Genomic DNA, 55,777 nt, shown 5'->3' with positions numbered 1-55,777 from the left:
CTTCCGCGAGACCTTCGTGCTGCACGAGGGGCGCTTTCACAGCGACGCCGCGGTGCTGCTGCTGCTCGAGACGGACCTCGGCTTCCGCGGTCTCGGCTTCGACCATTTCACGCCAACCGAGACGCAGCTCGTGGTGACCGAGGCCGACCCCGAGGAGCGGCTGGTGGTCGAGATCAACGGCGCCCCGGCGGCGGCGGAATATGCACGGCTGGTGGGCTGCGCGACGCAGGATCTCTCGCCGCAGATCTTCGCCGAGAACCCGATGCTCGTGCGGCAGAACATGAACTACCACGTCCGCTCGATCCGCGACGCGCCGGACGGACAGGCACTGTCGATGTTCGGCGCCATCGACGACGGGCTGATCCTGACGCTGGGCCGGGGCAAGGCGGTGATCGAGACGCTGGAGGCCGAGCTCGACGTGCGCGGGCACCGCGAGGAGGCGCCGGACTTCATCCTCGGCTTCGACTGCATCCTGCGGCGTCTCGAGATCGAGCAGAAACAGCTCTCGGCCGAGGCCAGCCGCGTCTTCCGCCAGCGCCGCGTCTTCGGCTTCAACACCTACGGCGAACAGCACTGCGGCGTGCACGTGAACCAGACCTTCGTGGGCGTCGCCTTCTTCGAGCCGGGGAGGCGCGAACTGGAATGATCGATCCCCATGAGCCCCTGGACCGGCAGGTTGAACGGCAGGCCCGCATCATCGACGCGCTGGTGCGCCGCGCCAACCGCCAGCACGAGGTCGGCACCACCGCCTACGGCGCCTTCCAGTCGGCCATCGCGCTGCAGGCGCAGGTCTGGGCCAAGACCCGCGACCTCGAGCGCACCGCCTCGGAGCTGCACAGCGCCCGCGCCGACCGCGAGCGCACGCGCAAGAACCTGGCCGAGGCGCTCTCGGCGATGGAGGGCGGCTTCGCGCTCTTCACCGAGGGGCGGCTCGAGGCCTACAACGATCTCTTCCGCGCGCTGCTGCCCGACGTGGCGGACCGCGTGGTACCGGGTCTGCCGCTCGACGACTATCTCGCGGCAATGGACGACAGCGAGCACGTCGTCTCGGCCGACAGCCACCTTCCGGGGGCGGCCTCGCGGCGCGGCGGCACCGGGACCCCGATGCAGAGCCGCGTGATCGAGCTGACCGGTGATCGCTGGTACCAGGTGAACCTGCAAAGCTCGAGCTCGGACAATGTCGTCCTCCTGATGACCGAGATCACCGATCTCGTGCGGCGCAACCGCTCCGAGAAGGAGAACCTGATCGAAGGGCACGCCGACTACCTGCAGGCGGTCTTCGAGAACATGACCTCGGGCGTCTGCACCTTCGCGCCCGACGGCACGCTGATGATGCACAATTCGCAGTTCCGCCGGCTGCTGGGGCTGCCCTTCACCATGCTCCAGAAGGGCACCGAGATGGGCCGCCTGCTGGACTTCATGAAGACCTACCGGCTGGTCGAGGAAGACGCCGAGCTGGAGCTCGCGATCTGGCAGGAGCGGCTCGACCGGCAGGGGCGGCTGCGCAAGCGGGTGCGCCACGCGCTGGGGCGGGTGCTGGACCTGCACGCCCACAAGCTGCCGGGCGGCGGCGTGCTGGTCGAGCTCAAGGACGTGACGCTGGAACACCGCGCCACCGAGATGCTCGAGAACCGCGTGGCCGAGCGCACCGCCGAGCTCACCCGCGCCAACCAGCGCCTGACCGAACAGTACGAGCAGAAGGCCCGCGTCGAGGAGGAGCTGCGGCAGGCCAAGGAACGGGCCGAGGCGGCGGTCTCGTCCAAGACGCGCTTCCTCGCGGCGGCGAGCCATGATCTGCTGCAACCGATCAACGCCGCCAAGCTGCTGATCGCCACGCTGGTCGACAGCGCGCAGGGCACCGCGATGGCGCCGACCGTCGAGCGGCTGGACGGCTCCTTCACCTCGATCGAGCACCTGCTGCACGCGCTGCTCGACATCTCGCGGCTGGAATCGACCGACGCGACGCTCACGCCCTCGGATGTCTGCCTCGGCACGCTGATGCGCGGCGTCGCCGAGGACCAGGGCCACGTGGCTGCGCTCAAGGGCGTGCGGCTCGACGTGGTGCCGACCATGGCCTTCGTGCGCTCGGACCCGGTCTACCTGCTGCGGTCGATCCAGAACCTCGTGGTCAACGCGATCCAGTATACCCCCGCGGGCGGGCGCGTGCTGGTGGGGTGCCGGCGCGCGGGCGACCGGCTCGTCCTGCAGGTCTGGGACACCGGGGTCGGCATCAGCCGCAAGGACCAGAAGCGCATCTTCGAGGAGTTCGCCCGCGCCGACAACGTGCCGGCGGGCTCGGGCATGGGGCTGGGGTTGTCGATTGTCGATCGCACCTGCCGACACCTCGGCCACCGGGTGCGCGTGCGCTCCAAGCCCGGCGTCGGGTCGGTCTTTTCCATCGAGATGGAGCTGGTGGAGGGGCAGCCCGCCCGCAGCGAGGAGCGCGGCGGCGAGACGACCGGGGACGAGGACATCTGCGACCACATCGTGCTGGTGATCGAGAACGACCCGGACGTGCTCTACGCCACGACGCAGAAGCTCGAGACCTGGGGCGCCAGCGTGCTGCCCGCGGCCTCGACCGCCGAGGCGCTGGGGTTCGTGCGCGACATGGGGCTGCCGCCGGACATCATCCTGGCCGACTACCAGCTCGACGATGGCGACACCGGCGACCGCGCCATCGCCGCCATCCGCGAGGCCACCGGCGTGAAGGTGCCCGCCATCATGATCACCGCCGACCGGCGCGATGTCGTGCTGCGCCGGGGGGCCGAGCTGGGCTTCTCGGTGCTGACCAAGCCCGTGCAACTGTCGCGCCTGCGCCCGCTGATCGACTGGAAAATCCGCTGGCAGGCGCCCGACGACGCGGCATGAAAGGCAACGCGCCGGGGACACCGACGAAGGTCGGCCATGACAGCGACGGCGGCGACGCTCAGGCTCGGCCCCGAGGGAGGAGGATACCGACGATGCACAGGACTTTGACTTTTCTGGCGGCCCTCGCGCTGGCCGGCGCCGCGGGCGCGGCAAGCCCGCAGGACAGCACCACCGAGGGCCCCTACGACCTGCTGTTCCGGCAGGGCACGCTCGACGACGTCGCGCAGGACCGGACGCTGGTCTACACCCGCGAGGTGACCAATGCCGCCGACCCCGAGGCCGCCGCGGGAGAGACCGGCCTCGTGGCGCTGTCCTTTTCCGAGGGCGAGCGCGACACCATGGCGAACCTGCAGTTCCGGCAGGAGGGCAAGCACCGCAACCTCGGCAGCTTCCCGGCGAGCGTGGGCAACCCGATGATCATGGTCTTCTACGAGACGGTCATTCGTGACATGGCCGAGGCGACGGGCGGCTCGGCCTTCTACATCCGCAACCGCGTCAAGGAGGCTCTGGTCGAGCCCGCCGAGATCAGCCAGGGCGAGGCGCGCTTCGAGGGGGGCGAGGTGCCGGTGACCCGCGTCGTCATGCATCCCTTCGCCGACGATGCCGAGCGCGCGCGTATGGGCCCCTTCGCGGATCTCGAGCTTTCGGTCGTCATGTCCGACGAGGTGCCGGGCTGGTATCTCAGCCTGACGGCCAACGCGCCCGACGCCTCCGGCGGGGACGGGGGCTATGTCACCGACATGCGCTTCGACACGCTGGAGCCCGCACGATGATCCGCGCGGTGCTCGTCGCCTTCGCGGGCCTCGCCGCCGCCCCGGTCGCGGCGCAGACCGTTCCGGCGCCCAGCGTCGCCGACCGGCTCAATGACTACCCGACCGAGGCGCGGGCGGACTACGTCTTCGGCTGCATGGCGACCAACGGCCAGACCCGGCAGGCGCTGCGCCAGTGCGCCTGCTCCATCGACGAGATCGCGTCGATCCTGCCCTACGAAGACTACGTCGAGGCCGAGACCGTGCTCTCGATGCGCCGCACCGGCGGCGAGCGCATGGCGATCTTCAACGGCGCGGCGGTGACGACCGAGCTGGTCGCCAAGCTGCGCCGCGCCCAGGCCGAGGCCGAGCTGGTCTGCTTCTGAACGCGGGGCGGCGGCGGCTCAGCCGCCCGCCGCCTTGGGCAGCACCTGCTCGTAGCGCGCGCCGCCCGTATCCGTGGCCACCACCGTCAGCGCCTGCGCGCCGTTGTCGTCGTAGGCGAAGCGGAACACCGGGTTCGCGCTGATCGAGATGCCGCCCTCCATCGACCACAGCAATTCGTCGCCCTGGCGCACTTCGATACGGTCGATGAACTGCGCCGGAATGAAGAGCTGGGTCACCTGGTCGCGCTGCAGCCCCGAGTGGTTCGGATGCCGGATGGTCAGCTCGGCCTCGCGCCGCGGCACCGAGATCGCGGCCTCGGTCCCGGCGTGGTGCAGGGTCATGCCGCCAGCCTCGGCGAGCGCCTTTTCCGGATCGCCCGCCGCCGGGGCCGAGCATCCGCCCGAGGCCTTCACGAAACCGCCGGCCATGCGCAGCCCCTCGGGCGTGCGCGCGATGGCGCGGACGTTGGAATACTGGTCGACGCGGATGTTCAGGGCGAAGTCCAGAGGCATCATCGCCGGTCCGAAGGTGAATTCGCCCGCGACCGGCGCGGGGTTCTCGTCGATCACCACCACCGCGCCCTCGATCCGGATCTCCGGGTCGGTCTGGCGCAGGTGGATCGGCACCGAGGCTGCGTCCTCGGCCCGGTAGGGCGTCTCGAACGCGATCAGGCCCTCGGCGGAGGCGATGGGCGCGGGGCCCACGACGTCCTCCCTGATCGCCTGCCAGCTGGCGCTTTCGGTCATGGGGTTTGCCTTGTCCGCGGCGGCGACCGGGACCGGCAGCGCGATTGCCGCGGCGAGCGCCGCGGCGGTCAGGAATGGTCTGGCCATGCTCCTCCTCCTCGCATGGAATGTGCGCGAAGTGTGCCACGGGCCGCACCCGCGGCCTACACGTCGCATGGTCGGTATCGACCCGCGCGCCTCAGCCCTCGCTGCGGGCGGCCTCCTGCAGCATCTGCGCCAGCGCGTAGAGCCGCTTGTCCAGCAGCACCGGCGTCTCGCAGAGGTAGGTGATGTTCTGCTGGCGGTCCGAGTAGATCCGCTGGTCCCAATCCACCTGCTCCTCGAGCGTGTCCACCCGGTCGAAGTCGGGCTCGCTCTTGTCCATCTCGGCGGTCATCTCGCTGCGCGCGGCGTCGATGCGGTCCGAGAGCGCGATCTGGCTCAGCGAGAACTCCTCGATCCCGTCGATGATCCGTCGCCGCCGCGTCGAGAGCGTGTCGAAGACCCGCTTGAAGACCGCGCCCATCAGGGCCATGTCGCGGCCCTGCGCCTCGGCGAACTCCTCGACAGCCGCCCGCGCGCTCTCGAGGTCGACGCGGCGCAGCGCGAGCGTCTCGGCCAGCTCTTCGACGGCGCGGCCGGTTTCGGGCGCGAGATCCACCTCTTCCAGCGGCGCGGGCCACATCAGGCCCACGGACAGCCGCTCGACCTTGCGCTGGATGCAGGGCCATGTGGGGTCTGAATAATCGGCCGCCAGGGCCGGGGTCGTGGCTGTCGCGAAAAGCGACACGAGCGCTGCCGTCAGCGCTGGCGTTCGCGGTATGCGCATGATTAATCCTCCCTGCGGCGATGATGGGGCAGGGTGCGTTCCAAGTCCATTGCGACCAATACCCACCATTGGCGGTATTGTTCGAAAACGGACCGGCCTCCCATACTCCGATCAATCGCCGAGAGAGCGAAACGGAACGATCTGATTCAGGAGGGAGACTGCATGCGCACCCGTGCAGCCGTGGCCTTGGAGGCCGGCAAACCATTGGAAATCATGGAGGTGGAGCTCGACGGCCCCAAGGCGGGCGAAGTGCTCGTCGAGATCAAGGCCACCGGCATCTGCCACACCGACGAATTCACCCGCTCGGGCGCGGACCCGGAAGGGTTGTTCCCGACGATCCTCGGTCACGAGGGCGCGGGCGTCGTCATGGAAGTGGGCGAGGGCGTCACCACGCTGAAGCCCGGCGACCACGTCATTCCGCTCTACACGCCCGAGTGCCGCGAATGCGCCTCGTGCCTCTCGGGCAAGACCAACCTGTGCACCGCGATCCGCGCGACCCAGGGCCAGGGCCTCATGCCCGACGGCACCACGCGCTTCAAGATGCTCGACGGCACGCCGATCTATCACTACATGGGCTGCTCGACCTTCGCGAACCACACGGTGATGCCCGAGATCGCGCTCGCCAAGGTCCGCGATGACGCACCCTTCGACAAGATCTGCTACATCGGCTGCGGCGTCACCACCGGCATCGGCGCGGTGATCAACACCGCGGGCGTCGAGATCGGCTCTACCGCGGCTGTCTTCGGTCTCGGCGGCATCGGCCTCAACGTGATCCAGGGCCTGCGCATGGCGGGTTGCGACAAGATCATCGGCGTCGACCTCAACGACGACAAGCAGGAGATGGCGAAGAAGTTCGGCATGACCCACTTCGTCAACCCGTCGAAGGTCGACGACGTGAAGGCCGAGATCATCAACCTCACCAAGACCGATTTCGACCAGATCGGCGGCGTGGACTACAGCTTCGACGCCACGGGCAACGTGCAGGTGATGCGCGATGCGCTGGAATGCTCGCACCGCGGCTGGGGCGTCTCGGTCATCATCGGTGTCGCGCCGGCCGGCGCGGAAATCTCGACCCGTCCGTTCCAGCTGGTCACCGGCCGGGTCTGGAAGGGCACCGCTTTCGGCGGCGCCAAGGGCCGCACCGACGTGCCGAAGTTCGTCGAGTGGTACATGGACGGCAAGATCGAGATCGACTCCATGATCACCCACAAGCTGACGCTCGACAACATCAACGAGGGGTTCGAGCTGATGCACGAGGGCAAGTCGATCCGCGCGGTGGTCGAGTACTGATGGAGACCCTCGCGGAAAACAGAAGCTTCGGAGGCGTGCAGGGCGTGTATCGGCACGCCTCCGAGACCTGCGGCTGCGACATGACCTTCGCGGTCTACATGCCGCCGCAGGCCGCCGACGGCCCGGTCCCGGTGCTGTGGTATCTCTCGGGTCTGACCTGCACCCACGAGAACGCCATGACCAAGGGCGGTTTCCAGGAACACGCGGCGAAGCACGGCCTTGCGGTCGTGTTTCCCGACACCTCGCCGCGCGGCGAGAGCGTCGCCGACGACGAGGCCTATGACCTCGGGCAGGGCGCGGGGTTCTACGTCAACGCCAAGCGCGAGCCGTGGAAGCCGCACTTCCGGATGTACGACTACATCACGCAGGAGCTGCGCGGCGTGGTCGAGGGCATGAAGGGCATCGGTGGGCGTCACGGCATCACCGGGCACTCGATGGGCGGCCACGGCGCGCTGACCATCGCCATGCGCAACCCCGAGGCCTACGACAGCCTTTCGGCCTTCGCGCCGATCGCGCATCCCACCCAGTCGGACTGGGGGCGCAAGCAGCTCTCGGCCTACCTCGGCGACGACGAGGGCTGCTGGGCGGTGCACGACTCGACCCTGCTCATGGAAGAGCACGGCTGGAAGGACGACATCCTCGTCGACCAGGGCGGCAGCGACCAGTTCCTCGACCTGCTCAAGCCCGAGGCGCTGGCCGCGGCCATCGCCCGTCGGCGCCAGGCGGCGACCTTCCGGATGCAGGCCGGCTACGACCATTCGTATTTCTTCGTGCAGAGCTTCGCGGGCGACCACGTCGCCTGGCACGCGGAACGACTCAAGTGACGACCAGGGAAAGGACCCGCATGATCGGAAGAATGCTTGCAGCCAGCGCGGTCGCGCTCACCCTCACCGGGGGAGCCGCGATCGCCGAAAGCCACGGCGGCATGGAGATCACCGGCGACGCCGAAGCCGGCGAGCGCGTGTTCCGCAAGTGCCGCGCCTGCCACATGGTGGGCGAGGACGCGCAGAACCGCGTGGGCCCGGTGCTCAACGGCGTCATCGGGCGGAACGTCGCCTCGGTCGAGGACTTCGCCTACTCCGACACGCTCGCCACGATGGGCGAGGAGGGCAAGACCTGGACCCCCGAGGAAATGGCGGCCTTTCTCGAAAAGCCCCGCGACTACGCCGAGGGCACCAAGATGGCCTTCGCCGGTCTGCGCAAGGAAGAGGACCGCGCGGACGTGATCGCCTATCTCGCCACCTTCGGAACGGAGGGTGACGGCGGCTCCTGATCACACGAGTTTGCGTCCGGCCCCGGCAGGAGGAGGAAAGCCCGGGGCCGGACGTCACGAAGCGCGACCGCGCGTCCCTGGCGCCGTCGTGGCCATTTAAAGGGAGGAGAAGATGAAGACCAAACTGACGCTTTTGACGTCCGGGATCGCTTTGTGCGCGGCAAGCGCCGCGCTCGCGAACGATGACCTGATGTCGATCATGGACGATCCCACGCAGTGGGCGATCCAGACCGGCGACTACGCCAACCAGCGCTATTCCGAGCTCGACCAGATCACCGCCGAGAACGTCGGTGAGCTGCAGGTGGCCTGGACCTTCTCGACCGGCGTTCTGCGCGGGCACGAAGGCTCGCCGCTGGTGGTTGACGACACCATGTTCGTGCACGCGCCGTTCCCCAACACGGTCTTCGCGCTCGACCTTGCCAACGAGGGCAAGATCAAGTGGAAGTACGAGCCCAAGCAGGACCCGAACGTCATCCCGGTGATGTGCTGCGACACGGTGTACCGGGGCGTCGCCTATGCCGATGGCAAGATCTTCCTGCACCAGGCCGACACCACCGTGGTCGCGCTCGACAGCGAGACCGGCGAGGTTGTCTGGGAAGTCGAGAACGGCGATCCCTCGAAGGGCGAGACCAACACCGCGACCGTGCTTCCGGTCAAGGACAAGGTCATCGTCGGCATCTCGGGCGGCGAGTTCGGCGTGCGCGGCCACGTCACCGCCTACAACATGGAGACCGGCGAGCAGGAGTGGCGCGCCTATTCCATGGGCCCGGACGAGGAGATGCTCGTCGATCCCGAGAACACCACCCACCTGGGCGAGCCCATCGGCGCCGACTCCAGCCTGAACACCTGGGAAGGCGACCAGTGGACCATCGGCGGCGGCACCACCTGGGGCTGGTATTCCTATGACCCCGAGGCCGACCTGATCTACTACGGCACCGGCAACCCCTCGACCTGGAACCCGGCGCAGCGCCCGGGCGACAACCGTTGGTCGATGACCATCATGGCACGTGACCCCGACGACGGCATGGCCAAGTGGTTCTACCAGATGACGCCCCACGACGAGTGGGACTACGACGGCGTCAACGAGATGATCCTGACCGACCAGGAGATCGACGGCGAGGAGCGCAAGCTGCTCACACACTTCGATCGGAACGGCCTGGCCTACGTGATGGATCGCGTCAGCGGCGAGCTGATCTCGGCCGACAAGTACGACCCGGTGGTGAACTGGACGACCGGCGTCGACATGGACCCCGAGTCCGAGACCTACGGCCGGCCCGAAGTGGTGGCGGAATACTCGACCGAACAGAACGGCGAGGACGTCAACACCACCGGCGTCTGTCCCTCGGCGCTCGGCACCAAGGACCAGCAGCCGGCGTCCTACTCGCCCAAGAGCGAGACCTTCTACGTGCCGACGAACCACGTCTGCATGGACTACGAGCCCTTCCGCGTGGCCTATACCGCGGGTCAGCCCTACGTCGGCGCGACGCTGTCGATGTACCCGGCGCCCGACAGCCACGGCGGCATGGGCAACTTCATCGCCTGGGACAACATCAACGGCGAGATCAAGTGGTCCATCCCCGAGCAGTTCTCGGTCTGGTCGGGCGCGCTTGCGACCGCGGGCGACGTGGTCTTCTACGGCACGCTGGAAGGCTACCTCAAGGCCGTGGACGCCGAGACCGGCGATGAGCTCTACCGCTTCAAGACCCCCTCGGGCATCATCGGCAACGTGATGACCTACGAGCATGACGGCAAGCAGTATGTCGGCATCCTCTCGGGCGTCGGCGGCTGGGCCGGCATCGGCCTCGCGGCGGGCCTCACCAACCCGAACGAGGGCCTCGGCGCCGTGGGCGGCTATGCCGCGCTGAGCGACTACACCGCGCTCGGCGGCCAGCTGACCGTCTTCGCGCTGCCCGACTGATCGGCCGCGCAATCCCGGGGGCCGGCATCGTCGCCGGCCCCCGACACCCAAGGTTTCCAGAACAGGCAGGCACCCAATGACACGATACGCCACCCTTCTTGCGGCCGCCGCCGCCACCGCGGCCACGTTCGCGGCCGGCGCGCTGAGCGCGGCGGACGTCTCGATGGACGACCCCAACATCGCCGCGGCCTACGAGGACGGCGGACGCTACTTCACCGAGGACGACATCCCCACCTTCAACGTCCAGGAGGACGGCACGGTGGACTGGCCGACCTTCTCGGGCTTCCGTCGCTACCACGCGGAATGCCACGTCTGCCACGGCCCCGACGGCGAGGGCTCGACCTACGCCCCGGCGCTCAAGAACTCCGCCGTCGAGATGGACTACTACGACTTCGTCGACGTCGTCGTGAACGGCCGGCAGAAGGTCGGCGCGGCCGAGAACTCGGTGATGCCGGCGTTCGGCACGAACCCCAACGTGATGTGCTACCTCGACGACATCTACACCTACCTCAAGGCGCATGGCTCGGGCGCGATCGGGCGGGGCCGTCCGGCCAGCAAGGAAGCCAAGAGCGACACCTTTGCCGAGAACGAAGATGCCTGCATGGGCTAAGTCCCGCGCCGCGTTCGCGGTGGTGACCCTCGCGGCCCTGCTGGCCTCCCGGGCAGGGCCGGGTGACGCGCAGACCTCGGACCTGGTCTCGAAGACCGCCTTCCGGGTCTGCGCGGATCCGGCCAACGACCCGATGTCGATGGAGGACGGCAGCGGCTACGAGAACAGGCTGGCCGAGCTCATCGCAGCCAAGCTGGACCGCCCGGTGCAATACACCTGGTTCCCCATGGCGACCGGCTTCATCCGCAACACGCTGAAGGCCGGCAAGTGCGACGTGGTGATGGGCTATGCGCAGGGTCACGAGATGGTGCTGAACACCAACCACTACATGGTCTCGACCCACGTGCTCGTCGTGCCGAAGGACGGCGACCTGGCGGGCGTGACCGAGCTGTCGGACCCGGCGCTTCAGGGCCGCTCGCTCGGGGTGACGGCCGGCGCGCCCCCGGCGACACATCTCGCGCGCAACGGGCTCATCGGCGCGGCGAAGCCCTACGCGCTGCACGTCGACCGCCGCTACGAGAGCCCCGCGCTCGACATGCTCGACGACGTGGATGCGGGCGAGATCGACGGCGCGGTGATGTGGGGCCCGATCGCGGGTCCGCTGGTCAAGCGCGACCACCCCGACCTCAAGGTGATTCCGCTCCTCAACGAGGCGGCGGCCCCGCGGCTCTTCTACCGCATCACCATGGGCGTGCGGCGCGGCGAGAAGGTCTGGCAGCGCGAGCTCAACTCGCTGATCCGGCGCCACCAGGACGAGATCGACGCGCTCCTGACCGAGGCGGGCGTGCCGCTGGTCACCGACATGGGAGACGCGGTGCGCGAGGTCGGACAATGACCCGGCTGCTGGCGGCGCTCCTGCTGCTGCCGGCAGCCCTTTCCGCGGGGGTGCCCGAGCCCGAGGGCTACCGCGACGACCACTACCGCGGACCCGTGCCCGCCACCCTCGAAGGCGCGACGGTCGTCGGTCCCGAACAGGCGTTCGAGCTCTGGTCCGACGACGCGGCGGCCTTCGTCGATGTCCTCCCGCGCGCACCGAAACCCGCGAACCTGCCCGAGGGCACGATCTGGCGCGAAAAGGCGCGGCACTCGATCCCGGGCGCGCTCTGGCTGCCCAACGTGGGCTATGGCGCACTGGCCAAGGAGACCGAGACCTACTTCCGCGAGGGGCTCGCGGCCGCGAGCGGCTCCGACAAGGCGCGCCCACTGGTCTTCTTCTGCCTCGAGGAATGCTGGATGTCCTGGAATGCCGCCAAGCGCGCGCTGACCTACGGCTATGCCGAGGTCTACTGGCTGCCCGAGGGCACCGACGGCTGGACGCTCTGGGACTATCCGACCGAAGAGGTCACGCCCTGGCAGCCCTGATCTCGCGGCAGGCCCCGCGCAGAAGCATCTTCTGGCTGGAAATATCCCGGGGGTCCGGGGGCAGCGCCCCCGGCCTTGCCCTCAGTAGCCCGCGATCCGCGTCTCGGCTGTGCTGACCGTGCCGTCGGTATCGGTCATGGTCACGCCCAGATGTCCGGTATCGCCCGGCACCGAAAGCTTCAGCGCAGGGTTCTCTGACAGCGAAATACTGCCCGTCATCTCGACGTAGCCCGCGCCGTCGGTGTCGATCTCCACCGTCTCGACGTAGCGCATCGGGATGAAGAGCAGCGAGACCTGGTCCATCTGCATGCCGGAATGCGAGGGATGCGAGATGTCCACGTCGAGCCGCCGCAAGCGGTCGGCGAGGCCCGCCAGCCGCTCGGTCGCCGTGGCACGGGGCAGGGGGCCTCCGACGCTCAGGACCATGTCGCCCAGCGTGGCCAGCGCCTTCTCGGGGTCGGTGCCCGGCGGCGCCGCGCAGGCGCCCTGGCCCGAGGTCTTGACGAAGCTCTCGGAGACGAAGAGCCGGCCGTCGGTGGTCTCGGCCACCACATGCAGCGGGGTGGGCCCGTTGATACGCAGTGTCACGTCGAAGGCGAAGCGCGCCTGCGGCTGCTTCAGCGCGAAGACCGCCGAGACCGGCATCGGGTTCTCGTCCAGAACGACGGTCACCTCGCCGATGCGCGTGCCCTCGGGCGCGGTGACCCGGGCAGAGACATGGGTGCGTGCGTCCTCGTACGTCCGGTAGGGCGCATCGACGGACAGTACGGTTCGGCCTGTGACAAGTACGCGATCTCCGTACAGTTCGCGTTTCAGCGCGTCCCAGGTCTCGCCCGCCTGCAGGGGCGGGGCGGCGGCGAGCAGGAGCGTGGTCGCGATGGCGGCGCGGATCATTCGGAATCCTCCGGAAAGAACGTGCGGTCGAGGATGTAGCGCATGCCCCGCGACCAGCTTTCGTCGGTGTTCGAGCGGATGTCGACGACCCGGCCGCGCACCATGTCGCCACTCCCGGCCTCGCGCATCTGCAGGTTCATCGACAGGATCAGGTTCGACACCTTCTGCACCTCGCCCACGAGCGAGTAGTCGGCCTCGAGGGTCTGCGCCATGCGGGTGTCGCAGCCATAGCACTTGGCCGGGTTCACCGTGCTCTCCAGTCGCTCGGCCACCGGGTCGAGCGGGACCAGCGCGAAGCCCTCGGCCTCGAAGCGGTCGCGGACCATCTCCTCGAGCATCGCCAGGCGCGCGGTCTCGTCGGGGTTCTCGCCGAACATCTCGGTCTGCATCGAGGTGTCGAGGAAGGTCAGCCCGAAGAAGGCGACGCGCTCGGGCTCGTCGGCCGCGGCGGGGGCGGCGAGGGCGAGGCAGAGCGTCGGAATTGTCATGCGGAGCATGGCGCGAAGGTGCGGCCTCGGCCCGGCCCGCGACAACTTATCCGAAAGTATTGGTTCCGCCGTGCCCCGACTGTCGTGCAGGCTGTTGCCATGTCCGACAGGAAGAGTCGGGCAAGGGAGGAGACATTGCGAAACCTGTTTGCGCCGCTGGCCGCGGTGGCGGTCGGCTTGACCGTCGCGGGGCCCGTCCGGGCCGTCGAGGTCGACGCCGCCGTGCTGCGCGTCGACTACCCCGAGCTGCTGCCCATCTCGCGCTACGATCTGCCGCCGGAGGACCTCGGCTTCGCCGGGGCGGCGCTGGCCGACGAGGACAATGGCACGACCGGCAGCTTCATGGGGCACAGCTACGAGACGACGACCCACGCGGTGGCCCCGGAGGAGGCAGATGCGGCGCTGGACGAGATCCTCGAGACCGGCACGCGCCTTGTCGTGCTGGCCGCGGGGGCCGAGGATACAGGGCGGCTGACCGACCGGGCGGCCGAGGCGGGGGCGCTGGTCTTCAACATCCGCGCGGAGAGCATGGAGCTGCGCAGCGGGGCCTGCCGGGCCAACCTGCTGCACACGGTCCCCTCCTACGGCATGCGCGCCGACGCGGTGGCGCAGTTCGCGGTCTGGAAGAAATGGCCGAGCTGGCTGCTGGTCGAGGGCTCGAACCCGGCGGACAAGGCGCTTTCCGAGGCCTATGCCCGCGCCGCGCGGAAGTTCGGCGCCGAGATCGTCGAGACGCGCACCTTCGAGGACACCGGCGGCGCGCGGCGCACCGACACCGGGCACGCCATGGTGCAGCGCCAGCTGCCGACCTTCATGCAGCGCGCGCCCGAGCACGACGTGGTGATCGCGGCCGATGCCACCGACTACTTCGCCGCCTACCTGCCGTTCCACCTGTGGTCGCCGCGCCCGGTCATGGGCAGCGCCGGCCTGCGGCCCGTGACCTTTCACGGCGCGCACGAGGCCTGGGGGGCGACGCAGTTCCAGACCCGCTTCGAGGAGCTGGCCGGCCGCTACGTGCGGGAAGAGGATTACAACGCCTGGCTCGCCCTGCGCGTCATCGGAGAGGCGGTCACCCGCACCGGCAGCGCCGATCCCGACACGCTGCGCGACTACGCGCTCAGCGACGCGTTCGAGCTGGCCGCTTTCAAGGGGCAGAAGGTCACCTTCCGCGACTGGAACGGCCAGATGCGTCTGCCGATCCTGCTCTACGACGACCGCATCACCGTGAGCGTGAGCCCGCAGGACGGCTTCCTGCACCAGGTCTCGCCGCTGGATACCATGGGGCTCGACCGCTCCGAATCCGACTGTACCGCCTTCGAGGAGTGACCATGAAGACTGTTCTCGCCGCCTCCGTCCTTGCCCTGACCGCCAGCGGCGCCCTGGCCGGCAAGGCCTTCGTCTCGAACGAGCGGGGCAACGACATTACCGTGATCGACACCGGGAGCTGGGAGGTCATCCACACCTTCGCGGGCGGCAACCGGCCTCGGGGCATCACGCTCTCGCCCGACGGCTCGCTGCTGTATGTCTGCGCCTCGGACGACGACCTCGTGCGGGTCTTCGACACCGAGACCTACGAGGAGGTCTACACGCTGCCCTCGGGGCCGGACCCGGAGCTGTTCGTGATCCATCCCTCGGGCAACCCGCTCTACATCGCGAACGAGGACGACAACCTCGTGACCGTGACGGACACCGAGGACCACACGATCCTGGCCGAGGTGCCCGTGGGCGTGGAGCCCGAGGGCATGGCGATCTCGCCCGACACGAACTGGGTGGTGAATACCTCGGAAACCACCAACATGGCGCATTTCATCTCGACCGAGGACTACGAGATCAAGCACAACATCCTCGTCGATCAGCGTCCGCGCTACGCGGAGTATCTCGACGACGGATCGCGGCTGTTCGTGAGCTCGGAGATCGGCGGGACTGTCAGCGTCATCGACATCGCCGGGGACGGCACGCCGACGCTGACGCAGAAGATCGAATTCGAGGTGCCGGGCGTGCTGCCGGAGTGGCTTCAGCCGGTGGGCGTGAAGGCCACCAGCGACGGCAGCCGCATCTTCGTGGCGCTGGGGCCGGCGAACCGGGTGGCGGTGATCGACGGCGCCTCGCTCGAGGTGGTCGAATACATCATGGTGGGGCAGCGGGTCTGGCAGATGGCCTTCACGCCGGGCGAGGAATACCTCGTCACCACCAACGGCAATTCCAACGACGTGACGGTGATCGACGTGGCCGCGGAGGAGGCGGTGCGCTCGATCCAGGTGGGGCAGCAGCCCTGGGGCGTGGCGATCACGCCGGACTGAAACGGGGCCGGCGCACCACGGTCCCATGCCGCGAGGCACTAGGGAGGAGAACGACATGACATTCGCAAGGCTCGCAGCCACCGTCTGCGCGGTTGCCATCGGCACCGCGGCGGCGGCGCAGGACCTGCCGGTGATCCGCGCGGCGGTGCTGCAGATCGGCACCGTCAACTGGGAGCTGACGGCGATCCGCGAGAACGGCTTCGACACCGAGCACGGGTTCGACCTCGAGGTGCAGGGCTATGCCGACAACGCGGCGACCCGGATCGCGGTCGAGGGCGGCGAGGCCGACATGGCCGTCGCCGACTGGATCTGGGTTGCGCGCCAGCGCGCGGCCGGCAAGGACTATGTCTTCATTCCCTATTCCAAGGCCGTGGGCGCGCTGCTGGTGCCCGAGGACAGCGAGGCCGAGGACCTGACCGACATGGCCGGCGGCAAGATCGGCATCGCGGGCGGGCCGCTCGACAAGTCATGGCTGATCCTGCGCGCCTATGCGCAGCAGGAATACGGCATGGACCTCAAGGCCGAGACCGAGCAGGTCTTCGGCGCGCCGCCGCTGATCTTCAAGTCGGGCCTTTCTGGCGACTACGCGGGGTCGATCAACTTCTGGCACTTCCTGGCCAAGATGAAGGCCGGCGGCATGCGCGAGCTGGTCTCGGTCGAGACGGCGGCGAGCGAGCTGGGGCTCGACCCCGACACGCCGCTGCTGGGCTACTACATGAAGGAGGACTTCATCGAGGCGCACCCCGGCATCGCGCAGTCCTTCTACAACGCCAGCCGCGACGTGAAGGACATGCTGGCCGACGACGACGGCGCCTGGGAGGCGGTGCGCCCGCAGATGAATGCCAAGACCGACGCGCAGTTCGAGCAGCTCAAGGCCGACTGGCTGGCCGGTGCGCCCGCGCGCGGCCCGGTCGACGCCGAGGCGGCGGGCCGGCTGCTGGCGCTCATGGCCGAGCTTGGCGGCGAGGAGCTGGTGGGCGAGGCGACCACGGTGCCCGAAGGCCTCTTCGCGGATGTGCAGTGACCGGGTGGCGCGATGACCGGGAAGGCGAGCGGCCCGCTGCTGTCGGTCGCGGCGCTGCTGGGCCTGTGGGTCGTGGCGGCGGCGCTGACCGCGGACCCGCAGATCCTGCCCTCTCCCCTCGCGCTGTGGCAGCCCTTCGTGCGCGAGCTGAGCACGGGCACGCTGCCGCATCACCTGGGCGCGACGCTGGTGCGGGTGGCCTGGGCCTTCGTGCTGGCGATGCTGCTGGGCACGGCGATCGGGCTGGCGATGGGGCGATCGGAGCGGGTGAACCGGCTGCTCGACCCCTGGCTGGTGATCTTTCTCAACCTGCCGGCGCTGGTGCTGATCGTGCTGTGCTATCTCTGGATCGGGCTCACCGAGGCGGCGGCGATCACGGCGGTGACGCTGAACAAGGTGCCCAACGTGGCGACGGTGATCCGCGAGGGCGCGCGGGCGCTGGACCGCGATCTGGACGCCATGGCCAAGGTCTACCGGATGTCGGCGACGACGCGCTTCCTGCACGTGACACTGCCGCAGCTCGCGCCCTTCCTCGCGGCCTCCGCGCGGTCGGGGATCGCGGTGATCTGGAAGATCGTGCTGGTGGTGGAGTTCCTGGGCCGGTCCTCGGGGGTGGGGTTCCAGATCCACATGTACTTCCAACTGTTCGACGTGGCGATGGTGCTGGTCTACGCGCTGTCGTTCATCGGCGTGATGCTGGCGGTGGAATGGGCGATCCTGCAGCCGTGGGAACGGCGGGCGAGGCGCTGGCGGACGGCATGATCCGCGTGGACATCCTGTCCAAGCGCTATGGCAGGGTGCCGGTGCTGGGGCCGGTGCACTTCCGCATCGCGCCCGGCGAGACGGTGGCGCTGCTGGGGCCGTCGGGGATCGGCAAGTCGACCATCCTGCGCATCCTCGCGGGGATCGACACCGACTTCGAGGGGTGCGTGAGCCGGCCCGAACACATGGCCATCGTCTTCCAGGAGCCGACGCTGCTGCCCTGGCGCAGCGCGCTGCGGAACCTGACGCTGGCCAACGCCGGGCTCTCCGAGGCCGCGGCGCGAGAGGCGCTGGCGCGGGTGGGGCTGAAGGGGCGGGGCGAGGCCTTTCCCGGTCAGCTGTCGCTGGGCCAGCAGCGCCGGCTCGCGCTGGCGCGGGCCTTTGCCGGGCGGCCGGAGCTGCTCATCATGGACGAGCCCTTCGTCTCGCTGGACGCGAAGACGGCCGAGACGATGATCGCGCTGACCGAGACGCTGATCGCCGAGACCCGGCCGGCGACGCTGTTTGTCACCCACGCGCGCGCCGAGGCCGAGCGCCTGGCCGACCGCATCCTGGAGCTGCGCGGCGAGCCCGCGACGCTCTCTCCCCATCTTGTTCAAACGGAAGGATACGATTGATGAAGACCCTGATAACGATTGCCGCCCTGAGCCTTGCCGCGCTGCCCGCGGCGGCGCATGACTTCGGCTTTGCCGGCGTGCTGTCGAACAGCAACTCGGGCGAGATGCCGGGGATCACGCTGTCGGTCGGCAAGCCGCTGGCCGAAGGGCCAATCACGCTGGAGTCGGGCAAGCTCTACGAGCTGGAGATCGAGGCCGACGGAACGGGCGAACTGGCGCTGGAGGGGCCGGGGTTCTTCCGCGCGATCTGGGTCAACGAGGTCGTCATCAACGGCCTCGAGGTCCGGCCCTTCGGCCTCGAAAGCGTCGAGTTCGACGAGGCCGGCACGATGGAGATCGAGTTCCTCGCGATCAAGCCGGGGCAGTTCCATCTCAAGATTCCGGGCTCGACCGGCGAGAGCCAGCGCGTCGACATCTCGATCCAGTGACGCCGGGGCTCAGAGTTCCAGCTCGTCCCGGCGCAGGGCGCGGCACTTCCAGCCGCGCACCTCGTACTTCGGGTTCGACTGGCTCCATTTCGCGAGCTCGGGCTGGGCGCCCATCATGCAGGTCATGGGCGTGATGTCGGTGTAGATCAGGCTGCGTTCCCGGCATTGGTCCGGCGCGGCGGAAAGGCAGGTGACGAAAAGAAGTTCGATCATGGCAATCCCCTGTGATGCACAATCATGCGGGGCACCCTAGGCGAGGCAGGTCAACAAACCCTGCAAATGTCCGCGCTCGAATGCTGCGCTGCAGAAAAATGAACGAAAAACGACCGGTAATCCTGCGATGGGACGCTATTCTGAGCGCTCCGTCAAGGATGGCGTGCGCCTGAGGTCCCGGGGGCGGCCTGCGTGCAGCGTGCTTTGCACAATCCCGGCATCAGGTGTAGGAGGTCCTATCAGACATTTTTTCCAGCCGGGGCACGAATGAAGACGATCACCACGACGGACGACCTGGCCGCGTTCTGCGCGGCGGCGGCGGAAGCGCCCTATGTCACCGTGGATACCGAGTTCCTGCGGGAACGGACCTATTATTCCAAGCTCTGCCTCGTGCAGCTTGCCCTGCCTGGCACGGACGACGACACGGCCGTGCTGGTCGATCCGCTGGCCGGGGACCTGTCGCTCGATCCCCTGATGGAGCTCTTCCGGAACCCCGACGTGGTCAAGGTCTTCCACGCCGCGCGGCAGGACCTCGAGATCTTCTACATCGACCACGGCGTGATCCCCGAGCCGCTCTTCGACACGCAGGTCGCGGCGATGGTCTGCGGCTTCGGCGAGCAGGTGGGCTACGAGACGCTGGTCAAGCGCATCGCCAAGGCCTCGCTCGACAAGTCGTCGCGTTTCACCGACTGGTCGCGGCGCCCGCTGACCGACGCGCAGAAGAAATACGCGCTGGCAGACGTCACGCACCTGCGGGTGATCTACGAGCATCTCGCGGCGGAGCTCGCGCGGACCGGGCGCGACCGCTGGGTGGCCGAGGAGATCGCGGTGCTGACCGATCCCGAGACCTACGTCACGCGCCCCGAAGAGGCCTGGCTGCGGGTCAAGACGCGTTCGACGAGCCCCAAGTTCCTGGCCTTGGTGCGCGAGCTGGCCGCCTTCCGCGAGGCACATGCGCAGGACCGCAACATCCCGCGCAACCGCGTCTTCAAGGACGACGCGCTGACCGAGCTGGCCTCGACCAAGCCCGCGACGATGGAGGATCTCGGCCGCTCGCGCCTGCTGCTGCGCGAGGCGCGCAAGGGCGCCATCGCCGAGGGCATCCTCGCGGCGGTCAAGGCGGGCATGGAGTGCCCGAAGGACAAGCTGCCGAAGCCAGACACCTCGCGCGATCAGCTGCAGGTGAACCCGGCGCTGGCGGACCTGCTGCGCGTGCTGCTCAAGGCCAAGACCGAAAGCTCGGGCGTGGCGTCGCGGCTCATCGCGCCGGCGGCGGACCTCGATGCCATCGCGGCGGGGATGCGCGACGTGAAGGCGCTGACCGGCTGGCGGCGCGAGGTCTTCGGCGCGGACGCGCTGCGTCTCTGCGAGGGCGAGATCGCGCTGGCGGCCAAGGGTCGCAACGTCAAGGTGATCGAGCTGTAAGGCGGGCGCGGGGCCTCAATGGCCCCGCCTGCGTGCCTAGCGCCGCGAGGCGAGCGCGTTGCGCTGGCCGGTGACGCGGATCGTCTGCACACCGAAGAGTTCCTGGTCGGTCAGCCAGACCGCCGCGGTGACGGTGCGCGACCACTCGTTCGTGTTGCGCGGCCCGGGCTGCTGCAGCGCGCGCATGTCGTAGACCAGCGTGTCCGGGGTGCTCTGCGCCTCGTCCTTGACCAGTCGCACGTCGAAGGGGCCCAGCCGGTCGGCCACGCCCGAGGCGCGGATCACCGCGCCGCCGGGGCGGCGTTCGATCAGCAGTTCGGCAATCTGGCCCACGGGACGGCCCGCGGAGGCCTCGTCGCGGGACTGGAAGAAGCTCACCGAGCGGCGCTTGGGGATCAGGGGGTTGGCGGTCCCGGCCTCGGTCGAGGTATTGGCCACCGGCTCGCCCCGGCCGAACCAGTTGAACGGATTCACGCGCGACTCGCGGACCGTCGCGCAGCCCCCCAGGACCAGCGCCGCCACGAGCAGGACTGAAAGTGATCTCGACATGCCGAACGCGCCCTCTGCCTGTTTGACAAACGGGTTAGCGCATCGGCGCCGCCTTGAAAAGGAATGTCTGTCGGCGCAGGCGTGGCGGGGCGTCGGTGCGGCCGCGAGGGGCGGCCCTGCGGGTGGCGCGTCGAATATCTGCAGACGAAGGCGGTGCCGGGGCTGGACCTTTGCCGCTGCGCCGCCTAGCTCTGTCCCAGCACGAACGGAGGTCGCATGGCACAGCCGGCATTCGAAGAGGTGGTCGAGGACTTCGAGTTTCTCGAGGACTGGGAAGACCGCTACCGCATGGTGATCGAGATGGGCAAGGCGATGGAGCCGTTGCCCGACGCGCTCAAGGTCCCCGCCACGAAGGTCGAGGGCTGCGCCAGCCAGGTCTGGCTGCATTCCCAGCCCGAGCACGGGGTCTTTCACTTCGAGGGCGACAGCGACGCGATGATCGTGCGCGGCCTGATCGCGGTGCTGCGGCGGCTCTACGACGGGCTGCCGGTCAAGGAGGTGCCGGGCGTCGATGCGCGCGGCGAGCTGGGCCGGCTGGGGCTGAACGACCACCTGTCGGCGCAGCGCTCGAACGGGCTGCGCGCCATGGTCGAGCGGATCCGCGAAAACGCCTCGGCGGCCGCCTAGAGCGCGATGGCAGCCGAGCGCGCGAGGCGCCGCTCGCGCAGGAAGGAATAGAGCCCGGCGCCGAGGATCAGCGCGGCCCCCGCGAGGGTCCAGCCGTCCGGGCGCTCTGCGAAGACCAGCATCCCCAGCGCGGTCGTGAAGACCAGCCGCGAGTAGCGGAACGGCGAGACGGCCGAGGCCGGCGCGATCCGCATGGCCGTGGTCACGCAGACGTAGCCCGCCGTGGTCACGGCGATGGCGCCAATGATGAAGGTGGTGGCGAGAGGTGTCGCGACGGGCGTCTGCGCGGTGACCAGCAGGAGCGCCAGTCCCACGGGGATGATCGACGCGAACCCCCAGGCCGAGATCACCACCGAGGGCACATGCGCCGGCGCGAGTCGCGTGATCAGGTCGCGCGCGGCGAGGCCGGTGACGCCCACCACGGCGAAGATCTCCCACCCGGTGAAGGCCGCGCCGAAGGGCCGGATCACCATGAGCATGCCGACAAGTCCCACGGCGATGGCGCTCCAGCGGCGCCAGCCGACCTCTTCGCCGAGGAAGAGCGCCGCGCCCATGGTCACGACCAGCGGCGCGGTCTGCATGATCGCGGCCATGACCGACAGCGGGATCTTCGAGAGGCCGATGATCATGCCGAGGCCGCCCACCATCTCGAGCGCATTGCGCAGCAGCACCATGCGGTGCAGCGCATCGGCGGCCCGGATCGGCATCCGGCGCAGGCGGGCGAGCACGAGCAGCAGCCCCGCGCCCCCCGCGCCGATGGACATCATGATCTGTCCCGTGGGGGCGTGCTGGCTGGACAGCTTGATGAAGGCGTCGCTGGCGGCCAGCAACGCCATGCCGAGCACCATCAGCCCGATGGCGCGGAGAACGTACATGAAGGACCCCTCAGGTGATCACATCGGGGGCGTCGCGACCGGTGCGTTTGCGGATGCCGGCGATCTCGTCGACGGCGCTGATGACGGGCGCGAGGGCCTCCTGCGGGTCACGGTCCATCTTGTCGGGATCGGTCTCGAGCGCCTCGAGGTAGACGCGCAGCGTGGCACCCGAGGTGCCGGTGCCCGAGAGGCGCAGCACGGCGCGGTCGCCGCCCTCGAACCAGATGCGCAGGCCCTGGCCCTCGGCGCGGCTGCCGTCGACGGGGTCGTCGTAGGCGAACTCGTCGGCGTCGCGCACCTTGAGCGCGCCGTAGCTATGCCCGGCCAGCACGGGCAGTTCGCCGCGCAGGTTGTCCATCAGCTCGTTGGCGGCGGCGCTGTCGACGTCCTCGTAGTCGTGGCGCGAGTAGTAGTTGCGCCCGTACTCGCGCCAGTGCGCGGCCATGAGCTCGGCCACCGACTGGCGCTTCTCGGCGAGGATGTTGAGCCAGAAGAGCACCGCCCAGAGGCCGTCCTTCTCGCGAACATGGTCAGAGCCGGTGCCGGCGCTTTCCTCGCCGCAGAGGGTCACGCGGCCCACGTCGAGCAGGTTGCCGAAGAACTTCCAGCCGGTCGGGGTCTCGTAGCAGTCGATGTCGAGCGCGTCGGCGACGCGGTCCACCGCGCGCGAGGTCGGCATCGAGCGCGCGACGCCCTTGAGCCCGTCGGAGTAGGCGGGCACCAGAGTGGCATTGGCCGCCAGCACCGCAAGGCTGTCCGAGGGCGTGACGTAGCAGCCCTTGCCGACGATCATGTTGCGGTCGCCGTCGCCGTCCGAGGCCGCGCCGAAATCGGGGGCGTTGGGGCCCATCATCTCGTCCATCAGCGGCTTGGCCCAGATCGGGTTGGGGTCGGGGTGGCCCTGACCGAAGTCGGGCAGGGGGATCGCGTTTATCACCGTGCCGGGCGCGGCGCCCAGCGTGCCCTCGAGGATCGCGCTGGCATAGGGGCCGGTCACCGCGTGCATCGCGTCGAAGCGCATGCGGAAGCCCGACTTGAAGAGCGCGCGGATCGCGTCGAAGTCGAAGATGCCCGCCATCATCTCGGCGTAGTCGGTCACAGGGTCGACGACCTCGACCTCCATCCCGGCGAGCGTGAAGCTGCCCTCGGTGCGCAGTCCCACGTCGTGGGATTCAAGGATGTGGTACTCGGTGATGGTCTTGGTGGCCTCGAAGATCTTCGAGGTCACGGACTCGGGCGCGGGGCCGCCGTTGGCGGTGTTGAACTTGACGCCGAAGTCGCCCTCGGGCCCGCCCGGGTTGTGGCTGGCCGACAGGACGATGCCGCCGTCGGCGCCGCGCGTGCGGATCAGGTTCGATGCGGCGGGCGTCGAGAGCAGCGCGCCCTTGCCGACGATGACCTTCTTCGCCCCGCTCGCGGCGGCCATGCGCAGCACGACCTGCGCCGCCTGGCTGTTGAAGTGCCGGCCGTCGCCACCCAGCACGAGCGTCTTGCCCTCGACGCCGCCGATCCCGGTCCAGATGCTCTGGATGAAATTCTCGAGGTAGTGGTGCTGCTGGAAGACCGGGGTCTTCTTGCGCAGCCCCGAGGTCCCGGGTTTCTGGCCTTCGATGGGCTCGGTCGGCACCGTACGGATGGTCTGGGTCATGGGCTCGTCACTCTGGGGTCTCGCGCGGCACGTTTCATGATGCGCGCGGCATTTGCAAGAACAGGCGCCGCCGCGATGCCCGAGGGACCCTCGGGCAGGCGCTGGCGCCAGTTGGGATATTCGCGGACCGTGCCGGGCAGATTCGGCTGGTCTGCCACGCCCAGCATATCCTCGGCCTGTAACGCGACCATGCGCGATCGGGTTTCCGCGAGAAAGCTCACCATGGCCTCGGGCGCCTCGGGAGGCAGGTCGCCGCGCAGCTTGCCGCTGGCCCAGTCGAAGCCCGCGACCTCGCGGCCGCGCCAGGCGAACATGCCCTCGGCGTGCTCGGGCGGGGTGAGACCGATGTCGCGGCGCAGGGCGATCTCGCGGCCCTCGCGCCAGCCTGTCCAGGTCGGCAGGTCGTGGGTCGAGAAGCTGGCGATCACGCCCTCGTCGTAGTCCTCGGGGCGCTTGAAGACGGGCGGGTCCTCGCGGTGCTCGAAACAGGCGAGGCGGCAGCCGAGGATGCCGCTGTCGGCCAGCGCCTGCTGGAGCCCCTCGGGGATGACGCCCAGGTCCTCGCCGACGATGACGGCGCCCGCGCGGGCCGCCTCCATGCGGGTGACGGCGAGCATGGCCTCGCGCGGCATGGCGACATAGGCGCCGGGCAGGTCGCCGTCCGGGACCCAGTAGGCGCGCTCGAAGCCGAGGATGTGGTCGATCCGCAGGGCGCCCGCGAAGCGCAGCTGCTGGCGCAGGGTGGTGGCCAGCGCCTCGAAGCCGGTCTCGATCAGCGTCACCGGGTTGAAGGGCGCGAGGTGCCAGTTCTGGCCCTGCGGCGCGAAGGCGTCGGGCGGCGCGCCGAGGCTCGCCCCGAAGGCGAAGGTCTCGCGGTCCTCCCAGGTCTCGGCGCCCTGCGGATGCGTGCCGACCGCGACGTCGAGGTAGAGCCCCAGCGCCATGCCCGCACCCGTGGCGCGGCCCTGCGCCTCGGCCAGCGAGCCCTCGGCGCGGTATTGCAGCCAGGCGTGAAAGCGCACGCGGTCGGCCATTTCGCGCGCCGCCTGCGCGACCTCGGGGCTGGCCGGGTCGCGGTAGGCCGCGGGCCAGTCGCCCCAGTAGGCGCCGAGTCGCTCCGACAGGGCCTGGTGCGTGGCGAAACGCTGCAGCGCCGCGCCCTCGTGCGCGAGGAAGGCGTCGAAGGCCGGGCCCGGCGGGGCGGCGCGGAACTCGGCCTCGAGCGCCTCCATGCGGGCGGGCGTCTCGGCCGCGACGTCGATGATCCGGCCGGGCGCGCCGGCGGCGGTGGCCGTGGGCAGGTAGATGCCGGCAAAGCGGCGGCGGTGCGAGGGCGTGTAGGGGCTGAAGCCGCCGGGGTCGGCGGGAAAGCCCGCGTGGATCGGGTTGATCCCGAGGAAAGAGGCGCCCTGCGCGGCGGCGCCCTCGGCCATGGCGGCGAGGTCGTCGTAGCCGCCGATGCCGCCCTGTTCGGCCGTGCGCAGCCCGGCGAGCGGGACCATCAGGCCCCACATGCGTTCGGGCAGCGGCAGGCGCGCGGGGGCGCAGAGCAGCCAGCAGGTCTCGCCCGACGCCTGCAGCCGGTGGCGCCCGAGCGGAAGGGCGGGCAGGGGGCCGCGCCCCTCGCTGCGGGTGCCGTCCTCCTGCGTGAGGGTCCAGTCCGCGCCGGGGGTGAGCGCGGGGGGCACGCCGGGTTCGCAGACCTGCCAGGGCGGCAACTCGCGGTGGGCGGGCGGCGCGGTGCCGTCGAGGCCCATGGCGGCAAGCAGCGCCGCCTTGGTCTCGGGCGGGGTGACGCGGGTCTCGCCCGAGAGATCGCGGAACGCCTCGAGGATGCCGGCGCGCGCGGCGCGGGTGTCGAGATCGCTCATTCCGCCTCCTCGACCAGCGCGATGACGGACTCGGCGGCCATTTCCAGCGTGTCGCCCACCCGGTGCGGATCGGCGTCGGGCAGCGCGGTGTCGACGTGGCGGACCCACACATAGCCCTCGCTGCGCGGCGGCAGGGTGAGCGTGAGCGCATCGCCCGCGTTGAAGGCCAGGTAGATCGCCTCCTCGCGCTGAGCGTAGAGCGGCGTGCCGCTGGCCATGCGGAACTCGGCGCAGAGCGCGTGCAGGTGGCCGTTGGTCCAGTCGGCGCGGGTCATCTCGGTGCCGTCGGGACGCCACCAGAAGAGGTCGGGCACCCCGTCGACCTTGCGCGGCTGCGAGTGCAGGAAGCGTTTCTGCCGCAGGATCGGGTGTGCCTTTCGGAAGGCGATCAGCCGCTCGGTGAAGGCCTGGAACTCGGTGTCCGCGTGTTCCCAGTCGAGCCAGGTGGTTTCGTTGTCCTGGGCGTAGGCGTTGTTGTTGCCACCCTGCGAATGGCCGATCTCGTCGCCCGCGAGGATCATCGGCGTGCCCTGGCTGAGCAGGAGCGTGGCCATCATGTTGCGCCGGCGCAGGGCGCGGGCGGCCTCGATCTCGTCGTCGTCGGTGGGCCCCTCGGTGCCGAAGTTGTCCGAGAAGTTCTCGCCGTGGCCGTCGCGGTTGCCCTCGCCGTTGGCCTCGTTGTGGCGCTGCACGTAGCTGACGACGTCGGCGAGCGTGAAGCCGTCGTGCGCGGTCAGCAGGTTGACCGAGCTGGTCGCGGGCCGGCCCGAGTGGTCGAAGTGCCCCGCCGTGCCGGTGATCTTGTCGGCCATGACCGGCACGTGGCCGAGATCGCCGCGCCAGAAGCGCCGCACGCCGTCGCGGAACTGGTCGTTCCACTCGGCGAAGGGGGGCGGGAAACTGCCCAGCTGGTAGCCGCCCGGGCCGATGTCCCAGGGCTCGGCGATGAGTTTCTTTTCGGCCAGCACCGGGTCCTGCCGCAGCGCGCGGAAGAAGGCCGAGTTCGGATCGAAGCCTTCCTCGGTGCGGCCGAGCGTCGCGCAGAGGTCGAATCGGAAGCCGTCGACGCCCATGGTCGTCGACCAGTAGCGCAGGCTGTCGAGTACCATGCGCATGACCATCGGGTGCTCGATGTTCACGGTGTTGCCGGTGCCGGTGTCGTTGATGTAGTGGCGGTTGTCCTCGGTCAGGCGGTAGTAGCTGCGGTTGTCGAGGCCGCGGAAGGACAGGGTGGGGCCGTTCTCGTCGCCCTCGCAGGTGTGGTTGTAGACCACGTCGAGGATCACCTCGATGCCGGCGGCGTGCAGGCGGGCGACGGTATACTGGAACTCCCAGAGCCGCCCGTGGCTGAGGTAGCGCGGGTCGGGCGCGAAGAAGCCCAGCGTCTGGTAGCCCCAGTAGTTCACAAGCCCCTTCTGCACGAGGAAGCGGTCGTTCAGGAAGGCCTGGACCGGCAGCAGCTCGATCGCGGTGATGCCCAGCCGCACGAGGTAGTCGAGCACCTCGTCCGAGGCCAGCGCGAGGAAGCTGCCGGGATGATCGACGCCGGGGAAGCGCTTGGTCAGGCCCTTGACGTGGGCCTCGTAGATCACGCTGTCGGCGAGCGGGGTCTCGGGCGCCTTGAGGCGGCCCCAGTCGAAGGAGGGGTCCTCGACCACGCACTTGGGCATGTAGCGGGCGCTGTCGTGCGGATCGGGCGCATCGGCCCCGCCCAGCAGCGCGTCGTGCCAGGTCGGATGCCCCGTCAGCCGCCGCGCGTAGGGATCGAGCAGCAGCTTGGCGGGATTGAAGCGGTGCCCCTCCTCGGGGTCGAAGGGCCCCGAGGCGCGGTAGCCGTAGAGCTGCCCGGGCATGAGGCCAGAGACGCGGCCGTGCCAGACGTCGCCGTCGCGTTCCGGCAGGCGGAGGTGGTGCGTTTCCTGGCCGTGTTCGTCGAACAGGCACAGGTGGATGTCGTCGGCGTGCTGCGAGAAGACGGCGAAATTCACGCCATCCCCGTCGAACGTCGCCCCGAGCGGCGCGGCACGGCCGGCCCGGATCTGCGGGTTCGTCATTCGGTCTTGACCATTTCTTCGTACAGGGCCGCGTAGGCGGCGGCGGACTGGTCCCATCCCACCTTGGCCGCCATCGCGTTGCGCATCATGCGCGACCAGGTGTCGGGCTCCTGATGGAGTTTGACCAGTTTCATGAGGGCCTGCGCAAGGGCCTGCGCGGTCACGGGGTGGAATTGCACGCCGGTCGCCGCGCCTGCTGCCACTCCGGCGGGCGATGCGTCGATCACCGTGTCGGCAAGGCCGCCCGTGCGCGCCACCAGCGGGATGGTGCCGTAGCGCAGTCCGTAGAGCTGGGTGAGGCCGCAGGGCTCGAATCGCGAGGGCACGAGGATGGCGTCGCCGCCCGCGATCATGCGCCGCGCGAGCTGCTCGTCGTAGCCGATGGTCACGGCCACGCCCGCGTGGTCACGGGCATAGGCGCGGAAGGCCTCCTCGAAGGCGCGCGCGCCGGTGCCCAGCAGCACCAGCTGCCCGCCGCGGTCAAGCAGCGCAGGCAGCGCCTGCAGCAGCACGTCGAGACCCTTCTGCTCGGTCATGCGGGTGACCATGACGCAGAGCGGGCCGGGCCAGTCGGGCAGGCCGAACTCCTCGCGCAGGGCCGCGCGGTATTTCGCCTTGCCGCGCGGGGACTTGTAGGGCGGGGTCCAGAGGTCGAGGTCGATGCCGTTGAGGATGCCGGTCAGATCCGCCTGCCGCGCGCGCAGGAGCCCGTCGAGACCCATGCCGAACTCGGGCGTCATCAGCTCGCCCGCGTAGGTGGGCGAGACGGTCGAGATCCGGTCGGCATAGGACAGGCCCGCCTTGAGGGCGCTGACCTGGTCCCAGAACTCGTAGCCGTCCTGGGTGAAGCCTTCCGGCGGCAGCCCGAGCGAGGCGATGCGGTCGGGCGGGGTCATGCCCTGGAAGGCGATGTTGTGGATCGTCATGAGCGAGGCCACCCGGTCGCCCGCGCCGAGCGCGCGCAGGTAGAGCGGGGCGAGGCCTGCCTGCCAGTCGTGGCAATGCAGGATCTGCGGGCTCCAGCCCTCGATCCCCTCGGCGCCGATCAGGGCCGCCACGCTCGAGAGCGCGGCGAAGCGTTCGGGGTTGTCGGGCCAGTCGCGGCCCTCGGCGTCGCCGTAGATCCCGCCGGGCCGGTCGTAGAGATGCGGCGCGTCGAGCACGTAGAGCACCGCCTCGCCCAGCTTGCCGCGCAGCACGCGGGCCGGGCCGCCGAAGTGGTCTGCGAAGGTCTTGACCGCCTTGGCCCGTTTCAGCGCGTCCATCACCGCCGGGTAGCCCGGGATCAGCACGCGCATGTCGACGCCCGCCCCGACGAGTGCGTGGGGCAGGGCGCCCACCACGTCGGCGAGGCCGCCGGTCTTGACCAGCGGCACGCATTCGGAGGCGACCGAGAGCACCCGTGTCATCGTTCGGCGCCCCTCCGGTCGAGCATGCGCTGGGTGATGAGCGTGACGCCGCCCGGGGTCACGCGGAACCACTTGGCGTCCTCCTCCGGGTCCTCGCCCACGACGAGGCCCTCGGGGATCTCGACCCCGCGGTTGATGACGCAGTTCTTCAGCCGCGCGTGACGCGCGACCTGCACATAGGGAAGCGCCACGACACCGTCGAGCGACGAGTAGGAATTGGTGTGGCACATGGTGAAGAGCAGCGACTGCCGGATCTCGGTGCCCGAGACGATGCTGCCGCCGGCGATCATGGAGCTCACGGCCGAGCCGCGGCGCTTTTCCTCGTCGTGGATGAACTTGGCGGGCGGGACCAGCTCGGCGTGAGTCCAGATCGGCCAGTTGCGGTCCCAGAGGTCGAGGTCCGGGGTGAAGTCGGTGAGGTCGATGTTGGCCCTCCAGAAGGCGTCGATCGTGCCCACGTCGCGCCAGTAGGCGGTCGCGGCGGGGTCGTGGCGCACGCAGCTGTCCTCGAAGCGGTGCGCCTGCGCCTTGCCGGTCTTCACGATGTCGGGGATCATGTCGTGGCCGAAATCGTGGCTCGACCCGTCGTCCTCGAGATCGGCGATCAGCCGTTCGCGCAGGTATTTCCAGTCGAAGACGTAAATGCCCATCGACACGAGCGTCTTGTCGGGATCGTCCGGCAGGCCCGGCGGGTCCTTGGGCTTTTCGAGGAACGAGGTGATGCGGTCCTTGCCGTCCACCGCCATGCAGCCGAAGGCGCTGGCCTCGCCCCGGTCCACGGTGAGGCAGCCCACGGTCACCTCGGCGCCGCTCTCGACGTGCTGGGCGATCATCGCCTCGTAGTCCATCTTGTAGATGTGGTCGCCGGCGAGGATCAGGATGTAGTCGATCTCGTAGCTGTCGATGATGTCGATGTTCTGCGCCACCGCATCGACAGTGCCGCGATACCACATGCTTTCCTCGTAGCGCTGCGAGGCGGGCAGGATGTCGAGGAATTCGTTGCGCTCGGCGCGGAAGAAGTTCCAGCCGCGCTGGACGTGGCGGATCAGGCTGTGCGCCTTGTACTGCGTGGCCAGCGCCATCTTGCGGATGCCCGAGTTGAGCGCGTTCGACAACGCGAAGTCGATGATCCGGGCCTTTCCGCCGAAGTAGACCGCGGGCTTCACCCGCGTGTCGGTCAATTCATGCAGGCGCGAGCCGCGGCCCCCGGCAAGGATGAAGGCCATGCTTCGGGCGGCGAGCCGCTGACCTCTCTGATGTGGCATTTCGCGTTCTCCTCTCCCTCGGTGTCCCGGCCCCTCGTGACGGAGGCCGGGCGCTTGTGCATGGCGACCCGTGTCAGGCGGTGTCGCGGACCAGGTAGATCGCCGACAGCGGCGGCAGCGTCAGCGCCGCGCTGGCGGGAAGGCCGTGGCTGGCGATGGCCTCGGCCTCGACGGCGCCCATGTTGCCCCGGTTGCCGCCGCCGTAGATCCCGGCGTCGGTGTTGAGCGCCTCGCGCCAGCGGCCGGCGGCGGGCAGGCCGATGCGGTAGCCGTTCTGCTCGGCCGGGGTGAAGTTGCAGATGACGGCGACCTCGGGGTCGCCCGGGCCTCCCTTGCGCAGCCAGGAAAAGACCGAGTTGCGCGAGTCGCCGCCGCCGATCCACTGGAAGCCCTCCTCGTCGCAGTCCTTGACGTGCAGCGCGGGCGTGTCGCGGTAGAGGTGGTTCAGGTCGCGCACCAGCAGGCGCATGCCCTCGTGGCGCGGGTCCGACAGGCAGTTCCAGTCGATCTCGGCGTCGTGGTTCCACTCGTGCCCCTGGGCGAATTCCTGGCCCATGAAGAGCAGCTTCTTGCCCGGATGGCCCCACATGAAACCGTAGTAGGCGCGCAGGTTCGCGAACCGCTCCCAGTCGTCGCCGGGCATCTTGCCCAGCATCGAGCCCTTGCCGTGCACCACCTCGTCGTGGCTGATCGGCAGGACGAAATTCTCGGAGAAGGCATAGACCAGGCCGAAGGTCATCTGGTGGTGGTGATAGCCGCGGTAGATGGGATCGCGCCGGATGTATTCCAGCGTGTCGTTCATCCAGCCCATGTTCCACTTGTAGCCGAAGCCGAGCCCGCCCTGATCGACGGGGCGCGAGACGCCGGGCCAGGAGGTGCTTTCCTCGGCCATGGTCAGGATGCCGGGATGGGTGCCATAGGCGGCGGTATTGGTGCGCTGGAGGACCGAGATCGCCTCGTAGTTCTCGCGGCCGCCGTCCTTGTTGGGCACCCATTCGCCCTCGCGGCGCGAATAGTCGCGGTAGAGCATCGAGGCCACGGCATCCACGCGCAGCCCGTCGGCGTGGAATTCCTCGAGCCAGTAGAGCGCATTGGCGGTCAGGTAGTTGGCCACCTCGGCGCGGCCGTAGTTGTAGATCAGGGTGTTCCAGTCGTGGTGGAAGCCCTCGCGCGGGTCGGCATGTTCATAGAGCGCGGTGCCGTCGAAGCGGCCGAGCCCGTGCGCGTCGGTCGGGAAATGGCCGGGCACCCAGTCGAGGATCACGCCGAGGCCCGCGCGGTGCGCGGCATTCACCAGATCGCGGAATTCGTGCGGGGTGCCGTGGCGGATCGTCGGCGCGAAGAGGCCGATGGGCTGGTAGCCCCAGGAGCCGTCGAAGGGATACTCGCTGATCGGCATGAGCTCGATGTGGGTGAAGCCCATGTCCTTGACGTAGCTCACCAGTTCCTCGGCCGCCTCGACGTAGGAGATCGGCCGCCGGTTCTCCTTGCGCCGCCAGGAGGGCAGGTGCACCTCGTAGACCGAGATCGGCGCGGCGCGGTCGTGGTGGCTGGCGCGGGTCTCGATCCATGCATCGTCCGACCAGCCGTAGCCGCGGATGTCGCGCACGACCGAGGCATTGGCGGGCGGATGCTCGGAGCCGAAACCCACGGGATCGGCCTTGCGCGGCTGAAGCTGTCCGTCGGGGCCGAGGATCTCGTAGCGGTAATGCGCGCCCTCGCCGACGCCCGGCAGGAAGATCTCCCAGACGCCGGTGGCGCCGCGGCGGCGCATCGGGTGGCGGCGCCCGTCCCACCAGTTGAAGTTGCCGACGACCGAGACGCGCCTTGCATTGGGCGCCCAGACCGCGAAGTGGGTGCCCGGCGTGCCCTCGTGGACCATGACATGCGCGCCGAGCGCCTCCCAGAGGCGCTGGTGGCTGCCCTCGCCGAGAAGATACTCGTCGATCTCGCCCAGCACCGGACCGAAGCGGTAGGGGTCCTCGACCTCCCAGGTGGCCTCGCCGGCCTCGCCGCGCAGGTGATAGGCGCCCTCGCCGGGCACGGACCCGCGGAAGATGCCCTCGGCGCCGGGCACCGGCTCGAGCGGGTAGAGCGCCCCGTCGGTGACGGCCGAGAGTTGCGCGGCGCCGGGATCGTAGGCCGTGACAACGCGGGCATCGCCATGTCCCTGTGGCCCGAGGACCGCGAAGGGATCATCATGTTCGGCGCGCGACAGGCGGGCGAACTCGGAGGCGGGGGTCTCGGGCGCGGCGGTCATGCAAGTGATTGTAAGCCTTGCGCCGCGTCACGCAATGATCCTGCTCAAATGCCGGACCCCGACCCTCCCCCGGCAGGGGAAGGGAGAGGCGCTGCCGCCGAGGGTGCGCGTCAGAGCAGGCTCCCGGCGCCCCAGATGTCGCTCATGTAGCCGCGGATCGTGCGGTCGGACGAGAACCAGCCCGAGCGCGCGGTGTTGAGCGCGGCCATGCGGGCCCAGCCCTGGGTGTCGGCGAAGGCCTTGTCGACCTCGCGCTGCGCGCGCCAGTAGTCGGTGAAGTCCGAGCACACGAGGAAGTAGTCGGCGCCCTGAAGGTTGCCGGTGATGTTGTGGTAGCGGTCGGGCTCGCCGGGCGAGAAACGGCCCGAGTGGATGAGATCGAGCGCCGCGGCGAGGCGCGGATCGGCCTCGATCGCCTTCTTCGCGTGGTCCTCGACCTCGCGCCGCTCCATGACCTCCTCGGCGGTCATGCCGAAGAGGAAGAAGTTCTCGGCGCCGACGTGCTGGCGGATCTCGACGTTTGCACCGTCGAGCGTGCCGACCGTGGGCGCGCCGTTGAGGGCGAACTTCATGTTGCCCGTGCCCGAGGCCTCCTTGCCGGCGGTCGAGATCTGTTCCGACAGGTCCGAGGCCGGAATCAGCCGCTCGGCCAGCGAGACGTTGTAGTTCGGCAGGAAGACGACCTTGAGATACTTGTTGGTCACGGGGTCGTTGTTGATGACCGCCGCCACGTCGTTGATCAGCCGGATGATGTCCTTGGCGAAGAAGTAGCCCGGGGCCGCCTTGCCGCCGAAGATCTTGAGGCGCGGCGTCCAGTCCAGCTCGGGGTGCTCGCGGATCTCCTGCCAGTGGGCGATGGCCTCGAGGATGTTGAGGTGCTGGCGCTTGTACTCGTGCATGCGCTTGATCTGCACGTCGAAGAGCATGTCGGGGTCGACGTGCAGGTCGTAGGTCTGCGCCATCCAGTTCGACAGCTCGGCCTTGTTGTCGCGCTTGACCGCGGTGTAGCGGTCGAGCCAGGCGGCGTCCTGCACGTGCGGTTCGAGCTTTTCCAGCTGTTCGAGGTCATCGACCCAGCCCTCGCCGATGGCCTCGGTGATGAGGCCGGCCAGGCGCGGGTTGCAGGCCAGCAGCCAGCGGCGCGGGGTGACGCCGTTGGTCTGGTTGACGATGCGGTCCGGGTGCAGGTGGTGCAGTTCCTCGAACACGGTGGTCTTCATCAGCTCGGTGTGCAGAGCCGAGACGCCGTTGACCTTGTGCGCCATGGCGAACGAGAGCTGACCCATCTTGACCTGGTGGTCGGAGCGCATCGACTGGGTGCGCGAGGGGTTCTGCTCGGCATGGGTGGCGTCGATGCGGTCGATGATCTGGATGTGCCGCGGCAGGAGCTGGCCGAAGAGCGACTCGTCCCAGCTTTCCAGCGCCTCGGGCAGCAGGGTGTGGTTGGTGTAGCTCAGGCAGCCGCGCGCGATCTCCATCGCCTCCTCGAAGGGAACATGGCGTTCGTCGTGCAGGATGCGCACCAGCTCGGGCCCGGCGATGGCCGGGTGGGTGTCGTTGAGCTGGATCGCAACCTTTTCAGGCAGTTGCCGGACGTCCTTGAACTGATTGTCGAAGCGCCGGATGATGTCGCAGAGCGCCGCGCGGGTCAGGAAGAACTCCTGCTTGAGGCGCAGCTCCTTGCCCTGCTGGGTGGTGTCATCGGGATAGAGCACGCGGGAGATGGTGCGCGCCAGCGCCTCCGGCGCCGCGGCGCGGGTGTAGTCGCCGTGGTTGAAGGCGTCGAGGTCGAAAGGATGGATCGCGCGGCCCGACCAGAGGCGCAGGGTGTTGGCCCAGCGGCCCTTCCAGCCGACGACGGGGGTGTCGAAGGCCTCGGCCTCGACCTCTTCGGCGGGGTGCCAGCGGGTCACGCCGTCGCGGGTGTCGACATGGCCGCCGAAGCCGATGCGGTAACGGACCTCGGGGCGCTCGAACTCCCAGGCGTGGCGCTGGCTGAGCCAGAGCTCGGGGTGTTCGATCTGGCGGCCCTGCACGAACTGCTGACGGAAGAGGCCGTGCTCGTAACGGATGCCGTAGCCGTGCGCGGGGCAGCCGACGGTCGAGAGGCTTTCCATGAAGCAGGCGGCGAGACGGCCGAGGCCGCCGTTGCCGAGCGCCGCGTCGGGCTCGTCCGCGAGCACCAGCCCGAGGTCGCGCTCCATTTCGTCCATGACGGCGCGTGCCTCGTCCAGCAGCTCGAGGTTGACGATGCCGTCCTCGAGCAGGCGGCCGATGAGGTATTCCATCGACAGGTAGTAGACGCGCTTCGCGCCGGTCTCGTAGGTGCGGGCGGTGGCCTTGAACCATGCGTCGACGACGCGGTCGCGGACGGCATAGCTGAGTGCCATGCGCCAGTCCTCGAGGATGGCGTGTTCGGGGTCCTTGCCGATCGAATAGATCAGATGCCGCAGGACGGAGTCGCGTAGGGGCGGGGTCTGGATCATGCTCGGTCTCGCTTGAATGGGAAGGCCGGCGCCCGGGATCGGGGCGGCGCTGTTATCGGTATGAATAGCCCGGGGGGCAGAAAGGCAAGGTTAAGGCCCGCCTAGTGCCGCATTTCCAGCTGTTCGGTCAGGTGCGATGCACATCCCGTAAGCGCGGCGTAGTCGTCGGTCACGAGGCTGACGGGGAACTGGCCCATGAACTCCGAGAACCGGCCCTTGTCGGCAAAGGCCTCGGCAAAGCCGCAGTCCAGGAGATAGGGCCCGAAGTGCCGGGCCACGCCGCCGATCAGGTAGATGCCGCCGAAGGGCAGGGTGATGAGCGCAAGGTTGCCGCAGACCCGGCCGAGGATGCGCGTGAAGATCGCCACTGCCTCGCGGGCGAGCGGGTCGTCTCCGGCCTCCATCGAGGCCATGATCTCGGCGGCGGGTTTCGGCGTGCCCTGCCGGCGGTCGGCGCAGAGCCAGGCGTAGACCCGCTCGAAGCCGCGGCCCGAAAGCACGTCCTCGACGCCCGGGGTGCCGTGCCTGGCCGCAATGTGGCGCATGAGGCTGAGCTCTTCCTCGGTCTGGACGGGCAGGGTGATGTGGCCCGACTCGCCCGGCGGCACCAGCGTGCGGCCGTCGAGGCGGAAGACCGGGGCCGCGTTCATGCCGGTGCCGACGCCGATGACCAGCCGCGCGGCCTGCTCGCTGGCGGGGGTGCCCGGCAGAAGCTCGGTCAGGCAGTCGGGGGCGATGCGCCCCAGCGCGTGGCCCTGGGCCTGCAGGTCGTTGAGCACGGCGACCGTCCCGGCGCCGGTGGCCTCCTGCACGGTCTCGCGGTCGATGTGCCAGTCGATGTTGGTGAGCTTGCCCGCGCCGTCGCGCACGGGGCCGGCGACGGCCACGCAGGCGGCCTGCGGCGCGATGCCGGTCTCCTCGACATAGTGATGCAGCACGGCGCCGAGGCCCGCGTAATCGGCGTTGCGGTAGCGCCGGACGGTGGCCGCGTCGAGCTGGCCGTCGCGGCTCTGGGCCACGCGGGTGTTGGTGCCGCCGATGTCGGCCAGCACCGCGGTGATCGCAGCGGCGGTCATGGGCTACCCTTTCAATGCGTCTGCCAGCGCGTGGTAGGAGGCCTTGGGCGTCCGCGCAAGCGTGTCGAAGTCCACGTGCACCAGCCCGAAGCGCTTGTCGTAGCCGAAGGACCACTCGTAGTTGTCGAGCAGCGACCAGACGAAATAGCCCTTCGCGGGCACGCCCTCCTCGATCGCGCGCTGCACGGCGTCGAGGTGCTGGTCGATGTAGTCGGTGCGGTGGCTGTCGTCGATCTCTCCCGCGACGATGTCGTCGTGGCCGGCCATGCCGTTCTCGGTGACGTAGAGGGGCAGGTCGCCGGTGTACTCCTTGGCTGTGCGGGTCAGGAAACGGTAGAGACCCTCGGGGTAGATCTCCCAGTCCATGTAGGTCTTGGCGAGGACGCCCTCGACCTCGCGCAGGGCGGGCCAGGGGCCGGGGCCGGGCGCGATGAGCTTGCGCGTGTAGTAGTTGATCCCGCACCAGTCGAGCTTCTGCGTGATGGTGGGGAAATCGTCCTGCCAGCCCGCCGGCATGTGCGGCAAGAGCCCCTCGAGCACGTTCTCGGGGTATGCGCCCTTGAAGACGCCGCCCATGAACCAGCGGTTGTAGATCCCGTCGTAGAGTGCGGCCTTGCGATGCGCAGCCTCGCTGTCGTCGGCGGGCTCGGACCATTCCATGTTGAAGACGCCGCCGAGGTTGTCCATGCCCAGCCCGCGCATGACCTCGATCGAGCGGCCGTGGGCGAGCAGCACGTGGTGCATGGCGCGCGCGGTGGCGCGGATGTCGCGCAGGCCCGGGGCCTGTCCGCCCAGGAAATGCGAGAGCCAGGCCACGCACCAGGGCTCGTTGATCGGGGCGACGGAATGCATCCGGTCGCCGATGCGGCGCATGATGATCTCGGTGAAATCGGCGAACCAGCCGGCCACGTCGCGGTTGCGCCAGCCGCCGAGGTCGTTGAGCGCCGAGGGCATTTCCCAGTGGTAGAGCGTCGCGCAGGGCTTGAGCCCGCGTTCGAGCATGGCGTCGGTCAGCCGGTCGTAGAAGTCGAGCCCCTCCTGGTTCACCGCGCCGCGGCCCTCGGGCAGCACGCGGGCCCAGGAGGTGGAGAACCGGTAGGCGTCGAAGCCCGCGCCGGCGACGAGGTCGAGGTCCTCCTCGTAGCGGTGCAGGTGGTCGCAGGCGAGATCGCCGTTCTCGGCCCGCACGACGTTGCCGGGGGTCTCGGCGAAGTCGTCCCAGTGCGTGCGGCCGGCGCCCCCCTGGGCGTGGCCCTCGATCTGGTAGCTCGAGGTGGCGGTGCCGAAGAGGAAGTCCTGCGGGAAGTCCGTGCGGCGGTGGTGCATGGGAATGGGATGCCTTTCCTATCGCGGTGCGGGGCCGGTCGAGGCCCCGATGATCAGTTGCGCCTCGAGCAGCGCGGTTTCGGGCGTCTCTCTCGGCTCGGCGATGAGACGCAGAAGCATGTCGGCGGCGCGGCGCCCGGCCTCGCGCACGGAGGAGCGCAGCGCGGTGAACATCGGCAGATCGGGACCGTTGCGCAGGTAGCTGAGGTCGTCGTCGTGGGTGATGACCGACACGTCGCGCCCCATTTCGAGCCCGGCCTCGTGGATGGCGCGGCGCACGCCGATGGCCGAGATGACCGAGGAGGTGAGAAAGGCCGTCGGCGGGTTCTCCAACGCCAGCATGCGCGCGGCGTCGGCGTAGCCGTTGGGTTCGGTCATTTCCTGCCCGGTCATGAGCGCGGGGTCGGCGGCGAGCCCGCGCGCCGTCAGCGCGTCCTCGTAGCCGTGGCGGCGGCGGAAGGCGAAGTCCATCGTCTCGAGCCCGTTCACCAGCGCGATGCGGCGGTGGCCGAAATCCAGCAGGAACTCGGTCGCGCGGCGGAAGGAGCGGGCGTTGTTCACGTCGACCCAGGAATAGGGCTCGTCGACCTCCGAGGCGCGGCCATGCACCACGAAGGGCAGGCCCAGCCGGCGGAGGAAGGGGATTCGGCCGTCGCGCATCTTGGGGCCGTGCACGATGATGCCGTCGACATTGCCCTTGGACTTGAGCCGGCGGTAGTTGTCGGCCTCGTCGTCGTCATTGGTCATCGACAGCGTGAGGTCGTAGCCGGCGGCGAGGTAGGCCTCGGAGGCGCCGGCGATGAAGTCGCCGAAGACGGGGTTCACCATCTCGTGCTGCGTCGAGATCGGAATCACGTGGCCGATGGCCATGGCACGCCCGGTCGCCAGCCCTTTGGCGCGCGCGTTCGGCGCGTAGTCGAGCGCCTGCGCGGCGTCGAGCACGCGCTTGCGCGTGGCTTCGCTGACCTCCGGGTAGCCGTTGAGAGCGCGGCTGACCGTGGTCTGCGAGATGCCGAGATGCTGTGCCAGCTGCTTGAGGTTCATCGGGGCGTCCAAAGCGCTTCGGGTCCGAGCAGCCTAACGCTAAAAGATAGCCGTGGTGAAGACCTTTTCCAGAGCGCTGTCAAAAGCTGCAGCGCAGCATTTTTTCCAGTTGTTTTCTTGGCGGGAGCGGATTGACAGCGCCAATGAAACGCGGGACGCTTCCGTATCTTCAAAGCGCTTTGGGGTGACTCGCCCCGGGCGGCGAACGCGCGGGCCTGTACCCGCGGCATTTCGGGAGGACGTTCTTCATGATGCGACAGACTGGTAGACGCCACATTCTTTGCGGCGCGGCCGTGATTGCCCTGGTGGCCGGGGCCGCGCAGGCCCAGGACATGCCCTTCCCGGTGGGTGAGGGCGGGTTCCACTGGGACAGCTACACGGCCTTCGCGGACTCGACCGACTTCAGCGGTGAGACGGTGTCGATCACCGGCCCCTGGACCGGCAACGAGAAGGAGAAGGTGGACATCGTCTTCGACTATTTCGAAGAGGCCACCGGCGCGACGGTCAACTACTCGGGCTCGGACAGCTTCGAGCAGGACATCGTGATCTCGACCCGCGCGGGCACCGCGCCCAACCTCGCGGTCTTCCCGCAGCCCGGCCTCGCGGCCGACCTCGCGAGCCAGGGCTATCTGCACGGCGCTGCCGGACGAGACCGGGGACTGGGTCTCCGAGAACTTCGCCGCCGGCGACAGCTGGGTGGACCTCGCGACCTACGAGGGGCCCGAGGGCGACGAGAACCTCTACGGCCTGTTCTACCGCGTCGACCTGAAATCGCTGGTCTGGTACTCGCCCATCGCCTTCGACGAGATGGGCTACGAGATCCCCGAGAGCATGGAAGAGCTCAAGGAGCTGACCGAGCAGATCGTCGATGACGGCGGCACCCCCTGGTGCATCGGTCTGGGGTCGGGCGCGGCGACGGGCTGGCCCGGCGACCGACTGGGTCGAGGATCTGATGCTGCGACTGCACGAGCCCTCGGTCTACGACCAGTGGGTGACCAACGAGATCCCCTTCGACGATCCGGCGGTGATCGAGGCGATCGAGGAGTTCGGCTGGTTCGTGCGCAACGACGACTTCGTCTCGGGCGGCGCGGAATCCGCGGCGACGACCGACTTCCGCGACAGCCCCTCGGGCCTCTTCACCGTGCCGCCGGAGTGCTACATGCACCGCCAGGCGAGCTTCATCCCGGCCTTCTTCCCGGAGGACGCGGAACTGGGCGACAACGTCGACTTCTTCTACATGCCCGCGATCGAGGACAACGACCTGGGCCGCCCGGTGCTGGGCGCGGGGACGCTCTTCTCGATCACCGAGCCCTCCGAGGCCACGACGGCGATGCTGGAATTCCTCAAGCTGCCGATCGCGCATGAACTCTGGATGGCGCAGGACGGCTTCCTGACGGCGCATGCGGGCGTGAACCCCGATGTCTACAAGACCGACTCGCAGCGCGCGATGGGCGAGATCCTGGCCGATGCCACGACCTTCCGCTTCGATGCCTCGGACCTGATGCCCTCGGAGATCGGTGCCGGCGCCTTCTGGACCGGCATGGTCGACTACGTGACCGGGTCCTCGGCCGAAGAGGTCGCGGCGACGATCCAGCAGCGCTGGGACTCGATCCAGTAACGGCCCCGGGCCGACATCACGGGCCCCTCGCGCCGACGGCGCGCGGGGCCGCCACAGGGACGAGCGTGAGGAGGACGCAGCCATGTCACCGATCCTGCAGGGCATCCTGACCATCATCATCGGGGTCGGCGGCTGCGTGGGCTACTTCTACCTCTCGAACGCGGTGCTGGACCGGATCATCTTTCCCGCCCGCGACGATGACCAGGGCCGCAACATCGCCCTCGCCACGGCCGTCCGGCCCTGGCTTTTCCTGCTGCCCGCGATGCTCGCGCTGGGGCTCTACCTCGTCTACCCGGTGGTCGGCAGTTTCATCCGCTCTCTCTACAACCGCTCCGGGCAGGAGTTCATCGGGCTCGACAACTACCTGCAGATGTTCTCGGAAGAGGGCTTCCGGGTGGCACTCTTCAACAACTTCCTCTGGATCCTCTTCGTGCCAGCCGCCGCGACCTTCTTCGGTCTGCTGGTGGCGCAGCTCACGGACCGGCTGAGCTGGGGCAGCATCGCCAAGTCGCTGATCTTCATGCCCATGGCGATCAGCTTCGTCGGCGCCTCGCTGATCTGGAAGTTCGTCTACGCCAACGACCCCGACATCGGCATCATCAACGCCATCCGCGACTACTTCGGGGCCGATCCCATCGACCCGATGCAGATCCCGTTCTGGAACAACTTCTTCATCATGATCATCATGGTCTGGATGCAGACCGGCTTCGCCATGGTGATCCTCTCGGCGGCGCTGCGGGGCATCCCCGAGGAGACGGTCGAGGCCGCGATCATCGACGGCGCCAACCCGTTCCAGATCTTCTTCAAGATCAAGGTGCCGCAGATCGCGGGCACCATCGTGGTGGTCTGGACGACGATCACCTTCCTGACCCTCAAGATCTTCGACATCGTCTACACGATGACCGGGGGCAACTTCGACACCGAGATCCTGCCCAGCTACATGATGGACTACATGTTCCGCGACGACGGGCGCGCCACGGCGGTGGCCTTCGTCATCATGCTGATCGTGACGCCGGTGATGATCTACAACATCCGCCAGGCAAAGCGGGAGGCGTGAGATGGACAATATCGCAGGGCAGAAATCCTCGCTGAGCATCGTCACCCACATCGCGGTACTGGCGCTCGTGCTGATCTGGCTGATCCCCACGGTGGGGCTTCTGGTCTCGTCCTTCCGGGACCGCGAGCAGATCTCGGAAACCGGCTGGTGGGCGGCCATGTTCCCGGTCGAGGCCGCGGTGCGCGTGCGGCCCGGGATCGACGGCGCCACGACGGACGGCGACTACGGCGTGCTGACGGGCAACCTCTTCGAGGGCGGCTCGGGCAGCGTCTCGGGCTTCGGCCTGATCGGGCGCGATCCGGGCGTGGCCGCGCCGGGGCAGACCTATGCCTGGTACGAGGTCGAGGTCACCGACGAGGATGGCGAGCTGGACGACGAGCGCGTCGAGATTGCCTATCCCGCCGACGGCGAGCCGGAGTTTCCCGAGGCGACCGAGGACGGGTTGCCGATCACGCCCGGCAGCGCGGTGCTGCAGCGCTCGCTCACTGTCGCCGAGAATGGCGATTTTACCTACGTCGACGAGGGCGAGATATCCCGCGCGCCCTCGATCTACATCGTGACCGAGCAGCCGCCCGATTTCGGGCTGCAGAACTACGAGCAGATCCTGACCTCGGACGGGATGGACCGGGCCTTCATCAACACGCTGACGGTGACGGTGCCCGCGACGGTGATCCCCATCCTGATCGCGGCCTTCGCGGCCTATGCGCTGGCCTGGATGGAGTTTCCCGGCCGCGGCTGGCTGGTGGCGGCCGTGGTGGGCCTGCTGGTGGTGCCGTTGCAGCTTGCGCTGGTGCCGATGCTGAAGCTGCACGAGACCATCGGGATCGGGCAGAGCTTCCTCGGCATATGGATGGCACACACCGGCTTCGGCCTGCCGCTCGCGGTCTACCTGCTGCGCAACTACATGATCGGCCTGCCGCGCGACATCATCGAGAGCGCCAAGGTCGACGGCGCGACCGACTTCCAGGTCTTCACCAAGATCGTGTTGCCGCTGTCCTTCCCGGCGCTGGCGAGCTTTGCCATCTTCCAGTTCCTCTGGACCTGGAACGACCTGCTGGTGGCCAAGGTCTTCCTGCCCGCGAACTCGGAAAGCTGGGTGATGACCGTGAAGATCGCCGACGACCTGCTGGGCTCGCGCGGGGGCGATTGGGGCATCCTCGCGGCGGCGGCTTTCGTGTCGATCGCGGTGCCGCTCATCGTGTTCTTCGCGATGCAGAAATACCTCGTGCGCGGCCTGCTGGCCGGCTCGGTGAAGTAAACCAAGAGGCAGAATGACCGAACAACAGCCAATCGAAGAGGGCGCGCCCGTGAAGAACGACAAGGACTGGTGGCGCGGCGCGGTGATCTATCAGGTTTACCCGCGCAGCTTCCAGGACAGCAACGGAGACGGCATCGGCGACCTGCTGGGCATTGCCCAGCGGCTGCCGCATATCGCCTCACTGGGGGTCGACGCGGTCTGGATCTCGCCCTTCTTCCGCTCGCCGATGAAGGATTTCGGCTACGACGTCAGCGACTACTGCGACGTGGACCCGATGTTCGGGAGCCTCGCGGACTTCGACGTGCTGATCGAGACGGCGCACATGCTGGGGCTGCGGGTGCTGATCGACCTCGTGATGTCGCACAGCTCGGACCAGCATCCCTGGTTCGTGGAGAGCCGCAGCTCGCGCGACAATCCCCGCGCCACCTGGTACGTCTGGGCCGATGCCAAGCCCGACGGCACGCCGCCGAACAACTGGCTCTCGATCTTCGGCGGCTCCTCCTGGCAGTGGGATTCGACGCGCTGCCAGTACTACCTGCACAACTTCCTGACGTCGCAGCCGGATCTCAACTTCCACGAGCCCGAGGTGCAGGAGGCACTGCTCGAGGTGGCGCGGTTCTGGCTCGACCGGGGTGTCGACGGCTTCCGGCTGGACACGGTGAACTTCTACGTCCACGATGCGCAGCTTCGCGACAACCCGCCGCTGCCGCCCGAGGAGCGCAACCCGATCACCGCCCCGGCGGTGAACCCCTACACCTGGCAGAACCACCTCTACGACAAGACCCAGCCCGAGAACCTGGAGTTCCTCGCACGGTTGCGGACGCTGATGGACGACTACAACGCCGCCGCGGTGGGCGAGGTGGGCGAGGACCAGCGCGGGCTCGAGGTGCTGGGCGACTACACCCGCGGGGACGAGCACCTGCACATGTCCTATGCCTTCGAGCTGTTGTCGGATCATGCGCCCACCGCGCCTTACATCAAGCAGGTCATGGACGACATGGAGGAGAAGGCGCCCGGCGGCTGGGCCTGCTGGGCCTTTTCCAACCACGACGTGATGCGCCATGTCACGCGCTGGCACATCCCCGAGGCGGCGGCGCGGATGTACACGACGCTGATGATGTGCCTGCGCGGGTCGGCCTGCATCTACCAGGGCGAGGAACTGGCGCTGCCCGAGGCCGAGCTGCGCTACGAGGACCTGCAGGACCCCTACGGCAAGCTGTTCTGGCCGGCCTTCAAGGGCCGCGACGGGGCGCGCACGCCGATGGTCTGGACCCGCGAGGAGCATAACGGCGGCTTTTCCAGCGGCCTGCCCTGGCTGCCGGTCAGCCAGGATCACCTGCACCGGACCGTTGCCGAGCAGGAGGCCGACCCGGCGGCGATCCTGCACCACTACCGCCGGGCCATCGGCTTCCGCCATGCGCACAGCGCGCTCATGCAGGGCAGCATCGAGGATGTCGAAACGCATGGCACCGTGCTGAGCTTCCGGCGCCGCAACGGCAACGAGGAGCTGTTCTGCGCCTTCAACGTCAGCGCCGATCCCGCCGCCATCGAAGGGCCTGCGGGGCAGTGGCGGCAGGTCGGGGTCGAGCTGGGCTCGACCGGCAAGGCGCCGGACGGCAAGCTGCACTTCGGGCCCTGGCAGCCCGCGCTCGCGCTGAGATACAAATGAAAAGGGGAGGGGGCCCGGCATGGCCGATCTGAAACTCACGGACGTCGGCAAGACCTACGGCGGCGCGGTCGAGGTGCTCAAGCACATCGATCTCGAGATCGAGACCGGCGAACTCGTCGTCTTCGTCGGGCCCTCGGGCTGCGGCAAGTCCACGCTGCTGCGGATGATCGCCGGGCTCGAGAAGATCACCGCGGGCACGCTGGAAATCGACGGCCAGCGCGTGAACGACGTGCCGCCGGCGCAGCGCGGCATCGCGATGGTCTTCCAGTCCTACGCGCTCTACCCGCACATGACGGTGCGCGACAACATGAGCTTCGCGCTGAAGATCGCGAAGAAGTCGAAGGAGGAGATCGACGAGTCGGTGACGCGCGCGGCCAGGATGCTTCAGCTGGAGCCCTACCTCGACCGGCTGCCCAAGGCGCTCTCGGGCGGGCAGCGGCAACGGGTGGCGATCGGGCGCTCGATCGTGCGAGATCCCAAGGTCTATCTCTTCGACGAGCCGCTCTCGAACCTCGACGCCGCGCTGCGGGTGGCGACAAGGATCGAGATCGCCCAGCTCAAGGAGAAGATGCCCGACCGCACGATGATCTACGTCACCCACGATCAGGTCGAGGCGATGACGCTGGCGAGCCGGATCGTGGTGCTGGCCAACAAGGGCATCGCGCAGGTCGGCACGCCGCTGGAGCTTTACGAGACGCCCAACAGCGAGTTCGTGGCGCAGTTCATCGGCTCGCCCGCGATGAACCTCTTTCCGGGCAAGATCACGGAAACGGGCGAGCGGACGACCGTGGCGCTGGACGGCGGGGGGACGGCCGTCTCGGTTGTGCCGTCGCGCCCCGAGGACAAGGGCCGCGAGGTCAAGGTGGGCGTGCGGCCGGAGGACTTCGAGCAGACCGAGGGCGATGCGATCTATGCCGGCCGGGTCGAGATCACCGAGGCGCTTGGCGAGGTGACGCTGCTCTACTTCGAGGCCACGGGCAGCGACGAGCCGATCATCGCCAAGCTGCCGGGCATCCATCGCGAGATGCGCGGGCGGGACGTGCGGCTGGGCGCTGCGCCCGAGAAGGTGCACATCTTCGCCGAGGGACGCTCGCTGCTCTTCCGCGACTGAGGGCGTCTGATCCGGCGGGCTGCGCTGCGCGCAGGCAGGTTGGTTTGCGTACACGCAGTTCGGGGGCGCTGCCCCCGTCGCGGCGCGGCCGCGACTCCCCCGGCGTATTTTGCGGAAAGATGAAGGGACGGGCGGTCAGCGGCGCGTGTCGGGCAGGCTGTATGTCCGGCCGTCGATGGTCAGGATCTCGGCCATGAGGCGCTTCTGGCGGGCGTCGGGGACCGTGCCGCGGATCGTGACCGGGCCTCCCGGCGAGTCGAGGGCCTGCGCGGTCTCGGCGGGCAAGGGGGAGCCAAGCTCGACGGTCCAGGCGGTGTCCCGGCTGGCGAGCGTGAGCCGGCCGTCCTGCACCTCGAGAACCTCGCCGGTCAGCGTCTGGAGGCTCGAGAGATGCGCGCGGGCGCCGCCCGCGATGAGGGCGCCCGTGCAGAGGCATCCGGCGATCATTTCCCGTCTCGTGACTCGCATCCATGGCCCTCCTCTCAAGCTGCTGGCGGAAAGGTACCCGAGGGCGGTTTTGCCGGAACGCACGCTTGCGTGATCGGCGAAAGGCTGCCGCTACCCTGGGCAACCGCTTTCGCGCTGCCTCCCGGAGTCGCAGGCGCTGGTGTGTTCCGTTAATGTTCTCATTTTCGCGTTGGCGAGATCGATGTCTTCGCCTATGTGTAAAGGGACCGTTTACGGGGGCCTCATGCCGGAACTGAAGCAGATCGAAGTGCGCGGCGCGCGCGAGCACAATCTGAAATCGATCGACGTGGACATCCCGCGCGACGAGCTGGTGGTGATCACCGGCCTGTCGGGCTCGGGCAAGTCCAGCCTCGCCTTCGACACCATCTATGCCGAGGGTCAGCGCCGCTATGTCGAGAGCCTGAGCGCCTATGCGCGCCAGTTCCTCGACATGATGGAAAAGCCCGATGTCGACCACATCGCGGGGCTCTCGCCGGCGATCTCGATCGAGCAGAAGACGACCTCGAAGAACCCGCGCTCGACCGTCGGCACGGTGACCGAGATCTACGACTACCTGCGCCTGCTCTTCGCGCGTGTGGGCACGCCCTATTCGCCCGCGACCGGGCTGCCCATCGAGGCGCAGCAGGTGCAGGACATGGTCGACCGTGTCATGGGCATGGAGGAGGGCACGCGCGGCTACCTGCTGGCGCCGATCATCCGCGACCGCAAGGGCGAGTACCGCAAGGAATTCCTCGAGCTGCGCAAGCAGGGCTTCCAGCGCGTCAAGGTCGACGGGCAGTTCCACGAGCTGGACGATCCGCCGACGCTGGACAAGAAATACCGCCACGACATCGACGTCGTGGTCGACCGCATCGTCGTGCGCGAGGGGCTGGAGACGCGGCTGGCGGATTCGTTCCGCACGGCGCTGGACCTGGCAAACGGCATCGCGGTGCTCGAGACCGCGCCGCGCGAGGGGGAGGGCGAGCCGGAGCGCATCACCTTCTCCGAGAATTTCGCCTGCCCGGTGAGTGGCTTCACCATCCCCGAGATCGAGCCACGGCTGTTTTCCTTCAACGCGCCCTTCGGCGCCTGCCCGGAGTGTGACGGGCTGGGTGTGGAGCTCTTCTTCGACGAGCGGCTGGTGGTGCCGGACGCGCAGCTCAAGATCACGGACGGGGCCATCGCGCCCTGGCGGAAGGGCAAGTCGCCCTACTTCCTGCAGACCATCGAGAGCATCGCCAAGCACTACGGCTTCAAGAAGAGCGCGCGCTGGAAGGACCTGCCGACGCATGTGCAGCAGGTGTTCCTCTACGGGTCGGGCGATGAGGAGATCCAGTTCCGCTACGACGAGGGCGGGCGCGTCTACCAGGTGAGCCGAGTCTTCGAGGGCGTGATCCCCAACATGCGGCGGCGCTACCGGGAGACCGACAGCGCCTGGATCCGCGAGGAATTCGAGCGCTACCAGAACAACCGCCCCTGCGGGGCCTGCGGCGGGCATCGCCTGCGCGAGGAGGCGCTGGCTGTGAAGATCGGCGGGCTGCACATCGGCCACGTGGTCGAGATGTCGATCAAGGAGGCCTACGCCTGGGTCGACACGGTGCCCGAGAGCCTCACGCAGCAGCGCAACGAGATCGCCCGCGCGATTCTCAAGGAGATCCGCGAGCGGCTGGGCTTCCTCAACAACGTCGGGCTGGAATACCTGACCATGAGCCGCAACGCGGGCACGCTCTCGGGCGGCGAGAGCCAGCGCATCCGGCTTGCGAGCCAGATCGGCTCGGGGCTGACGGGCGTGCTCTACGTGCTCGACGAGCCTTCGATCGGGCTGCACCAGCGTGACAACGACCGGCTGATCGGCACGCTCAAGAACCTGCGCGACCAGGGCAACACGGTGATCGTGGTCGAACACGACGAGGAGATGATCCGCGACGCCGACTACGTCTTCGACATCGGCCCCGGCGCGGGCGTTCACGGCGGGCAGGTGGTGAGCCACGGCACGCCGCAGCAGATCGCCGACGACCCGGCGAGCCTGACGGGGCAGTACCTGGCGGGCACCCGCGACATCGCCGTGCCCGCCGAGCGGCGCAAGGGGAACGGCAAGTCGCTGACCGTCGTGAAGGCCACGGGCAACAACCTCAAGGATGTGACCGCCAGTTTCCCGCTGGGGACGTTCCTTTGCGTCACCGGCGTCTCGGGCGGGGGCAAGTCCACGCTGACCATCGAGACGCTCTTCAAGTCGGCCTCGATGGCGCTCAACGGCGCGCGGCAGACGCCGGCGCCCTGCGAGACGATCAAGGGGCTGGAGCACCTCGACAAGGTCATCGACATCGACCAGCGCCCCATCGGGCGCACGCCGCGGTCGAACCCGGCGACCTACACCGGGGCCTTCACGCCGATCCGCGACTGGTTCGCGGGGCTGCCCGAGGCCAAGGCGCGGGGCTACAAGCCGGGGCGGTTCTCGTTCAACGTGAAGGGCGGGCGCTGCGAGGCCTGCCAGGGCGACGGGGTCATCAAGATCGAGATGCACTTCCTTCCGGACGTCTACGTCGAGTGCGAGACCTGCAAGGGCGCGCGCTACAACCGCGAGACGCTGGAGATCCGCTTCAAGGGCAAGTCCATCGCCGACGTGCTGGACATGACCGTGGAAGAGGCGCAGGAGTTCTTCTCGGCGGTGCCCTTGATCCGCGAGAAGATGGATGCGCTGATGCGTGTCGGGCTGGGCTACGTCAAGGTGGGTCAGCAGGCGACGACGCTCTCGGGCGGCGAGGCGCAGCGGGTGAAGCTCTCCAAGGAACTGGCCAAGCGGTCGACGGGGCGGACGCTCTACATCCTCGACGAGCCGACGACGGGCCTGCATTTCGAGGACGTGAAGAAGCTGCTCGAGGTGCTGCACGAACTGGTCGAGGCGGGCAACACCGTGGTGGTGATCGAGCACAACCTCGATGTCATCAAGACAGCCGACCACATCATCGACATCGGCCCCGAGGGCGGTGACGGCGGCGGCGAGATCGTCGCCACCGGCACGCCGGAAGAAATCGCGGGCGAGGCGCGGTCGCACACCGGGCGGTATCTCAAGCCGATGCTGGAAAAGCGCAAGGTCGCGGCGGAGTAGGGCCTCCGCAGCCCGTTTCGCGGTCTGCCGCCCCCCTCCCAACCCTCCCCCTTGGCAGGGGGAGGGCAAATCACGCTCAGTCCACCAGCCGCGCGAAGGCGCCGATGAAGTCGAGGACCTCGCGGGTTTCGCGGTCGACGCGGTAGACGTAGTCGCCGGAGCGGTAGTAGGTGCCGCGCGAGGCAAGGCCGTATCGGCTCGGATCGCGGATCACGACGTAGCCGTCGCGGATCCGGTCGCCGATTCGGTAGCGGTCGCCGTCGCGGTAGTGCCGGTCGTCGTCACCGCGGCGCTGGCCGGAGAGGCCGGGCGGGGTGCAGCCGTTGTGCTTCTTGGCCAGGCCGGGCGGGCAGCCCTTGGGGGCGGCCTGGGCCGGGGTGTTCATGGCCAGGGGAAGGATCAGCGCCGCCGCCAGGGCGGCAATGGTGAGATGTGTCCGCATGGAGCGTCTCCTTGGGTGGAACATGACCATTGCAGGGAAAACGCGCGAGCGCACCGCCGCGTTGCCGCGGCGGCGCGTGATGGGCGGAGCCCCGCCGGTGTCACTGCCGCGGGCAGGTGGACACGCCGAGCATCGCGTAGAGCGGGCAACTGCCCAGCAGGCCGGTCACCAGCGGCACGATGCCGATGAGGTAGAGCCAGCTCCACTGGCCCTCGACCATGAAGAAGGCGAGGACCAGCAGGGCGCCGACGAGGATGCGCAGGATCCTGTCGAGTTTGCCGACGTTGTTCTGGAACATGGATGTCTCCGTGATGCGTGGACGTGATGCCCGCATCATCCGCCGGCGCGGCGCCGGCGTCTGTGACCTGGTCACACGGAGCCGTCGCTCCAGTCGGGTTTGCGCTTTTCGAGAAAGGCGCTGATGCCTTCCTCGGTGTCGCGCATGAGCATGTTCTCGACCATGACCGCGCCGGTGTGGGCATAGGCCGCGTCGAGCCCCATCTCGGCCTGCTCGTAGAAGGCGCGCTTGCCGATCCGCACCGCCGCCGAGAGTTTGCCCGCGACCGTTGCGGCCAGCTCGGCGGTCTCGTCGGCGAGCGAATCCTGCGGCACCACGCGGTTGACCAGCCCCACGGAGCGCGCCTCCTCGGCGTCGAGGAAGCGTCCGGTGGTCAGCATCTCGAAGGCCTGCTTGCGCGGCACGTTGCGCGACAGCGCCACCATGGGCGTCGAGCAGAAGAGCCCGATGTTCACCCCGTTCACCCCGAAGCGGGTGCCGCGCGCGGCGACCGCCATGTCGCAGGAGGCCACAAGCTGGCAGCCCGCCGCCGTGGCGATTCCGTGGGCCTGCGCGATGACCGGCTGCGGCAGGTTGCGTAGCCCGGTCATGACGCGCGAGCAGCGCTCGAAGAGATCGGCGAAATAGGCGCGGCCCGCGTCCTCGGACTGGCGGCCCTGCTGCATCTGCTTGAGATCGTGCCCCGCGCAGAAGGCCTTACCCGCGCCCGAGATCACCACGACGCGCGTCTCGCGATCCTCCATAAGCGCGTCGATCTGCGCCTGCAGCGCCGCCAGCATCTCGTCCGAGAGGGCGTTGAGCCGCTCGGGCGCGTTCATTTCAAGGTGCGCGACGCCGCCGCTGTCGTGACGTTTCAGCAAATCCATCTTGTCCTCCCCACGCGGTTTGGCCCAGCCTAGGCCGGTCGCAGCAGGAGGAAAAGCATGGCGTTACGGTTCACGGTTCCCGAGATGGAGGCTTTCCTGGCCGAGGTCTTTCCGCAGGTCGAGGGCATGTTCGGCATCGACCGCATGGACGAGGAGCTGCTGGTGATGCGTCTGCACGAGGACGAGCGCCACCTTCGGCCGGGCGGCACCGTGTCGGGGCCGGCGATGTTCTCGCTCGCCGACGTGGCGGCCTACGTGGCGACCATGGCGCGGATCGGGCGGCAGGCGCTGACCGTGACGACGCATTGCTCGATCGACTTCATGCGCAAGCCGGTCGCCGGGCGCGACGTTCTGGCCGAGGCGCGGATGCTCAAGCTGGGGCGCAGCCTGAGCGTGACCGACGTGCTGCTGTTCTCGGAGGGCACCGACGAGCCGGTCGCCCATGCCTCGCTGACCTACGCGATCCCGCCGGCGAAGGGCTGAGGGCTCAGTAGCCGCGCCAGATCCAGCCGCCGCCGAAGATGCGGCTGCCCTCGGTCTCGTAGAAGACGCAGGCCTGCCCGGGGCTCACGCCCTCTTCGGGGGTCAGCAGTTCGACCTCGGCCTCGGTCTCGGAGATCGGGCGCACGATGGCCTCGCGCGGGGGGCGGGTCGAGCGGACCTTGACCGAGAGGTGCCATTCCTCGCGGCTGGTGAAGGGCTCGTCGCCCAGCCAGTTGATCTCGCGCACCGGCACCTTGCGTGTCGCCAGCATCTCTTTCGGACCCACGACCACGCGCTTGTTGTCGACGTCGAGCTTCACGACGTAGAGCGGCTCGGAGAGCCCGCCGATGCCGAGACCGCGGCGCTGGCCGATGGTGTAGTGGATCACGCCCCGATGCTCGCCCAGCACGCGTCCGTCGGCATGGACGATCTCGCCCGGCTCGGCCGCGCCGGGGCGCAGCTTCTCGATGACGCTGGCGTAGTTGCCGTCCGGCACGAAGCAGATGTCCTGGCTGTCGGGCTTGTCGGCCACGGTGAGCCCGTATCTCGACGCCAGCTCGCGCGTGGCGGCCTTGCTCTCGAGGTGGCCCAGCGGGAAGCGCAGGTAGTCGAGCTGCTCCGGCGTGGTCGAGAACAGGAAATAGCTCTGATCGCGGTTGGCGTCGGCGGCCGAGTGCAGCTCGGCCCCGCCGGCGCCCGCCTTGCGCTGGATGTAGTGGCCGGTCGCCATGCAGTCGGCGTCGAGATCGCGCGCGGTCTCGAGCAGGTCCTTGAACTTGACGCGCTCGTTGCAGCGGATGCAGGGCACCGGCGTCGCGCCGCCGAGGTAGCTGTCGGCGAACTCGTCGATCACCGCGTCGCGGAAGATGTTCTCGTAGTCCAGCACGTAGTGCGGGAAGCCCATCTGCTCGGCCACGCGGCGCGCGTCGTGGATGTCGATCCCGGCGCAGCAGGCGCCCTTCTTGGCGAGCGCCGCGCCGTGGTCGTAAAGCTGCAGCGTCACGCCGACGACGTCGTATCCCTCCTCGGCCAGCATCGCGGCTACAACAGAACTGTCGACGCCACCGGACATGGCGACGACGACGCGCGTCTGGGACGGCGGCTTGGGCAGGCCGAGCGAGTTGAGCGGCTGGCGATCGAGGGGCATGCGACTCTCCTTGGAATCTGGCCGGAATATAGGAAAATGCGACGCACTCTCAAGGGCAGCCTTCAGGCGCTGTTAAAACGCGGCGGGCAGAACCGTCCCGATCGGGAAGATTGGGACGACGACGATGTATCTCAAGAAAGTCGACGGGCCGCGCGCCATCACCCTGCCGGACGGTACGGTGATGACGCGCGCGGACCTTCCTCCGGTGGACACCCGCCGCTGGGTCGCGTCGCGCAAGGCGGCGGTGGTCAAGGCGGTCCGCTACGGACTGCTCAGCGACGAGCAGGCGCGCGACCGCTACAAGCTCAGCGCCGAGGAACTGGGCGAATGGATGCGCGCCGTCGCCGCCCACGGCGAGGAGGCGCTGAAGGCCACGCTGGTGCAGCGCTTTCGCGACCACGGGGACGACGCCTGATGCGGCCGTATTCCATCGGGTCGCGCGGTCCTGAAAAAGCAATCGACGGTTGAAGTTTGCGTTGCCTTGGCTGCGGTAAAGAAGCATTAACTAATTTCCGACAGGGTCGCGTGAGACAAGTGGAATAGTGGAGACGGTACATGCGAATCCTTCTGGTTGAAGATGATCCGACCACGTCGAAGAGCATCGAATTGATGCTGACCCACGCCAACCTCAACGTCTACGCCACCGACGCGGGCGAAGAGGGCATCGACCTGGCGAAGCTCTACGATTACGACTTGATCCTGCTCGATCTCAACCTGCCCGACATGACCGGACACGAGGTGCTGCGCCAGCTGCGGATGGCACGGGTCAGCACGCCGATCCTGATCCTTACCGGTGCCGACGATACCGAAAGCAAGATCAAGGGCTTCGGCTTCGGTGCCGACGACTACCTGACCAAGCCGTTCCACCGCGACGAACTGGTGGCGCGGATCCATGCCATCATCCGGCGGTCCAAGGGGCACTCGCAGTCGGTCATCCGGACCGGCAAGATCTCGGTCAACCTCGATGCCAAGACGGTCGAGGTCGCGGGCAAGCCAGTGCATCTGACCGGCAAGGAATACCAGATGCTCGAGCTGCTGAGCCTGCGCAAGGGCACGACCCTGACCAAGGAGATGTTCCTCAATCATCTCTACGGCGGCATGGACGAGCCCGAGCTCAAGATCATCGACGTCTTCATCTGCAAGCTTCGCAAGAAACTCTCCGAGGCGACGGGCGACGAGACCCACATCGAGACGGTCTGGGGCCGCGGCTACGTGCTGCGCGATCCCGAGCCCCGCGCGGGTGAACCGCCGGCCATCGCGGCCAACGGCTGAGCTGCTGGACGCCGCCCGGTTCCCGGCCTATCCCTTGGCCGCAGAGGCGTGAGCAGGGGGCGCGGCCATGACGGGCGATGCGGTCGAGGACAAGGCGGTCGAGAATCTGACCGAGGCAGAGGCGCGGGATGAACTGGCGCGCCTGGCAAAGGTGCTGAGCGAGGCGGACCGCGCCTACCACGCCGAGGACGCGCCAGACCTCACGGACGCCGAATACGATGCGCTCAAGCGGCGCAATGCCGATATCGAGGCGCGGTTTCCGGCGCTCAAACGCGCCGACAGTCCCTCCGAAAAGGTCGGCGCCGCCCCGGCCGAGGGGTTTGCCAAGGTGCGCCATGCGGTTCGCATGATGTCGCTGGGCAATGCCTTCGAGGCGGACGAGGTCGCCGATTTCGACGCGCGTATCCGTCGCTATCTCGGGCTGGGAGCGGATGCGGCGCTGGCCTATACCGCCGAACCCAAGATCGACGGGCTGTCGCTGTCTCTGCGTTACGAAGGCGGTAGCCTGGTGCAGGCAGCCACCCGCGGCGACGGCACCGAGGGCGAGAACGTGACCGCCAATGCCCGCACCATCGACGACATTCCACAGCGCATCGCGGATGCGCCGCAGGTGCTCGAGGTGCGCGGCGAGGTCTACATGAGTCACGCGGATTTCGCCGCGCTCAACGAGCGGCAGGAAGAGCAGAACGCCAAGACCTTCGCCAATCCGCGCAACGCCGCCGCGGGGTCGCTGCGCCAGCTCGACCCGGCGATCACGAAATCGCGCCCGCTGCGGTTCTTCGCATATTCCTGGGGCGAGCTGTCCGAGCCGCTGGCTGACACGCAGACGGCGGCGATCGAGCGGCTGCAGCGCATGGGCTTCCAGACCAACCCTCTCACCGAACGCTGTGACGGCCCCGACGACATGCTTGCGCATTACGCGCGGATCGAGGAGCAGCGCGCGACGCTCGACTATGACATCGACGGCGTCGTCTACAAGGTCGACGACCTGTCGCTGCAGGAGCGGCTGGGCTTCCGCTCCACCACGCCCCGCTGGGCCATCGCGCACAAGTTCCCGGCCGAGCTGGCTTGGACCCGGCTGGAAAAGATCGAGATCCAGGTCGGCCGGACCGGTGCGCTCTCGCCCGTGGCGCGGCTCACGCCGGTGACGGTGGGCGGCGTCGTGGTCTCGAACGCCACGCTCCACAACGAGGACTACATCGCCGGGCGCGACGCCAGCGGTGCGCCCATCCGCGACGGCAAGGACATCCGCGAAGGCGACTGGGTGCAGGTCTACCGCGCCGGCGACGTCATCCCCAAGGTCGCGGACGTGGACCTTGATAAACGGCCCGAGGGCGCGGAGCCTTATGCGTTTCCGACCGAGTGCCCCGAGTGCCACTCCGAGGCGATCCGCGAGGAGGGCGATGCCATTCGCCGCTGCACCGGCGGCCTGATCTGCCCGGCGCAGGCCGTGGAGAAGCTCAAGCATTTCGTTTCGCGCGCCGCCTTCGACATCGAGGGGCTGGGCGCAAAGCAGGTCGAGCAGTTCCACCGCGATGGCTGGATCAAGGAGCCCGCTGACATCTTCGCGCTGCGGGACAGCTACGGCAGCGGCATGCAGCAGCTCAAGAACCGCGAGGGCTGGGGGGAGAAGAGCGCGCAGAACCTCTTCGAGGCGATCGACGAGCGGCGGAAAATCGAGTTGCGGCGTGTCATTTTCGCGCTTGGCATCCGCCATGTCGGCGAGGTGGTCGCGGGCGATCTCGCCCGCCACTACGGCACATGGGATGCGCTGAACCATGCCGTCGACGCGGCCCGTCCGGCGATGGAGCGCCACCGCGAGGCCGAGGCCGCCGTGCAGGAGGAGCGCGAGGCCGCTGCGAATGACGGCCGCCGCGCGCGCATCAAGGAGGTGCAGGAGGCCACCTGGGCCCGCGACCCGCAGATCGCGGCCGAGGCGCGTGCCGCCTGGGAGGATCTCGTCGGCATCGACGGCATCGGCGCGACGGCGGCGGTGGCGCTGGTCACCGCCTTCGCGCAGGAGGCCGAGCGCGCCTCGATCGACCGCCTGGCAAAGTGCCTCGACATCCAGCCCGAGGCGCGCCCGGACACCGAAGGCTCTCCCGTCGCGGGCAAGACGGTGGTCTTCACCGGCTCCCTCGAGAAGATGACCCGGGCCGAGGCCAAGGCGCGCGCCGAGAGCCTTGGCGCCAAGGTCTCGGGCTCGGTGAGCAAAAAGACCGACATCGTCGTGGCCGGGCCCGGCGCGGGCTCGAAGGAGACCAAGGCGCGCGGGCTGGGCGTCGAGGTCCTCGACGAGGACGCCTGGCTCGCGCTGATCGGCGGATGAGCGGGCGGCCGGAACCGCT

General features: G+C 68.6%; 50 protein-coding genes and 2 pseudogenes (2 of these 52 cut by a window edge). 30 read left to right on the top strand and 22 right to left on the bottom strand.

The window, feature by feature from the left end:
• The 4 genes from SALMUC_RS24815 to SALMUC_RS24800 all read left to right on the top strand — a co-directional run.
• A protein-coding gene (locus SALMUC_RS24815; RefSeq protein ID WP_020039908.1) for an FIST N-terminal domain-containing protein crosses the window boundary here: on the top strand, window positions 1-646 show its 3' portion. Its footprint begins 512 nt before the window's first position; the window shows 646 of its 1,158 coding nt (coding positions 513-1,158); its start codon lies off the left edge, out of view; the stop codon is at window positions 644-646.
• The gene (locus SALMUC_RS24810) at window positions 643-2,868 is read left to right on the top strand and encodes a PAS domain-containing hybrid sensor histidine kinase/response regulator (RefSeq protein WP_020039909.1); all 2,226 of its coding nucleotides are present in this window, start codon (window positions 643-645) and stop codon (window positions 2,866-2,868) included. The genes SALMUC_RS24815 and SALMUC_RS24810 overlap by 4 nt, the downstream gene beginning before the upstream one ends.
• Window positions 2,869-2,960: 92 nt before the next feature.
• A complete protein-coding gene (locus SALMUC_RS24805) occupies window positions 2,961-3,641 on the top strand; it encodes a hypothetical protein (RefSeq protein ID WP_021120954.1) in 681 nt (226 codons plus the stop codon).
• A complete protein-coding gene (locus SALMUC_RS24800) occupies window positions 3,638-4,003 on the top strand; it encodes a hypothetical protein (protein WP_020039911.1) in 366 nt (121 codons plus the stop codon). The genes SALMUC_RS24805 and SALMUC_RS24800 overlap by 4 nt, the downstream gene beginning before the upstream one ends.
• Window positions 4,004-4,021: 18 nt before the next feature.
• Here SALMUC_RS24800 and SALMUC_RS24795 read toward each other — a convergent pair whose 3' ends face one another.
• Together SALMUC_RS24795 and SALMUC_RS24790 are read right to left on the bottom strand one after the other, a co-directional pair.
• Entirely contained in the window at window positions 4,022-4,837 is an 816-nt protein-coding gene (locus SALMUC_RS24795) for a quinoprotein dehydrogenase-associated SoxYZ-like carrier (RefSeq protein ID WP_020039912.1), read from the bottom strand.
• Between the two features lie 91 nt (window positions 4,838-4,928).
• Complete coding sequence (locus SALMUC_RS24790; protein WP_020039913.1) at window positions 4,929-5,558, bottom strand: hypothetical protein; 630 nt, start codon at window positions 5,556-5,558, stop codon at window positions 4,929-4,931.
• 162 nt (window positions 5,559-5,720) lie between these two features.
• Between SALMUC_RS24790 and SALMUC_RS24785 the strand changes: the two genes are divergently transcribed.
• The 7 genes from SALMUC_RS24785 (at window position 5,721) to SALMUC_RS24755 (ending at window position 12,011) form a co-directional block, all read left to right on the top strand.
• Complete coding sequence (locus SALMUC_RS24785; RefSeq protein ID WP_020039914.1) at window positions 5,721-6,848, top strand: S-(hydroxymethyl)glutathione dehydrogenase/class III alcohol dehydrogenase; 1,128 nt, start codon at window positions 5,721-5,723, stop codon at window positions 6,846-6,848.
• A complete protein-coding gene (gene fghA / locus SALMUC_RS24780) occupies window positions 6,848-7,672 on the top strand; it encodes an S-formylglutathione hydrolase (protein ID WP_020039915.1) in 825 nt (274 codons plus the stop codon). Before SALMUC_RS24785 ends, fghA begins: the two co-directional genes overlap by 1 nt.
• 20 nt (window positions 7,673-7,692) lie before the next feature.
• On the top strand, window positions 7,693-8,121 hold the full coding sequence (locus SALMUC_RS24775; RefSeq protein ID WP_020039916.1) for a c-type cytochrome: 429 nt from the start codon (window positions 7,693-7,695) through the stop codon (window positions 8,119-8,121).
• Between the two features lie 112 nt (window positions 8,122-8,233).
• Window positions 8,234-10,039 carry a methanol/ethanol family PQQ-dependent dehydrogenase gene (locus SALMUC_RS24770; RefSeq protein ID WP_020039917.1) on the top strand — a complete coding sequence of 602 codons (1,806 nt, stop codon included), beginning with the start codon at window positions 8,234-8,236 and terminating at the stop codon, window positions 10,037-10,039.
• 76 nt (window positions 10,040-10,115) lie between these two features.
• The gene (locus tag SALMUC_RS24765) at window positions 10,116-10,649 is read left to right on the top strand and encodes a c-type cytochrome, methanol metabolism-related (protein WP_020039918.1); all 534 of its coding nucleotides are present in this window, start codon (window positions 10,116-10,118) and stop codon (window positions 10,647-10,649) included.
• On the top strand, window positions 10,633-11,484 hold the full coding sequence (locus SALMUC_RS24760) for a substrate-binding domain-containing protein (RefSeq protein WP_051156026.1): 852 nt from the start codon (window positions 10,633-10,635) through the stop codon (window positions 11,482-11,484). The genes SALMUC_RS24765 and SALMUC_RS24760 overlap by 17 nt, the downstream gene beginning before the upstream one ends.
• Window positions 11,481-12,011: a PQQ-dependent catabolism-associated CXXCW motif protein gene (locus SALMUC_RS24755; protein ID WP_020039920.1), complete on the top strand. Its 531-nt coding sequence runs from the start codon at window positions 11,481-11,483 to the stop codon at window positions 12,009-12,011. Before SALMUC_RS24760 ends, SALMUC_RS24755 begins: the two co-directional genes overlap by 4 nt.
• Before the next feature lie 81 nt (window positions 12,012-12,092).
• Here SALMUC_RS24755 and SALMUC_RS24750 read toward each other — a convergent pair whose 3' ends face one another.
• On the bottom strand, window positions 12,093-12,905 hold the full coding sequence (locus tag SALMUC_RS24750) for a quinoprotein dehydrogenase-associated SoxYZ-like carrier (protein ID WP_020039921.1): 813 nt from the start codon (window positions 12,903-12,905) through the stop codon (window positions 12,093-12,095).
• Window positions 12,902-13,402 (bottom strand): DUF3280 domain-containing protein, encoded by a 501-nt coding sequence (locus SALMUC_RS24745; RefSeq protein ID WP_020039922.1) that lies wholly within the window; start codon window positions 13,400-13,402, stop codon window positions 12,902-12,904. The genes SALMUC_RS24750 and SALMUC_RS24745 overlap by 4 nt, the downstream gene beginning before the upstream one ends.
• Window positions 13,403-13,528: 126 nt before the next feature.
• Here SALMUC_RS24745 and SALMUC_RS24740 point away from each other — a divergent pair, with 126 nt between their 5' ends.
• Genes SALMUC_RS24740 through SALMUC_RS24715 form a run of 6 tightly spaced genes read left to right on the top strand, consistent with a single transcriptional unit; the run spans window position 13,529 to window position 18,524 of the window.
• Entirely contained in the window at window positions 13,529-14,719 is a 1,191-nt protein-coding gene (locus tag SALMUC_RS24740) for an ABC transporter substrate-binding protein (RefSeq protein ID WP_020039923.1), read from the top strand.
• 2 nt (window positions 14,720-14,721) lie between these two features.
• Window positions 14,722-15,693, top strand: a complete 972-nt coding sequence (locus SALMUC_RS24735; protein WP_020039924.1) for a YVTN family beta-propeller repeat protein — start codon at window positions 14,722-14,724, stop codon at window positions 15,691-15,693.
• Window positions 15,694-15,748: 55 nt separating this feature from the next.
• Window positions 15,749-16,717, top strand: a complete 969-nt coding sequence (locus tag SALMUC_RS24730) for an ABC transporter substrate-binding protein (RefSeq protein WP_020039925.1) — start codon at window positions 15,749-15,751, stop codon at window positions 16,715-16,717.
• A 12-nt stretch (window positions 16,718-16,729) separates the two neighbouring features.
• The gene (locus tag SALMUC_RS24725; protein WP_020039926.1) at window positions 16,730-17,479 is read left to right on the top strand and encodes an ABC transporter permease; all 750 of its coding nucleotides are present in this window, start codon (window positions 16,730-16,732) and stop codon (window positions 17,477-17,479) included.
• A complete protein-coding gene (locus SALMUC_RS24720) occupies window positions 17,425-18,096 on the top strand; it encodes an ABC transporter ATP-binding protein (protein WP_245584741.1) in 672 nt (223 codons plus the stop codon). Before SALMUC_RS24725 ends, SALMUC_RS24720 begins: the two co-directional genes overlap by 55 nt.
• On the top strand, window positions 18,096-18,524 hold the full coding sequence (locus SALMUC_RS24715) for a cupredoxin domain-containing protein (protein ID WP_021120951.1): 429 nt from the start codon (window positions 18,096-18,098) through the stop codon (window positions 18,522-18,524). The genes SALMUC_RS24720 and SALMUC_RS24715 overlap by 1 nt, the downstream gene beginning before the upstream one ends.
• Before the next feature lie 9 nt (window positions 18,525-18,533).
• Here SALMUC_RS24715 and SALMUC_RS24710 read toward each other — a convergent pair whose 3' ends face one another.
• Window positions 18,534-18,737 carry a hypothetical protein gene (locus SALMUC_RS24710; protein ID WP_021120950.1) on the bottom strand — a complete coding sequence of 68 codons (204 nt, stop codon included), beginning with the start codon at window positions 18,735-18,737 and terminating at the stop codon, window positions 18,534-18,536.
• Window positions 18,738-19,004: 267 nt separating this feature from the next.
• Here SALMUC_RS24710 and rnd point away from each other — a divergent pair, with 267 nt between their 5' ends.
• Window positions 19,005-20,162 carry a ribonuclease D gene (gene rnd / locus SALMUC_RS24705; RefSeq protein WP_021120949.1) on the top strand — a complete coding sequence of 386 codons (1,158 nt, stop codon included), beginning with the start codon at window positions 19,005-19,007 and terminating at the stop codon, window positions 20,160-20,162.
• Window positions 20,163-20,198: 36 nt separating this feature from the next.
• On the opposite strand, the gene SALMUC_RS24700 is transcribed toward rnd, so the two are convergent.
• The gene (locus tag SALMUC_RS24700) at window positions 20,199-20,711 is read right to left on the bottom strand and encodes a lipoprotein (RefSeq protein ID WP_021120948.1); all 513 of its coding nucleotides are present in this window, start codon (window positions 20,709-20,711) and stop codon (window positions 20,199-20,201) included.
• 216 nt (window positions 20,712-20,927) lie between these two features.
• Here SALMUC_RS24700 and SALMUC_RS24695 point away from each other — a divergent pair, with 216 nt between their 5' ends.
• Window positions 20,928-21,338, top strand: coding sequence for a SufE family protein (locus SALMUC_RS24695; RefSeq protein WP_020039932.1), 411 nt, complete (start codon window positions 20,928-20,930; stop codon window positions 21,336-21,338).
• Here SALMUC_RS24695 and SALMUC_RS24690 read toward each other — a convergent pair.
• The 11 genes from SALMUC_RS24690 to SALMUC_RS24640 form a co-directional block, all read right to left on the bottom strand.
• A complete protein-coding gene (locus SALMUC_RS24690; RefSeq protein WP_020039933.1) occupies window positions 21,335-22,213 on the bottom strand; it encodes a DMT family transporter in 879 nt (292 codons plus the stop codon). The genes SALMUC_RS24695 and SALMUC_RS24690 overlap by 4 nt on opposite strands.
• A 10-nt stretch (window positions 22,214-22,223) precedes the next feature.
• On the bottom strand, window positions 22,224-23,861 hold the full coding sequence (locus SALMUC_RS24685; RefSeq protein WP_020039934.1) for an alpha-D-glucose phosphate-specific phosphoglucomutase: 1,638 nt from the start codon (window positions 23,859-23,861) through the stop codon (window positions 22,224-22,226).
• Entirely contained in the window at window positions 23,858-25,732 is a 1,875-nt protein-coding gene (locus SALMUC_RS24680) for a 4-alpha-glucanotransferase (RefSeq protein ID WP_020039935.1), read from the bottom strand. Before SALMUC_RS24680 ends, SALMUC_RS24685 begins: the two co-directional genes overlap by 4 nt.
• Entirely contained in the window at window positions 25,729-27,786 is a 2,058-nt protein-coding gene (gene glgX, locus SALMUC_RS24675; protein WP_020039936.1) for a glycogen debranching protein GlgX, read from the bottom strand. The genes SALMUC_RS24680 and glgX overlap by 4 nt, the downstream gene beginning before the upstream one ends.
• Window positions 27,783-29,195 (bottom strand): glycogen synthase GlgA, encoded by a 1,413-nt coding sequence (gene glgA, locus SALMUC_RS24670; RefSeq protein ID WP_020039937.1) that lies wholly within the window; start codon window positions 29,193-29,195, stop codon window positions 27,783-27,785. Before glgA ends, glgX begins: the two co-directional genes overlap by 4 nt.
• A complete protein-coding gene (glgC, locus tag SALMUC_RS24665; protein ID WP_021120947.1) occupies window positions 29,192-30,460 on the bottom strand; it encodes a glucose-1-phosphate adenylyltransferase in 1,269 nt (422 codons plus the stop codon). Before glgC ends, glgA begins: the two co-directional genes overlap by 4 nt.
• Window positions 30,461-30,533: 73 nt before the next feature.
• On the bottom strand, window positions 30,534-32,720 hold the full coding sequence (gene glgB / locus SALMUC_RS24660; protein WP_020039939.1) for a 1,4-alpha-glucan branching protein GlgB: 2,187 nt from the start codon (window positions 32,718-32,720) through the stop codon (window positions 30,534-30,536).
• A 110-nt stretch (window positions 32,721-32,830) separates the two neighbouring features.
• Complete coding sequence (locus SALMUC_RS24655) at window positions 32,831-35,206, bottom strand: glycogen/starch/alpha-glucan phosphorylase (RefSeq protein WP_020039940.1); 2,376 nt, start codon at window positions 35,204-35,206, stop codon at window positions 32,831-32,833.
• Window positions 35,207-35,307: 101 nt separating this feature from the next.
• Window positions 35,308-36,282: a glucokinase gene (locus SALMUC_RS24650; RefSeq protein ID WP_020039941.1), complete on the bottom strand. Its 975-nt coding sequence runs from the start codon at window positions 36,280-36,282 to the stop codon at window positions 35,308-35,310.
• Window positions 36,283-36,285: 3 nt separating this feature from the next.
• Window positions 36,286-37,608, bottom strand: a complete 1,323-nt coding sequence (locus tag SALMUC_RS24645) for a GH1 family beta-glucosidase (protein ID WP_020039942.1) — start codon at window positions 37,606-37,608, stop codon at window positions 36,286-36,288.
• An 18-nt stretch (window positions 37,609-37,626) separates the two neighbouring features.
• On the bottom strand, window positions 37,627-38,652 hold the full coding sequence (locus SALMUC_RS24640; RefSeq protein WP_020039943.1) for a LacI family DNA-binding transcriptional regulator: 1,026 nt from the start codon (window positions 38,650-38,652) through the stop codon (window positions 37,627-37,629).
• A gap of 251 nt (window positions 38,653-38,903) precedes the next feature.
• Between SALMUC_RS24640 and SALMUC_RS24635 the strand changes: the two are divergent.
• From SALMUC_RS24635 to SALMUC_RS24615, 5 genes and pseudogenes are all read left to right on the top strand, one after another.
• Window positions 38,904-40,270 (top strand): annotated as a pseudogene (locus tag SALMUC_RS24635) (ABC transporter substrate-binding protein).
• Between the two features lie 82 nt (window positions 40,271-40,352).
• Window positions 40,353-41,327 carry a carbohydrate ABC transporter permease gene (locus SALMUC_RS24630; protein ID WP_020039944.1) on the top strand — a complete coding sequence of 325 codons (975 nt, stop codon included), beginning with the start codon at window positions 40,353-40,355 and terminating at the stop codon, window positions 41,325-41,327.
• A 1-nt stretch (window position 41,328) separates the two neighbouring features.
• Window positions 41,329-42,585, top strand: a complete 1,257-nt coding sequence (locus SALMUC_RS24625) for a carbohydrate ABC transporter permease (RefSeq protein ID WP_020039945.1) — start codon at window positions 41,329-41,331, stop codon at window positions 42,583-42,585.
• A 13-nt stretch (window positions 42,586-42,598) separates the two neighbouring features.
• Window positions 42,599-44,254 carry an alpha-amylase family glycosyl hydrolase gene (locus tag SALMUC_RS24620; protein ID WP_020039946.1) on the top strand — a complete coding sequence of 552 codons (1,656 nt, stop codon included), beginning with the start codon at window positions 42,599-42,601 and terminating at the stop codon, window positions 44,252-44,254.
• 19 nt (window positions 44,255-44,273) lie between these two features.
• Complete coding sequence (locus tag SALMUC_RS24615) at window positions 44,274-45,365, top strand: ABC transporter ATP-binding protein (protein WP_020039947.1); 1,092 nt, start codon at window positions 44,274-44,276, stop codon at window positions 45,363-45,365.
• A gap of 135 nt (window positions 45,366-45,500) precedes the next feature.
• Here SALMUC_RS24615 and SALMUC_RS24610 read toward each other — a convergent pair whose 3' ends face one another.
• On the bottom strand, window positions 45,501-45,833 hold the full coding sequence (locus SALMUC_RS24610) for a hypothetical protein (protein WP_156883644.1): 333 nt from the start codon (window positions 45,831-45,833) through the stop codon (window positions 45,501-45,503).
• Window positions 45,834-46,056: 223 nt separating this feature from the next.
• Between SALMUC_RS24610 and uvrA the strand changes: the two genes are divergently transcribed.
• On the top strand, window positions 46,057-48,921 hold the full coding sequence (uvrA, locus tag SALMUC_RS24605) for an excinuclease ABC subunit UvrA (RefSeq protein WP_020039949.1): 2,865 nt from the start codon (window positions 46,057-46,059) through the stop codon (window positions 48,919-48,921).
• A 76-nt stretch (window positions 48,922-48,997) separates the two neighbouring features.
• On the opposite strand, the gene SALMUC_RS24600 is transcribed toward uvrA, so the two are convergent.
• From SALMUC_RS24600 to SALMUC_RS24590, 3 genes are all read right to left on the bottom strand, one after another.
• A complete protein-coding gene (locus tag SALMUC_RS24600) occupies window positions 48,998-49,363 on the bottom strand; it encodes a hypothetical protein (RefSeq protein WP_020039950.1) in 366 nt (121 codons plus the stop codon).
• 100 nt (window positions 49,364-49,463) lie between these two features.
• Window positions 49,464-49,661: a YgaP family membrane protein gene (locus SALMUC_RS24595; RefSeq protein WP_020039951.1), complete on the bottom strand. Its 198-nt coding sequence runs from the start codon at window positions 49,659-49,661 to the stop codon at window positions 49,464-49,466.
• 71 nt (window positions 49,662-49,732) lie between these two features.
• Window positions 49,733-50,527 carry an enoyl-CoA hydratase gene (locus SALMUC_RS24590; RefSeq protein ID WP_020039952.1) on the bottom strand — a complete coding sequence of 265 codons (795 nt, stop codon included), beginning with the start codon at window positions 50,525-50,527 and terminating at the stop codon, window positions 49,733-49,735.
• 57 nt (window positions 50,528-50,584) lie between these two features.
• On the opposite strand from SALMUC_RS24590, the gene SALMUC_RS24585 reads away from it, so the two are divergent.
• Complete coding sequence (locus SALMUC_RS24585) at window positions 50,585-51,010, top strand: PaaI family thioesterase (RefSeq protein ID WP_021120942.1); 426 nt, start codon at window positions 50,585-50,587, stop codon at window positions 51,008-51,010.
• A 4-nt stretch (window positions 51,011-51,014) separates the two neighbouring features.
• Here SALMUC_RS24585 and mnmA read toward each other — a convergent pair whose 3' ends face one another.
• Entirely contained in the window at window positions 51,015-52,157 is a 1,143-nt protein-coding gene (mnmA, locus tag SALMUC_RS24580) for a tRNA 2-thiouridine(34) synthase MnmA (RefSeq protein WP_020039954.1), read from the bottom strand.
• 124 nt (window positions 52,158-52,281) lie between these two features.
• Between mnmA and sciP the strand changes: the two genes are divergently transcribed.
• The 4 genes and pseudogenes from sciP to recG form a co-directional block, all read left to right on the top strand.
• The gene (sciP, locus tag SALMUC_RS24575) at window positions 52,282-52,572 is read left to right on the top strand and encodes a CtrA inhibitor SciP (RefSeq protein ID WP_020039955.1); all 291 of its coding nucleotides are present in this window, start codon (window positions 52,282-52,284) and stop codon (window positions 52,570-52,572) included.
• Between the two features lie 140 nt (window positions 52,573-52,712).
• Entirely contained in the window at window positions 52,713-53,429 is a 717-nt protein-coding gene (ctrA, locus tag SALMUC_RS24570) for a response regulator transcription factor CtrA (RefSeq protein ID WP_020039956.1), read from the top strand.
• A gap of 67 nt (window positions 53,430-53,496) precedes the next feature.
• Entirely contained in the window at window positions 53,497-55,758 is a 2,262-nt protein-coding gene (ligA, locus tag SALMUC_RS24565) for an NAD-dependent DNA ligase LigA (RefSeq protein ID WP_020039957.1), read from the top strand.
• Window positions 55,755-55,777: pseudogene (recG, locus tag SALMUC_RS24560) on the top strand (ATP-dependent DNA helicase RecG) (it continues 2,069 nt past the right edge of the window). The gene ligA and the pseudogene recG overlap by 4 nt, the downstream one beginning before the upstream one ends.

It is taken from the genome of Salipiger mucosus DSM 16094 (assembly GCF_000442255.1).
Lineage (GTDB): Bacteria > Pseudomonadota > Alphaproteobacteria > Rhodobacterales > Rhodobacteraceae > Salipiger > Salipiger mucosus.
The sequence above is the reverse complement of the archived record's forward strand: the minus strand, read 5'-3'. Positions and strand labels throughout refer to the sequence as shown.

Bases quoted from the DNA above. Each gene is read 5' to 3' on its own strand.
- SALMUC_RS24715 (WP_021120951.1), top strand. From the start codon at position 18,096: ATGAAGACCCTGATAACGATTGCCGCCCTGAGCCTTGCCGCGCTGCCC.
- SALMUC_RS24805 (WP_021120954.1), top strand. From the start codon at position 2,961: ATGCACAGGACTTTGACTTTTCTGGCGGCCCTCGCGCTGGCCGGCGCC.
- SALMUC_RS24645 (WP_020039942.1), bottom strand. From the start codon at position 37,608: ATGCACCACCGCCGCACGGACTTCCCGCAGGACTTCCTCTTCGGCACC.
- sciP (WP_020039955.1), top strand. From the start codon at position 52,282: ATGTATCTCAAGAAAGTCGACGGGCCGCGCGCCATCACCCTGCCGGAC.
- SALMUC_RS24685 (WP_020039934.1), bottom strand. From the start codon at position 23,861: ATGACCCAGACCATCCGTACGGTGCCGACCGAGCCCATCGAAGGCCAG.
- uvrA (WP_020039949.1), top strand. From the start codon at position 46,057: ATGCCGGAACTGAAGCAGATCGAAGTGCGCGGCGCGCGCGAGCACAAT.
- SALMUC_RS24785 (WP_020039914.1), top strand. From the start codon at position 5,721: ATGCGCACCCGTGCAGCCGTGGCCTTGGAGGCCGGCAAACCATTGGAA.
- SALMUC_RS24620 (WP_020039946.1), top strand. From the start codon at position 42,599: ATGACCGAACAACAGCCAATCGAAGAGGGCGCGCCCGTGAAGAACGAC.
- ligA (WP_020039957.1), top strand. From the start codon at position 53,497: ATGACGGGCGATGCGGTCGAGGACAAGGCGGTCGAGAATCTGACCGAG.
- SALMUC_RS24790 (WP_020039913.1), bottom strand. From the start codon at position 5,558: ATGCGCATACCGCGAACGCCAGCGCTGACGGCAGCGCTCGTGTCGCTT.
- fghA (WP_020039915.1), top strand. From the start codon at position 6,848: ATGGAGACCCTCGCGGAAAACAGAAGCTTCGGAGGCGTGCAGGGCGTG.
- SALMUC_RS24725 (WP_020039926.1), top strand. From the start codon at position 16,730: ATGACCGGGAAGGCGAGCGGCCCGCTGCTGTCGGTCGCGGCGCTGCTG.
- SALMUC_RS24690 (WP_020039933.1), bottom strand. From the start codon at position 22,213: ATGTACGTTCTCCGCGCCATCGGGCTGATGGTGCTCGGCATGGCGTTG.
- glgA (WP_020039937.1), bottom strand. From the start codon at position 29,195: ATGACACGGGTGCTCTCGGTCGCCTCCGAATGCGTGCCGCTGGTCAAG.
- SALMUC_RS24615 (WP_020039947.1), top strand. From the start codon at position 44,274: ATGGCCGATCTGAAACTCACGGACGTCGGCAAGACCTACGGCGGCGCG.
- SALMUC_RS24680 (WP_020039935.1), bottom strand. From the start codon at position 25,732: ATGAGCGATCTCGACACCCGCGCCGCGCGCGCCGGCATCCTCGAGGCG.
- glgX (WP_020039936.1), bottom strand. From the start codon at position 27,786: ATGACGAACCCGCAGATCCGGGCCGGCCGTGCCGCGCCGCTCGGGGCG.
- SALMUC_RS24810 (WP_020039909.1), top strand. From the start codon at position 643: ATGATCGATCCCCATGAGCCCCTGGACCGGCAGGTTGAACGGCAGGCC.
- SALMUC_RS24700 (WP_021120948.1), bottom strand. From the start codon at position 20,711: ATGTCGAGATCACTTTCAGTCCTGCTCGTGGCGGCGCTGGTCCTGGGG.
- SALMUC_RS24590 (WP_020039952.1), bottom strand. From the start codon at position 50,527: ATGGATTTGCTGAAACGTCACGACAGCGGCGGCGTCGCGCACCTTGAA.
- SALMUC_RS24760 (WP_051156026.1), top strand. From the start codon at position 10,633: ATGCCTGCATGGGCTAAGTCCCGCGCCGCGTTCGCGGTGGTGACCCTC.
- glgC (WP_021120947.1), bottom strand. From the start codon at position 30,460: ATGCCACATCAGAGAGGTCAGCGGCTCGCCGCCCGAAGCATGGCCTTC.
- SALMUC_RS24795 (WP_020039912.1), bottom strand. From the start codon at position 4,837: ATGGCCAGACCATTCCTGACCGCCGCGGCGCTCGCCGCGGCAATCGCG.
- SALMUC_RS24640 (WP_020039943.1), bottom strand. From the start codon at position 38,652: ATGAACCTCAAGCAGCTGGCACAGCATCTCGGCATCTCGCAGACCACG.
- SALMUC_RS24610 (WP_156883644.1), bottom strand. From the start codon at position 45,833: ATGCGAGTCACGAGACGGGAAATGATCGCCGGATGCCTCTGCACGGGC.
- SALMUC_RS24800 (WP_020039911.1), top strand. From the start codon at position 3,638: ATGATCCGCGCGGTGCTCGTCGCCTTCGCGGGCCTCGCCGCCGCCCCG.
- mnmA (WP_020039954.1), bottom strand. From the start codon at position 52,157: ATGCCCCTCGATCGCCAGCCGCTCAACTCGCTCGGCCTGCCCAAGCCG.
- rnd (WP_021120949.1), top strand. From the start codon at position 19,005: ATGAAGACGATCACCACGACGGACGACCTGGCCGCGTTCTGCGCGGCG.
- SALMUC_RS24730 (WP_020039925.1), top strand. From the start codon at position 15,749: ATGACATTCGCAAGGCTCGCAGCCACCGTCTGCGCGGTTGCCATCGGC.
- SALMUC_RS24765 (WP_020039918.1), top strand. From the start codon at position 10,116: ATGACACGATACGCCACCCTTCTTGCGGCCGCCGCCGCCACCGCGGCC.
- SALMUC_RS24595 (WP_020039951.1), bottom strand. From the start codon at position 49,661: ATGTTCCAGAACAACGTCGGCAAACTCGACAGGATCCTGCGCATCCTC.
- SALMUC_RS24650 (WP_020039941.1), bottom strand. From the start codon at position 36,282: ATGACCGCCGCTGCGATCACCGCGGTGCTGGCCGACATCGGCGGCACC.
- SALMUC_RS24630 (WP_020039944.1), top strand. From the start codon at position 40,353: ATGTCACCGATCCTGCAGGGCATCCTGACCATCATCATCGGGGTCGGC.
- SALMUC_RS24770 (WP_020039917.1), top strand. From the start codon at position 8,234: ATGAAGACCAAACTGACGCTTTTGACGTCCGGGATCGCTTTGTGCGCG.
- ctrA (WP_020039956.1), top strand. From the start codon at position 52,713: ATGCGAATCCTTCTGGTTGAAGATGATCCGACCACGTCGAAGAGCATC.
- SALMUC_RS24655 (WP_020039940.1), bottom strand. From the start codon at position 35,206: ATGATCCAGACCCCGCCCCTACGCGACTCCGTCCTGCGGCATCTGATC.
- SALMUC_RS24710 (WP_021120950.1), bottom strand. From the start codon at position 18,737: ATGATCGAACTTCTTTTCGTCACCTGCCTTTCCGCCGCGCCGGACCAA.
- SALMUC_RS24735 (WP_020039924.1), top strand. From the start codon at position 14,722: ATGAAGACTGTTCTCGCCGCCTCCGTCCTTGCCCTGACCGCCAGCGGC.
- SALMUC_RS24750 (WP_020039921.1), bottom strand. From the start codon at position 12,905: ATGATCCGCGCCGCCATCGCGACCACGCTCCTGCTCGCCGCCGCCCCG.
- SALMUC_RS24775 (WP_020039916.1), top strand. From the start codon at position 7,693: ATGATCGGAAGAATGCTTGCAGCCAGCGCGGTCGCGCTCACCCTCACC.
- SALMUC_RS24695 (WP_020039932.1), top strand. From the start codon at position 20,928: ATGGCACAGCCGGCATTCGAAGAGGTGGTCGAGGACTTCGAGTTTCTC.
- SALMUC_RS24625 (WP_020039945.1), top strand. From the start codon at position 41,329: ATGGACAATATCGCAGGGCAGAAATCCTCGCTGAGCATCGTCACCCAC.
- glgB (WP_020039939.1), bottom strand. From the start codon at position 32,720: ATGACCGCCGCGCCCGAGACCCCCGCCTCCGAGTTCGCCCGCCTGTCG.
- SALMUC_RS24745 (WP_020039922.1), bottom strand. From the start codon at position 13,402: ATGCTCCGCATGACAATTCCGACGCTCTGCCTCGCCCTCGCCGCCCCC.
- SALMUC_RS24600 (WP_020039950.1), bottom strand. From the start codon at position 49,363: ATGCGGACACATCTCACCATTGCCGCCCTGGCGGCGGCGCTGATCCTT.
- SALMUC_RS24585 (WP_021120942.1), top strand. From the start codon at position 50,585: ATGGCGTTACGGTTCACGGTTCCCGAGATGGAGGCTTTCCTGGCCGAG.
- SALMUC_RS24755 (WP_020039920.1), top strand. From the start codon at position 11,481: ATGACCCGGCTGCTGGCGGCGCTCCTGCTGCTGCCGGCAGCCCTTTCC.
- SALMUC_RS24720 (WP_245584741.1), top strand. From the start codon at position 17,425: ATGGGCGATCCTGCAGCCGTGGGAACGGCGGGCGAGGCGCTGGCGGAC.